The 57,671-nt window shown below is 74.5% G+C and carries 49 protein-coding genes; 20 read left to right on the forward strand and 29 right to left on the reverse strand.

The genetic code is table 11. From position 1 onward, the window contains the following. Nucleotides 1-187 precede the first annotated feature (187 nt). A complete protein-coding gene (locus ACRYR9_RS01560; RefSeq protein ID WP_432491966.1) occupies nucleotides 188-577 on the forward strand; it encodes an ATP-binding protein in 390 nt (129 codons plus the stop codon). 141 nt (nucleotides 578-718) lie between these two features. Here the strand turns inward: ACRYR9_RS01560 and ACRYR9_RS01565 are convergent, their stop codons facing one another. The 4 genes from ACRYR9_RS01565 to typA form a co-directional block, all read right to left on the reverse strand. Further along, complete coding sequence (locus ACRYR9_RS01565) at nucleotides 719-2,656, reverse strand: putative bifunctional diguanylate cyclase/phosphodiesterase (RefSeq protein WP_432491964.1); 1,938 nt, start codon at nucleotides 2,654-2,656, stop codon at nucleotides 719-721. 283 nt (nucleotides 2,657-2,939) lie between these two features. After that, on the reverse strand, nucleotides 2,940-4,928 hold the full coding sequence (locus tag ACRYR9_RS01570) for an AAA family ATPase (protein WP_432491962.1): 1,989 nt from the start codon (nucleotides 4,926-4,928) through the stop codon (nucleotides 2,940-2,942). A gap of 170 nt (nucleotides 4,929-5,098) precedes the next feature. Then, nucleotides 5,099-6,184 carry an N-acetyl-1-D-myo-inositol-2-amino-2-deoxy-alpha-D-glucopyranoside deacetylase gene (mshB, locus tag ACRYR9_RS01575; RefSeq protein WP_432491960.1) on the reverse strand — a complete coding sequence of 362 codons (1,086 nt, stop codon included), beginning with the start codon at nucleotides 6,182-6,184 and terminating at the stop codon, nucleotides 5,099-5,101. 133 nt (nucleotides 6,185-6,317) lie between these two features. Beyond that, complete coding sequence (typA, locus tag ACRYR9_RS01580; protein ID WP_432491958.1) at nucleotides 6,318-8,210, reverse strand: translational GTPase TypA; 1,893 nt, start codon at nucleotides 8,208-8,210, stop codon at nucleotides 6,318-6,320. Nucleotides 8,211-8,400: 190 nt separating this feature from the next. Here typA and ACRYR9_RS01585 point away from each other — a divergent pair, with 190 nt between their 5' ends. Continuing rightward, complete coding sequence (locus tag ACRYR9_RS01585) at nucleotides 8,401-10,026, forward strand: BCCT family transporter (protein ID WP_432491956.1); 1,626 nt, start codon at nucleotides 8,401-8,403, stop codon at nucleotides 10,024-10,026. 8 nt (nucleotides 10,027-10,034) lie between these two features. On the opposite strand, the gene ACRYR9_RS01590 is transcribed toward ACRYR9_RS01585, so the two are convergent. The 4 genes from ACRYR9_RS01590 to ACRYR9_RS01605 form a co-directional block, all read right to left on the reverse strand. Further along, entirely contained in the window at nucleotides 10,035-10,442 is a 408-nt protein-coding gene (locus ACRYR9_RS01590; RefSeq protein WP_432491954.1) for a (deoxy)nucleoside triphosphate pyrophosphohydrolase, read from the reverse strand. Next, nucleotides 10,439-11,113, reverse strand: a complete 675-nt coding sequence (locus ACRYR9_RS01595; protein ID WP_432491952.1) for a DUF305 domain-containing protein — start codon at nucleotides 11,111-11,113, stop codon at nucleotides 10,439-10,441. Before ACRYR9_RS01595 ends, ACRYR9_RS01590 begins: the two co-directional genes overlap by 4 nt. Before the next feature lie 4 nt (nucleotides 11,114-11,117). Then, complete coding sequence (locus ACRYR9_RS01600; RefSeq protein WP_432491950.1) at nucleotides 11,118-11,786, reverse strand: DUF3105 domain-containing protein; 669 nt, start codon at nucleotides 11,784-11,786, stop codon at nucleotides 11,118-11,120. 96 nt (nucleotides 11,787-11,882) lie between these two features. Beyond that, nucleotides 11,883-12,038: a hypothetical protein gene (locus tag ACRYR9_RS01605; RefSeq protein WP_432491948.1), complete on the reverse strand. Its 156-nt coding sequence runs from the start codon at nucleotides 12,036-12,038 to the stop codon at nucleotides 11,883-11,885. Between the two features lie 93 nt (nucleotides 12,039-12,131). Here ACRYR9_RS01605 and ACRYR9_RS01610 point away from each other — a divergent pair, with 93 nt between their 5' ends. After that, nucleotides 12,132-12,845: a VIT1/CCC1 transporter family protein gene (locus tag ACRYR9_RS01610; RefSeq protein WP_432491946.1), complete on the forward strand. Its 714-nt coding sequence runs from the start codon at nucleotides 12,132-12,134 to the stop codon at nucleotides 12,843-12,845. A gap of 52 nt (nucleotides 12,846-12,897) precedes the next feature. On the opposite strand, the gene ACRYR9_RS01615 is transcribed toward ACRYR9_RS01610, so the two are convergent. The 7 genes from ACRYR9_RS01615 to ACRYR9_RS01645 form a co-directional block, all read right to left on the reverse strand. Beyond that, complete coding sequence (locus ACRYR9_RS01615; RefSeq protein ID WP_432540176.1) at nucleotides 12,898-14,655, reverse strand: dipeptide ABC transporter ATP-binding protein; 1,758 nt, start codon at nucleotides 14,653-14,655, stop codon at nucleotides 12,898-12,900. Next, nucleotides 14,652-15,599 carry an ABC transporter permease gene (locus ACRYR9_RS01620; RefSeq protein ID WP_432491942.1) on the reverse strand — a complete coding sequence of 316 codons (948 nt, stop codon included), beginning with the start codon at nucleotides 15,597-15,599 and terminating at the stop codon, nucleotides 14,652-14,654. Before ACRYR9_RS01620 ends, ACRYR9_RS01615 begins: the two co-directional genes overlap by 4 nt. Continuing rightward, entirely contained in the window at nucleotides 15,592-16,518 is a 927-nt protein-coding gene (locus ACRYR9_RS01625; protein ID WP_432491940.1) for an ABC transporter permease, read from the reverse strand. The genes ACRYR9_RS01620 and ACRYR9_RS01625 overlap by 8 nt, the downstream gene beginning before the upstream one ends. 133 nt (nucleotides 16,519-16,651) lie before the next feature. After that, entirely contained in the window at nucleotides 16,652-18,283 is a 1,632-nt protein-coding gene (locus ACRYR9_RS01630; RefSeq protein WP_432491994.1) for a peptide ABC transporter substrate-binding protein, read from the reverse strand. A gap of 318 nt (nucleotides 18,284-18,601) precedes the next feature. Continuing rightward, complete coding sequence (ychF, locus tag ACRYR9_RS01635; protein WP_432491938.1) at nucleotides 18,602-19,687, reverse strand: redox-regulated ATPase YchF; 1,086 nt, start codon at nucleotides 19,685-19,687, stop codon at nucleotides 18,602-18,604. A 74-nt stretch (nucleotides 19,688-19,761) separates the two neighbouring features. Beyond that, entirely contained in the window at nucleotides 19,762-20,028 is a 267-nt protein-coding gene (locus tag ACRYR9_RS01640) for an acyl carrier protein (RefSeq protein WP_432491936.1), read from the reverse strand. Continuing rightward, nucleotides 20,025-22,073, reverse strand: a complete 2,049-nt coding sequence (locus ACRYR9_RS01645) for an HAD-IIIC family phosphatase (RefSeq protein ID WP_432491934.1) — start codon at nucleotides 22,071-22,073, stop codon at nucleotides 20,025-20,027. Before ACRYR9_RS01645 ends, ACRYR9_RS01640 begins: the two co-directional genes overlap by 4 nt. A gap of 389 nt (nucleotides 22,074-22,462) precedes the next feature. Between ACRYR9_RS01645 and ACRYR9_RS01650 the strand changes: the two genes are divergently transcribed. Continuing rightward, nucleotides 22,463-23,650 (forward strand): DNA recombination protein RmuC, encoded by a 1,188-nt coding sequence (locus ACRYR9_RS01650; protein WP_432491932.1) that lies wholly within the window; start codon nucleotides 22,463-22,465, stop codon nucleotides 23,648-23,650. Here the strand turns inward: ACRYR9_RS01650 and ACRYR9_RS01655 are convergent. Continuing rightward, a complete protein-coding gene (locus ACRYR9_RS01655) occupies nucleotides 23,637-24,638 on the reverse strand; it encodes a 4-hydroxy-3-methylbut-2-enyl diphosphate reductase (RefSeq protein WP_432491992.1) in 1,002 nt (333 codons plus the stop codon). The two genes, ACRYR9_RS01650 and ACRYR9_RS01655, sit on opposite strands and share 14 nt — an antisense overlap. Before the next feature lie 130 nt (nucleotides 24,639-24,768). On the opposite strand from ACRYR9_RS01655, the gene xseA reads away from it, so the two are divergent. Together xseA and ACRYR9_RS01665 are read left to right on the forward strand one after the other, a co-directional pair. After that, complete coding sequence (gene xseA / locus ACRYR9_RS01660) at nucleotides 24,769-26,055, forward strand: exodeoxyribonuclease VII large subunit (protein ID WP_432491930.1); 1,287 nt, start codon at nucleotides 24,769-24,771, stop codon at nucleotides 26,053-26,055. A 97-nt stretch (nucleotides 26,056-26,152) separates the two neighbouring features. Further along, the gene (locus ACRYR9_RS01665; RefSeq protein WP_432491990.1) at nucleotides 26,153-26,392 is read left to right on the forward strand and encodes an exodeoxyribonuclease VII small subunit; all 240 of its coding nucleotides are present in this window, start codon (nucleotides 26,153-26,155) and stop codon (nucleotides 26,390-26,392) included. 39 nt (nucleotides 26,393-26,431) lie between these two features. Here ACRYR9_RS01665 and ACRYR9_RS01670 read toward each other — a convergent pair whose 3' ends face one another. Next, complete coding sequence (locus tag ACRYR9_RS01670; RefSeq protein WP_432491928.1) at nucleotides 26,432-27,058, reverse strand: DUF4245 domain-containing protein; 627 nt, start codon at nucleotides 27,056-27,058, stop codon at nucleotides 26,432-26,434. Between the two features lie 56 nt (nucleotides 27,059-27,114). Here ACRYR9_RS01670 and glpX point away from each other — a divergent pair, with 56 nt between their 5' ends. The 3 genes from glpX to ACRYR9_RS01685 all read left to right on the forward strand — a co-directional run bounded on the left by glpX (nucleotide 27,115) and on the right by ACRYR9_RS01685 (nucleotide 30,448). Next, complete coding sequence (gene glpX / locus ACRYR9_RS01675; protein ID WP_432491926.1) at nucleotides 27,115-28,155, forward strand: class II fructose-bisphosphatase; 1,041 nt, start codon at nucleotides 27,115-27,117, stop codon at nucleotides 28,153-28,155. Beyond that, on the forward strand, nucleotides 28,155-29,093 hold the full coding sequence (locus tag ACRYR9_RS01680) for a carbohydrate kinase family protein (protein WP_432491924.1): 939 nt from the start codon (nucleotides 28,155-28,157) through the stop codon (nucleotides 29,091-29,093). The genes glpX and ACRYR9_RS01680 overlap by 1 nt, the downstream gene beginning before the upstream one ends. A gap of 164 nt (nucleotides 29,094-29,257) precedes the next feature. Further along, nucleotides 29,258-30,448 carry an L-talarate/galactarate dehydratase gene (locus ACRYR9_RS01685; RefSeq protein WP_432491922.1) on the forward strand — a complete coding sequence of 397 codons (1,191 nt, stop codon included), beginning with the start codon at nucleotides 29,258-29,260 and terminating at the stop codon, nucleotides 30,446-30,448. A gap of 35 nt (nucleotides 30,449-30,483) precedes the next feature. Here ACRYR9_RS01685 and ACRYR9_RS01690 read toward each other — a convergent pair whose 3' ends face one another. The 5 genes from ACRYR9_RS01690 to ACRYR9_RS01710 form a co-directional block, all read right to left on the reverse strand. Next, nucleotides 30,484-31,896, reverse strand: a complete 1,413-nt coding sequence (locus tag ACRYR9_RS01690; RefSeq protein WP_432491920.1) for a GNAT family N-acetyltransferase — start codon at nucleotides 31,894-31,896, stop codon at nucleotides 30,484-30,486. Nucleotides 31,897-32,075: 179 nt separating this feature from the next. Continuing rightward, nucleotides 32,076-33,329 (reverse strand): ABC transporter ATP-binding protein, encoded by a 1,254-nt coding sequence (locus ACRYR9_RS01695; protein WP_432491918.1) that lies wholly within the window; start codon nucleotides 33,327-33,329, stop codon nucleotides 32,076-32,078. A 22-nt stretch (nucleotides 33,330-33,351) separates the two neighbouring features. Continuing rightward, nucleotides 33,352-34,194, reverse strand: coding sequence for a carbohydrate ABC transporter permease (locus ACRYR9_RS01700; protein ID WP_432491916.1), 843 nt, complete (start codon nucleotides 34,192-34,194; stop codon nucleotides 33,352-33,354). After that, a complete protein-coding gene (locus tag ACRYR9_RS01705; protein ID WP_432491914.1) occupies nucleotides 34,194-35,147 on the reverse strand; it encodes a carbohydrate ABC transporter permease in 954 nt (317 codons plus the stop codon). The genes ACRYR9_RS01700 and ACRYR9_RS01705 overlap by 1 nt, the downstream gene beginning before the upstream one ends. Then, nucleotides 35,144-36,451 carry an extracellular solute-binding protein gene (locus tag ACRYR9_RS01710; protein ID WP_432491912.1) on the reverse strand — a complete coding sequence of 436 codons (1,308 nt, stop codon included), beginning with the start codon at nucleotides 36,449-36,451 and terminating at the stop codon, nucleotides 35,144-35,146. The genes ACRYR9_RS01705 and ACRYR9_RS01710 overlap by 4 nt, the downstream gene beginning before the upstream one ends. Nucleotides 36,452-36,665: 214 nt before the next feature. Between ACRYR9_RS01710 and ACRYR9_RS01715 the strand changes: the two genes are divergently transcribed. From ACRYR9_RS01715 to ACRYR9_RS01750, 8 genes are all read left to right on the forward strand, one after another. After that, entirely contained in the window at nucleotides 36,666-38,099 is a 1,434-nt protein-coding gene (locus tag ACRYR9_RS01715; protein WP_432491910.1) for a class II fumarate hydratase, read from the forward strand. A gap of 166 nt (nucleotides 38,100-38,265) precedes the next feature. Then, a complete protein-coding gene (locus tag ACRYR9_RS01720; RefSeq protein WP_432491908.1) occupies nucleotides 38,266-38,919 on the forward strand; it encodes a DUF624 domain-containing protein in 654 nt (217 codons plus the stop codon). A gap of 73 nt (nucleotides 38,920-38,992) precedes the next feature. After that, a complete protein-coding gene (locus ACRYR9_RS01725) occupies nucleotides 38,993-40,531 on the forward strand; it encodes an extracellular solute-binding protein (RefSeq protein ID WP_432491906.1) in 1,539 nt (512 codons plus the stop codon). Nucleotides 40,532-40,605: 74 nt separating this feature from the next. Next, on the forward strand, nucleotides 40,606-41,502 hold the full coding sequence (locus tag ACRYR9_RS01730) for an ABC transporter permease (RefSeq protein ID WP_432491988.1): 897 nt from the start codon (nucleotides 40,606-40,608) through the stop codon (nucleotides 41,500-41,502). Next, nucleotides 41,502-42,383 carry a carbohydrate ABC transporter permease gene (locus tag ACRYR9_RS01735; RefSeq protein ID WP_432491904.1) on the forward strand — a complete coding sequence of 294 codons (882 nt, stop codon included), beginning with the start codon at nucleotides 41,502-41,504 and terminating at the stop codon, nucleotides 42,381-42,383. The genes ACRYR9_RS01730 and ACRYR9_RS01735 overlap by 1 nt, the downstream gene beginning before the upstream one ends. Beyond that, entirely contained in the window at nucleotides 42,380-43,048 is a 669-nt protein-coding gene (locus ACRYR9_RS01740) for a rhamnogalacturonan acetylesterase (RefSeq protein WP_432491902.1), read from the forward strand. The genes ACRYR9_RS01735 and ACRYR9_RS01740 overlap by 4 nt, the downstream gene beginning before the upstream one ends. A gap of 71 nt (nucleotides 43,049-43,119) precedes the next feature. Beyond that, nucleotides 43,120-43,749: a DUF1961 family protein gene (locus tag ACRYR9_RS01745; protein WP_432491986.1), complete on the forward strand. Its 630-nt coding sequence runs from the start codon at nucleotides 43,120-43,122 to the stop codon at nucleotides 43,747-43,749. Then, nucleotides 43,746-46,457 carry an exo-rhamnogalacturonan lyase family protein gene (locus ACRYR9_RS01750; protein WP_432491900.1) on the forward strand — a complete coding sequence of 904 codons (2,712 nt, stop codon included), beginning with the start codon at nucleotides 43,746-43,748 and terminating at the stop codon, nucleotides 46,455-46,457. The genes ACRYR9_RS01745 and ACRYR9_RS01750 overlap by 4 nt, the downstream gene beginning before the upstream one ends. 81 nt (nucleotides 46,458-46,538) lie before the next feature. Here ACRYR9_RS01750 and rpsD read toward each other — a convergent pair whose 3' ends face one another. Further along, entirely contained in the window at nucleotides 46,539-47,147 is a 609-nt protein-coding gene (gene rpsD / locus ACRYR9_RS01755) for a 30S ribosomal protein S4 (protein ID WP_432491898.1), read from the reverse strand. Between the two features lie 99 nt (nucleotides 47,148-47,246). On the opposite strand from rpsD, the gene ACRYR9_RS01760 reads away from it, so the two are divergent. Then, the gene (locus ACRYR9_RS01760; RefSeq protein ID WP_432491896.1) at nucleotides 47,247-48,188 is read left to right on the forward strand and encodes a DUF2470 domain-containing protein; all 942 of its coding nucleotides are present in this window, start codon (nucleotides 47,247-47,249) and stop codon (nucleotides 48,186-48,188) included. Nucleotides 48,189-48,230: 42 nt separating this feature from the next. On the opposite strand, the gene ACRYR9_RS01765 is transcribed toward ACRYR9_RS01760, so the two are convergent. The 3 genes from ACRYR9_RS01765 to ACRYR9_RS01775 form a co-directional block, all read right to left on the reverse strand. Then, nucleotides 48,231-48,956 carry an aggregation-promoting factor C-terminal-like domain-containing protein gene (locus ACRYR9_RS01765; RefSeq protein WP_432491894.1) on the reverse strand — a complete coding sequence of 242 codons (726 nt, stop codon included), beginning with the start codon at nucleotides 48,954-48,956 and terminating at the stop codon, nucleotides 48,231-48,233. Between the two features lie 385 nt (nucleotides 48,957-49,341). After that, on the reverse strand, nucleotides 49,342-50,664 hold the full coding sequence (locus ACRYR9_RS01770) for a PhoH family protein (RefSeq protein ID WP_432491892.1): 1,323 nt from the start codon (nucleotides 50,662-50,664) through the stop codon (nucleotides 49,342-49,344). Nucleotides 50,665-50,968: 304 nt separating this feature from the next. Next, on the reverse strand, nucleotides 50,969-51,730 hold the full coding sequence (locus ACRYR9_RS01775; RefSeq protein ID WP_432491890.1) for an isoprenyl transferase: 762 nt from the start codon (nucleotides 51,728-51,730) through the stop codon (nucleotides 50,969-50,971). Nucleotides 51,731-51,815: 85 nt separating this feature from the next. Between ACRYR9_RS01775 and trhA the strand changes: the two genes are divergently transcribed. Continuing rightward, the gene (trhA, locus tag ACRYR9_RS01780; RefSeq protein ID WP_432491888.1) at nucleotides 51,816-52,481 is read left to right on the forward strand and encodes a PAQR family membrane homeostasis protein TrhA; all 666 of its coding nucleotides are present in this window, start codon (nucleotides 51,816-51,818) and stop codon (nucleotides 52,479-52,481) included. Nucleotides 52,482-52,935: 454 nt separating this feature from the next. Here trhA and ACRYR9_RS01785 read toward each other — a convergent pair whose 3' ends face one another. The 3 genes from ACRYR9_RS01785 to ACRYR9_RS01795 form a co-directional block, all read right to left on the reverse strand. After that, nucleotides 52,936-55,002, reverse strand: a complete 2,067-nt coding sequence (locus ACRYR9_RS01785; protein WP_432491886.1) for a thioredoxin domain-containing protein — start codon at nucleotides 55,000-55,002, stop codon at nucleotides 52,936-52,938. A 68-nt stretch (nucleotides 55,003-55,070) separates the two neighbouring features. Further along, entirely contained in the window at nucleotides 55,071-55,844 is a 774-nt protein-coding gene (locus ACRYR9_RS01790; RefSeq protein ID WP_432491884.1) for a hypothetical protein, read from the reverse strand. Further along, nucleotides 55,841-56,320, reverse strand: coding sequence for a hypothetical protein (locus ACRYR9_RS01795; RefSeq protein ID WP_432491882.1), 480 nt, complete (start codon nucleotides 56,318-56,320; stop codon nucleotides 55,841-55,843). The genes ACRYR9_RS01790 and ACRYR9_RS01795 overlap by 4 nt, the downstream gene beginning before the upstream one ends. 383 nt (nucleotides 56,321-56,703) lie before the next feature. Between ACRYR9_RS01795 and ACRYR9_RS01800 the strand changes: the two genes are divergently transcribed. After that, nucleotides 56,704-57,426, forward strand: coding sequence for a maleylpyruvate isomerase family mycothiol-dependent enzyme (locus ACRYR9_RS01800; RefSeq protein ID WP_432491880.1), 723 nt, complete (start codon nucleotides 56,704-56,706; stop codon nucleotides 57,424-57,426). The last annotated feature ends 245 nt before the right edge of the window (nucleotides 57,427-57,671 follow it).

The raw sequence follows: 57,671 nt of genomic DNA on the forward strand, positions 1-57,671 counted from the left end.
CGACAGGTGTGGCGGTGCGCCGGCATGAGCGCCACCACCCGCGCCGACCTTACGGCAGCGCCTGCGCGGCCCGCGCTTGCCGCCACCCCGCCGAGGCCGCACAGTGGACGTGCCGAGCCACCGGCTCCACGCAGGATCCGCAGTACCAGTGAGCGACCACCCCGGTGGTCGAGCGGGAAGAGGATCGATGGACCAGCTCGTCCTGGCCCCCCAGCTCTCAGCGGTGTGCACCGCCCGGCACTGGGTCAGCGACGTGGTCGCCCGCTGCTGCGCGACCTCGGGACCGCACGTCGACGGGGACGTCGTGGAACTGCTGACCTCCGAGGTGGTCGCCAACGCGGTGCGCCACGGCCAGGGCCCGGTCACCGTCGAGGTGGCGTGCGCCGAGGAGCAGGTGCGCGTCGCCGTCAGCGATGCCGGTCCCGACGTCCCCGTGGTCCACCGCGTGGGGCCGGAGTCCACCGGCGGGCGCGGCATGGCCCTGACCGACCTCCTCGCCACGCGGTGGGGCGTGGAGCCCGCGCAGCCCCCGGCGAGGGGCAAGACGGTCTGGTTCCAGCTGGCCGGAGGCGCGTGAGCGCACGGCGTCGAACCGGGCCCGGACGGTCCTCGCCCGGACCTGCCGCTGCTGCGCCCGGCCCCGGGGCCGTCCGCCGGGCGCGGGTGCGTCCCGAGCACCGCGATCGGACAGGCACCCGCGGGGCTCAGCCGGCCGGTGTCAGCGGGCCCACTGAGCGGTCAGCTCCTCAGCGGGTTGGGGGCGCCCGCAGTGGAAGCCCTGCAGGTAGTGGCAGCCGGCTCGGGCGGCCTGGTGGGCCTGGGTGTCGCTCTCCACGCCCTCGGCGATCACCCGCAGGTCCAGGCTGTCGGCGACGGTGACCACGGCCTCGACGAGGGCTCTGCGGCGCGGGTCGTGACCGATGCCGGTGATCAGGGAGCGGTCGATCTTGGCCATGCGCACCGGCAGCTCGACCAGGCGTGAGAGCGAGGAGTAGCCGGTGCCGAAGTCGTCCACGGACAGCGGGTGCCCGCGGCGCTGCTGCTCGTGCAGGCTGGGCAGCACCTGCGGGTCGATGAAGGCGCTCTCCAGCAGCTCCAGGCCCAGGTGCTGCGGTCGCAGGCCGTGCCGGTCCAGCGCCGTGGCCAAGGTCGTGGTCAACCCCGGGTCGGCCAGCTCGCGGGCGCTGAGGTTGACGTAGGCGCTCTGCGGGGCGCGCGGGCCCAGCTGACGCAGCCACTGACCCATCTGCGCGCACGTCTGGTCGACGACCCACTGCCCGATCCCCACGATCAAGCCGTTGCCGATGGCCAGGTCGACGAAGTCCACAGCGGAGAGCAGGCCGTGCTGCGGGTGCTGCCAGCGCAGCAGGGCCTCCACCGCGTGCACGGCACCGGCCGGGTCGGCGATGGGCTGGTAGTGCACCCGCAGCTGCCCGTAGGGCAGGGCCCTGGCCAGCTGGCGCTCCAGCTGACGGGTGGAGCGGTGCGAGTGCACCGCCGCCTCGAACAGCGCCTGCTCCGGCAGGGCGCCACCCGCAGCGCTCACCGCGGTGCCGGCGGCGACGCTGAGGTCGATGACCTGCTCGCTGTTCTGGTCGTGGTGGTGCTGCGCCTTGACGCGGTACATCGCGGCGTCGGCGTCGGCCAGCAGGTCGTCGACGCTGGGGTGATCACCGCTGAAGGCCACCCCGATGCTGGCCGAGACGACCAGGTCCACCTCGGCGATGCGGATCGGCTGGGCCAGGATGCGGCGCAGGCGGGCGAAGACGGCCTGCACGTGCTCACCCACCTCGGCGGCGTCCGCCTGGGGCAGGTCCTCGCACACCAGGACGAACTCGTCGCCGGCCAGGCGCGCCAGCGTGTCCTCATCGCGCAGCATGGCGCTCATGCGCGCGGCCACCACGGCCAGCACGGTGTCACCGGCGGCGTGCCCGAGGGTGTCGTTGACGGCCTTGAAGCGGTCGAGGTCGATGAAGAAGACCGCGACCGTGCGCTGGTGGCGCCGGGCGGCGTGCAGGGCGTGCTCGAGGCGGTCGAAGAGCAGCACCCGGTTCGGCAGCCCGGTCAGCGCGTCGTGGGTGCTGCGGTGGGCCAGCTCCGCCTGGGCGCGGCGGGCCTGGTCGCGATCGGCCGCCATCGTCAGGTACGAGGCCGCCACGCGCGCCAGCAGCCGCGCCCCCACCAGCTCCGCCACCTGCCAGGTACCGGCCCGGCACCGGTACAGGTCCAGCGCCCCCCACACCCGACCGCGGCTGATCAGCGGAACCGCCACCACCGAGGCGAAGCCGGCCTGCAGCGCCTGCTGCACGAACTGCGGCCACGCCGTCTGCACCGGATCGCGCAGGTCGTCGACGACCACGTCGACCTCGAAGGCCAGCGCGTCCTGGCACGGGCCCTCCTGCATCAGCTGCTGCAGGCGCTCGAGCGCGTCGACCTCGGGGCGGCTGGCGTGCACGAAGCGCAGCGGCCCCTCCGTCTTGATCATCACGCCGATGCCGTCGGCGCGCAGGTGCTCCAGCGCGATGCGGAGCAGGTGCGTGAGCAGCTCCTCGGGGCTGACGTCCTCGCTGGCGGCGCCGGCGAGGTCGGCCATGGCGCTGAGCAGCGCGTCGGAGGCCGCTGCCGTCTCGCGGGCCGCTGCCGCCTCGGGGGTCACCGTGCTCCGCGCGCGGCCGGCGGCGAGCTGGGGTCCCTCTGTTCCATCGCCCCTCTTCGTCCTCGAAGAACCGAGCCGCCGTGCGAGCGAGCCCGGCACTGCTCCCGGTGACACACCGTGTCGCCGGGAAACTACTGCACCGCACGCTCCCCGGCACGCTCGCACGACACGCCCGTGAGCGTGCCCGGCCCGCCCGCGCTCCCTCCCCCCGGAGGGCGCGTGGGCGGGCCCGGCCGCGGTCCCCCGCGCGTCCGCGCCTCCCCTCCGGGCGCGGTGGCGCGGGTCAGCCCCGGGTCGCGCCCGGGGACGTGGGCAGCGCGGCGCCGTCGCGCAGGTCGAGCACGCGCGGCGCGCTCGCGGCCAGCGGGCCGCTGCCGTGCGCGGCGTGCGCCGCTTCGAGGACGTCGGTGATCTCGCGGCCGATCAGCTCCTGCCGCTCCAGCAGGGCGTCGCGCAGCGCGGCCACGAGGTGGCGGTGACGGCCGAGCAGCTCGCGCACGGCGTCGCGCTGCTCGGTGAGCAGCGCCTCCACCATCCGCCGGCCCTCGGCGTCGCCCAGGACGCGGGAGACGAGGTTGCCGTCGGCCAGGGCACCGTTCTGCACGGCCGTGAAGGACACCAGGGTCCCGGCCATGCCGGCCGCGCCGACCATCTGCGCGGCCGTGGCGGTGGCCGCCTGCAGATCGCCGGCGGGGCCGGTGGACACGTCGCCGAAGAACAGCTCCTCGGCGACCTGACCGCCGAACGCGATCCGCACCATGGCGGCCAGCTCGGCGCGCGAGCGGGTGTAGACGTCCTCGGCGTCGCCGTGGGCGAGCAGCCCCAGGGCGTCGGCGCGCTTGACGATGGTGAGGATCTCCAGGCGCCGCTGCGGCGCCACGAGCCAGGCCACGGTCGCGTGCCCGGCCTCGTGGGTGGCGATGAGCCGCTCCTCGTGCTCGGTGTAGCCGACGGGCTGGCCCAGGCCCACCTCGGTGACCAGGCGGGCGTGCTCGACGTCGGCCCACGACATGCCGTGCGCGTCGCGGCGCACCGCGTTGACCAGGGCCTCGTCGAGGAGGTTCTCGATCATCACGGGGCTGTACCCGTTGGTGATGCCGGCCAGGGCGTCGCGGCGCTCGTCCTCGTCCAGCTGCGGCTCGTGGGCCTTGGTCGCCAGGAAGTGGTCCACCAGCTCGCGCCGGCCGGCCTTGTCGGGCAGCCCGAAGGTCAGCCGCCGGTCGAAGCGGCCGGGGCGCAGCAGGGCCGGGTCGAGGGCGTCGGCGCGGTTGGTGGCGGCGATGACGAGGACCTCGGCGGGCTCGCTGCGCGGGCGGGACAGGCGCCGGGAGGCGGGCAGGAAGCGGTTGACGGCGTCCACGGCCCAGCCCTGCAGGCGCTCACCGGCGGTGGGCTCGTCGAAGGACTGCATCTGCACGAGCAGCTCGTTGACGACGCCGCTGGCGCCCTCGCTGCTGGCGAGGCGTTCGACGCGCACGGGCGCCCCGGCGCCGGGCGCACCCATCGCCAGCCCGGTCAGGCCGCCGCAGCCGAGCACGCCGGTGGCGGCGGCCGGGGTGAGGGGGGTGGCGGCGGCCATGCCGCCGCGGGCGGCGGCGATGGCGTCGATCTCCTCGATGAAGGCGATGGCGCCGCCCTCGGCGCGGGCGGCCTTGCGCAGCGCCCGGAAGTACGAGCGCACCTTCCGCGCGGTGGCGCCGTACCACATGGACTGGAAGGAGGTGGCCGAGACGAAGAGGAACGGCACCCCCGCCTCGTGGGCCATGGCCTTGGCCATGTGGGTCTTGCCGGTGCCGGGCGCGCCCTCGAAGAGCAGGCCGCGGCGCGGCCGGCCGCCCATGTCGCGGCGGAAGCTGCGCGCGGACAGGAACAGGTCGAGGCTGCGCTCGACGTCCTCCTTGACGGGGGCCAGGCCCTTGACGTCGTCGAGGGTGACGTCGATCTGCTCGGGCCGGTACACGACGTGCGGCGAGCGCCCGGCGACGAGGGTCTGCCCCAGCAGCACCGCGATGAGCACCGCGAAGAAGAGCCCGGACATCAGGTAGAGCGGGTCGATCGAGGGCAGGGTCGGCAGCAGGGACCTGCCGGTGGCCAGCCTCGCGGCCCCGGCGGCCACCACGACGGCCACGGCCGCGGCCAGCGCGGCGGCGCGCCGGCGCCGGCGGCGCTCGCGCAGCCGGCCCACGTCCCCGGCGTCGCGGCCGGCCCGCCGGGCGGTGGCGCCCCGGTTCGTCCCGGACTGCCCGCGCGGTGTCCCCACCAGGTCGGCCACGGCCGCTCCTCTCCTCGGGCGGCCCGGACGGCGTACCGGGCCAGGGCTCCACCCAACCCCCGCACCGGCCGGCGCGCGCACCGCGGTGACCGGTTCGGAGGATCGGGTTCACCCGACCGGCGCAACGGAGCGTGAGGGTGCGACCACCCGGGATCGGCCCGGTGCGGCGCTCAGGAGGTGGCGACGCCGGCGAAGAGGTCGGTCTCGCGACCGTGCTCGTCGAAGGGGCCGGCGGCCACGCCGTGCACGAGGCGGAAGTGCTCGCGGGGCCCCAGGGCCTGCGGCACCCCGTTGGACAGGCGCATCGCGGGCACCTCGGCGTCCAGGTCGAGGGTGACCTGGGTGGCGTGGGCGCGCAGCGCGGCGATCTTCGCGGGCAGCTGCTCCACGCCGTCGACGACGGTGCTCACCTGCGCGTCCGGCACGGCGACGGAGGGCAGCGGGCCCTCGGGGTCGGCGGCACCGGGTGCGCCCGTCCGGGCCAGGCGGCGCAGCGCGTCGCGCGCCTCGCTCTCCGGCTGGACGATCTCGTACACCTTCGCCACCTGCCACGGCACGACGGGGGCGGGGTCGCCGTCGCGGCCCTCACCGGCGGCCAGGACCAGCGCCCGCGCGGTGGCCTCGGCGACGCGCACGTGGTCGGGGTGCCCGTAGCCGCCGCCGGGCTCGTAGGTGACGACGACCTGGGGGCGCACCTCGCGCAGCACCTCGGCGATGCGCTCGGCGACCTCCTCGGGGTCGGCGGCGGTCAGAGCGCGCGGGTCGACGTCCTCGCCGGAGGCCGCGCGCCCCGGCGCGGCCCAGACCATCCCGGAGTCGCGGTAGCCGCTGCCGTCGGGGCGGGTGAGGAACCGGTGGTCCTCCACCCCGAGGGCCTCCATGGCCGTGGCGAGCTCCCCGGTGCGGTGCTCGGCGAGCTCGTCGGGCGTCAGGTGGGCCAGCTCCGGCGGGATGACCTCGCCGAGCTCGCCGCGGGTGGCGGTCAGCAGCACGACCTGCGCGCCGGAGTCGGCGTAGCGGGCCATGGTCAGGCCGGTGCCGATGGACTCGTCGTCCGGGTGGGCGTGCACGAGCAGCAGCCGGTGCGGCTGGTCCAGGGCCTCCATCGACGTCAGCTCGGCGGGGTCCAGCTCGCGCGCGGCGTCGTCGACGAGGTCGGCGGCGATCTCCAGCGGGTCGCGCCCCGCGGTGGTGGCCTCGGCGGCGCCCTCGGGGGTGTCGTCGGGTTCCGCGGGGGGTTCGGGGATCGTCGTCATGACCCAACCCTGTGCCGCGACGGCGCCCGGTGCAAGGCGCATGATCGCGGCACGGGCGGTGGGGTGCCCACCGGGAACGCCGCGGGGCGGTGATCCGTCGTCCGGACCACCGCCCCGCGGCGCGCGCGGTGCATCAGCTCTTCTTGGCCTTCGAGGCCGTCTTGGCGCGCGCGGAGGCCTCCAGGACGACCTTGCGGATGCGCACGGCCTCCGGCGTCACCTCGACGCACTCGTCCTCGCGGCAGAACTCCAGCGACTGCTCCAGGGACAGGTGCCGCGGCGGGATGAGGCGCTCGAACTCGTCGGAGGTCGAGGAGCGCATGTTGGTGAGCTTCTTCTCCTTGGTGATGTTGACGTCCATGTCGTCGGCGCGGGAGTTCTCCCCGACGATCATGCCCTCGTACACCTCGGAGGTGGGCTCGATGAACATCTGCCCGCGCTCCTGCAGGTTCGTCATCGCGAACGCGGTGGCGGCACCGGCGCGGTCGGCGACCAGGGAGCCCGACTGGCGGGTGCGGATGTCCCCGGCCCAGTGGTCGTACTTCGCGAAGAGCGCGTGCGCGATGCCGGTGCCGCGGGTGTCGGTGAGGAACTCGGTGCGGAAGCCGATGAGCCCGCGGGAGGGGACGTAGAACTCCATGCGCACCCAGCCGGTGCCGTGGTTGGTCATCGTCTCCATGCGGCCCTTGCGGGCGGCGAGCAGCTGGGTGACCGCACCCAGGTACTCCTCGGGGCAGTCGATCGTCAGGTTCTCGAAGGGCTCGAGGGTCTTGCCGTTCTCGTCCTTGCGCAGGACGACCTGCGGCTTGCCGACGGTCAGCTCGTAGCCCTCGCGGCGCATCTGCTCGACGAGGATGGCCAGGGCCAGCTCACCGCGGCCCTGCACCTCCCACGCGTCGGGGCGCTCGGTCGGCAGGACGCGGATCGAGACGTTGCCGACCAGCTCCTTCTCGAGGCGGTCCTTGACCAGGCGCGCGGTGACCTTGGCGCCCTTGACGCGACCGGCCATGGGCGAGGTGTTGATGCCGATGACCATGGAGATGGCGGGCTCGTCCACCGTGATGAGCGGCAGCGGGCGCGGGTCCTCGGGGTCGGCGAGGGTCTCGCCGATGGTGATCCCCTCGATGCCGGCGACGGCGACGATGTCCCCGGGACCGGCCTTCTCGCCGGGCACGCGGGTGACGGCCTCGGTGACGAGCAGCTCGGTGACCTTGACGCGCTCGATGGTGCCGTCGTGCCTGCACCAGGCGACCTGCTGGCCCTTGACCAGCTCGCCGGAGAAGATCCGCAGCAGCGCCAGGCGCCCCAGGAACGGTGAGGCGTCGAGGTTGGTGACGTGCGCCTGCAGCGGGGTCTCGGGGTCGTAGACCGGCGCCGGGATGGTGTCGATGATCGTCTGGAAGAGCGGGACGAGGTCCTCGGAGTCGGGCAGGCCGCCGTTCTCCGGCTGGTTCAGCGAGGCGCGGCCGTTCTTCGCCGAGGCGTAGACGACGGGGACCTCGAGCAGCTTGTCGGCGTCGATGCCCTCGACGTCGGCGGCGAGGTCGAGCAGCAGGTCGTACGTCTCCTCCACGACGGCGGCGATGCGCGCGTCGGGGCGGTCGACCTTGTTGACGAGGATGACGACGGGCATCCCCGCGGCGAGCGCCTTGCGCAGCACGAAGCGGGTCTGCGGGAGCGGGCCCTCGGAGGCGTCGACGAGCAGCACGACGCCGTCGACCATGGACAGGCCGCGCTCGACCTCCCCGCCGAAGTCGGCGTGGCCGGGGGTGTCGATGATGTTGATGGTCATGCCGCCCTCGGGGGCACCCGGGCCGGCGTACCGGACCGAGGTGTTCTTCGCGAGGATGGTGATGCCCTTCTCGCGCTCGAGGTCGCCGGAGTCCATGACGCGGTCGGCGACGTCGGCGTTGGCCCGGAACGCGCCGGACTGCCAGAGCATCGCGTCCACGAGCGTCGTCTTGCCGTGGTCGACGTGGGCGACGATCGCGACGTTGCGCAGGTCGTCGCGGGTGCTCAGGGGCATGGTTGCTGCTCGATCCGGTGCAGAGGGGTGCGGACGCCCCAGTGTAGCCGCCGAGGTCGGCCCACCGGTCCGCCACGATTTCCTTTGCACCTTGCAACAACGCCCTGACCTGCGGCGACGATGATCGGGTAGGGCGTTTGAACCACTGCTCAATGGGTAGGAAGAGCTGTCTCGTGCCACCCTGTGGGCCATGTCCGCACCACCTGACCACCGATCGTCCACCTCCGGAGCGACCGCCGAGCAGCCCTCCGAGGGCCACAGCCGGTACCCGGTCGACAAGGTCGTGTTCGGCGTCAGCGCCGTCGCGGTCCTGGTCTTCCTCGGCCTCGCCCTGGCCTTCCCCGACGGCTTCGCCACCGTCTCCGGCGAGGTGCTGGCCTGGCTGACCACGAACTTCGGCTGGGCCTTCGTGCTCGGCGCCACCGGCTTCGTGGCCTTCGCCGCCTGGCTCATGCTCTCCAAGCACGGCAGGACCCGCCTCGGCCGCGACGACGACCGCCCGGAGTTCTCCACCGCCTCGTGGTTCGCCATGATGTTCAGCGCCGGCATGGGCATCGGCCTGCTGTTCTACGGCGTCAGCGAGCCGATCTCGCACACCCTCGCCCCGCCCGAGGCCGGCATCGAGCCCGGCACCCTGGACGCCGAGCGCTACGCGATGATCTACGCGATGTTCCACTGGGCGCTGCACCCGTGGTCCATCTACGCCGTCGTGGGGCTCGCGCTGGCCTACGCCTGGTACCGCAAGGGCCGCACCGGCGGTTTCTCCGCCCCCTTCGCGCCGCTGCTGCGCGGGCGCACCGGCCCGGCGAAGGTCATCGACGTCCTGGCCATCTTCGCCACCCTCTTCGGCACGGCCACCTCGCTCGGTCTCGGCGCGGCGCAGATCAACGGCGGCCTGGACCAGGTGTTCGGCGTGGAGATCAGCACCTCGGCCCAGGTGTGGATCGTCGTGATCCTCACCGCCTGCTTCGTGCTGTCCGCCTTCAGCGGCATCGAGCGCGGCATCAAGTGGCTCTCGAACACCAACATGGTCCTCTCGGTCCTGCTGCTGCTGTTCCTCTTCGTCGTCGGGCCGACGGTCTTCATCCTGAACCTGGCCCCCTCCACGGCGGGCAACTACCTCTCCCAGCTGCCGCGGATCTCCTTCCGCACCGGCGCCTACGGCGGCGACGAGTGGCTGTCCGGCTGGACGATCTTCTACTGGGCCTGGTGGATGTCCTGGGCGCCCTTCGTCGGCACCTTCCTGGCCCGCATCTCCCGGGGCCGCACCATCCGCGAGTTCGTGCTCGGCGTGGTCGCCGCCCCCAGCGTGATCGCGCTGGTCTGGTTCTCCGTCCTGGGCGGGACCGCGCTGCACGCGCAGTTCCAGGGGGGCACCGACATCAGCGGACTGGCGCAGGAGAGCCAGTTCTTCACCGTGCTGGACTCCCTGCCGCTGGGCGCCGTCAGCTCGATCGTCGTCGTGCTGATGATCGTCATCTACTTCGTCACGAGCGCGGACTCGGCGAGCATCGTCATGGGCTCGCTCAGCTCGAACGGCGCCGGCGAGCCGAACCGCTGGGTGACGGTCGCGTGGGCACTGCTCACCGGCGCCACGGCCGCCATCCTGCTGGGTGTCGGCGGCTCGACCGGTGGCGGCATCCAGGCGCTGAAGAACGTCGCGATCATCGTGGCGGCGCCCTTCCTGATCGTGATGATCGGCCTGTGCGTGGCCCTGGCGAAGGACCTGCGCGCCGACCAGCGCGAGCGGGTCGCCGACGCCGCCCGCGCGGACACCGCGGGCGCGACCGTGGTGGAGGACGCCGGGCGCCGCTGACCCGCGCCCTACCCCGCCGTCGCGGCCAGCCGCTGCACGAGGGGCACGTCGCCCGGCAACCAGTCGACCGACGACCACTGCCCCGGCGGCAGCCAGCGCAGCTCGTCGTGGTCCTGCAACGGGGCAGGAGCACCGAGCGCCACGCGGGCCCACCACACCCGCATGACGAGGTCCCCGCCGAGCGGCCACGCGCCGCCGGCGGGGCCCGGGACCTCCGCGCCCAGCACGGCGCCCACCCCCAGCTCCTCGTGCAGCTCGCGGTGCAGCGCGGCCTCGGGCTCCTCGCCCGGTTCCACCTTGCCGCCGGGCAGCTCCCAGCGGCCGGCCAGCGCCGGCGGAGCGCTGCGCCGGGCGGCCAGCAGCACCCGCGGGGCGGCGAGGTCGTCCACCAGCGCCGCGGCGACGACGAGCCTCACGCGGCGTCCTGCTCGGGGAACGGCAGCGGCTCGGCACCCCGCTCGGCCAGCAGGTCCTCCAGGACCTGCGTCTCGCTGCTCTGGCTGGCCAGGATCGCCTCGGCCAGCTCGCGCAGCTGATCGTCCCCGACGAGCTCGGCGCCGGCCTCGGCCATCTGCAGGCCACCGGCGTGGTGGCGCAGCATCAGCTGCAGGAAGAGGACCTCGAACTCCTCGCCGCTCAGCTGCGACAGCCGGGCCACCTCCTCCGCGCTGGCCATGCCGGGCATGGCCGCGTCCCCCTCCGCGTCGACCTCCTCGTCCCCCTGCCGCCCGTGCGCGGCGTGCTCCTCGGTGCCCGCCATCCAGGCCATCGCCGGAGCGGAGCCGCTCAGCGGGTGACCCCACTCGATCAGCAGCGCCTGCATGCGGCCCAGCTGGTTGCCCTGGGTGGAGGCGATGTCGACGGCCAGCTGGCGCACCTCGGCGGAGGGCGCCTCCTGGATCGCCTCGTAGGCCATCGCGATCGCCTGCTGGTGGTGGGTGCCCATGTCGCGCGCGAAGCCCACGTCGGCGGACTGCTCGCCGGGGGCGTCCGGCAGGGCCCGGCCGGCGAGGACGCCGACGACCAGGGCCACCAGCACGACGGCGACCAGGGCGAGGACCCGGCCGGCGCCGGAGCGGGGGCTCACGCGCTCAACCCGTGGGGGTGCCCACGCCGTTGCTGCACAGCGCACCGGGCTCGGGCGTCTGCGCGCCCTGGACGTACTCGGACAGGAACGCCCCGATGCGCGGGTCGTCGGCGCGCTCGACCGTCAGCTGGTGGTTCCAGGCGGACAGCACGATCGGCGAGGGCAGGCCCTCGTAGGGCGAGAGCAGGGTGTAGTCCCGCCCCTGCACGGTCTCGGTCAGCTCCTGCACCTGCTCGGCGGGCAGGTCCGGGGCGTAGGTGATCCACACGGCGCCGTGCTCCAGGCTGTGCACGGCGTTCTCGTTCGCCACCGGTGCGTCGTAGATCCCGCAGTTCAGCCAGACGGGGGCGTGCTCACCCCCCACGGGCGGGGCCTCGGCGTACTGCACGGCCTCCTGGGTGTGCTGGCCACCGGTGTACTCGAAGGCCTGCACGGCCTCCAGGGACGGCGGGTCCGGCTGGGCCACGATCACAGCGGCGATCCCGGCCCCGGCCCCGAGCACCAGCACGGTGGGCACCGCGATCAGCGCGACCTTGCGCCGCCGGGCGCGGGCCCGCTCGGCCCGCTGCATGGCGGCCACCCGCGCCGCCCGGTCCCCGCCGGCCGGCCCGGTGCGCTCGTCCTGCGTGTCGCCCATCGACTCCCTCTCCCCGTGGGCGCCCGTGCGGCGCACCCTCCCAGGGTGCAACGCGGCAGCGGGCGCGCGGGTTCGGCCCCCCGGCGGCGCGCCGACGTGATCCGCGACACGCGGCACCGGCCGGGAGGGCGCTCAGCCGTGGCGGGTGGTGCGCGCCCCGGCCCGGACGCGCCTGCCGTGCTCCGGGCGGGCGGAGGCGGGCACGCGGTGACGGGGGTCGGTGCGCCAGTACACGACGGCGGCGGCGACGGCGACGGCCAGCACGGTCAGTGCGACGACGAACTGCATCCGGACACCGTAGTCCCGGGGCCGCACGGCGTCACCAGCACGCGCGGAGCGCTGCGGGCCGGACCGGGTCGCCGGGGGCCCTAGCCTCCTGCCGTGACCAGCACGCACCCCGGTGAACCCGCCCTGCACGTCTCCGACGTCGACGCCCGCCTGAACCGCCTGCGGGCGGGCGTGCTGGGCGCCAACGACGGCGTGGTCTCCGTGGCCGGCGTGGTGCTCGGCGTGGTGGCGGCCACCGAGCACGCCGGTGCCCTGGCCGCCGCGGGCGTGGCCGCCCTGGTGGCCGGGGCGCTGTCCATGGGCACCGGCGAGTACGTCTCGGTGAGCACCCAGTCCGACACCCAGCGGGCGCTGCTGGCGAAGGAGCGCCGGGAGCTGGCCGAGATGCCGGAGGAGGAACTGGCGGAGCTGGCGGCGATCTACGAGGCCAAGGGCCTCTCGCCTCAGCTGGCGCGGCGGGTGGCCGTCGAGCTGACCGAGCACGACGCGCTCGCCGCGCACGCCGAGGCCGAGCTCGGGCTGGACCCCGAGGAGTTCACCAGCCCCTGGCAGGCCGCGGCCACCTCGACGGCCGCGTTCACCCTCGGCGGCCTGCTGCCGCTGCTGGCGGTGCTGCTGCCGCCGCAACCGGCCCGGGTGGCCGTGTGCGCGGCCGCGGTGGTCCTGGCGCTGCTGGTCACCGGAGCGGTCAGCGCCCGCCTCGGCGGGGCACCGGTGCCGCGCGCGGTGGCGCGCAACGTGGGCGGCGGCCTGCTGGCGATGGCGGTCACCTACGGCATCGGGCACCTGGTGGGCGTGGCCCTGTGACGGGCGGCAGCCCCCCGCGGCGGCCGCTGCCGGCCACCGCGGGGCGCGCCGCTCAGGCCCCCAGCTGGATGTTCCCGCCGGGGATGGCCTCCAGCAGCGCCCTCGTGTACGCCTGCTCCGGGGCGTCGAACACCTCGTCGGTGGTGGTCGCCTCCACGAGGCGGCCCTTCTCCATGACCACCACGTCGTCGGCGATCTGGCGCACCACGGCGAGGTCGTGGGTGATGAACAGGTAGGTCAGGCCCAGCTCGGCCTGCAGGTCGTTGAGCAGGGCGAGGATCTGCCCCTGCACGAGCACGTCGAGGGCGCTGACCGCCTCGTCGCAGACCACGACCTCCGGGTTCAGGGCCAGGGCGCGGGCGATGGCGACGCGCTGGCGCTGCCCGCCGGAGAGCTCGTTGGGGTAGCGGCGCAGCGCGGCGGCCGGCAGCGAGACCTTGTCCAGCAGGTCGCGCACCCGCGCCTCGCGCGACTTCGCGTCGCCCACGCCGTGCACCCGCAGCGGCTCCTCCACCGTGCGGAAGATGCTCCAGCTGGGGTCCAGCGACCCGTAGGGGTTCTGGAAGATCGGCTGCACCCGCCGGCGGAACCGGAAGAGCTCCTTGCGGTCCAGCTCGGTGAGGTCCACGCCGTCGAACAGGACGGAGCCGCTGGTGGGCGGCAGCAGGCTCAGCACCATCTGCGCCACGGTGGACTTGCCCGAGCCGGACTCGCCGACCACCGCCGTCGTCGTGCCGCGGCGCACCGCGAAGCTGACGTCGTCGACCGCGCGCAGCGTCTCCCCGCGCAACCCCGAGCCGCGCAGGCTGAACTCCTTGACGAGGTTGCGGACCTCGATGACGTTCGGCGTGACGGCGTCGGCGCCCACCGCGCGGGTTCCCGCCGACGCGTGCGCGCCCCCGGCGGCGCGCTCGTGCGCCTCCAGCGCGTGCTCGCGGGCGTGCTCGACGACCTCGGCGCGGTGCGCGGACTCCAGGCGCCGGGAGGCCAGCGAGGGCGCGGCCTCCACCAGGCGCCGGGTGTACGGGTGCTGCGGGCGCTGCAGGATCTCCAGCGCCGGGCCGGACTCCACCACGCGCCCCTTGTACATGACCACCAGGTGCTCGGCGCGCTCGGCGGCCAGGCCGAGGTCGTGCGTGATGAGGAGCACGGCGGTGCCCAGCTCGGCGGTCAGGGTGTCCAGGTGGTCCAGGATCTGCCGCTGGACGGTCACGTCCAGGGCGGAGGTCGGCTCGTCGGCGATGAGCAGGCGCGGGCGCGAGGCCAGGCCGATGGCGATGAGGGCGCGCTGGCGCATGCCGCCGGAGAACTCGTGCGGGTACTGCTTGGTGCGCCGGGCGGCGTCGCTCAGGCCGGCCTCCTCCAGCAGCTCCACCGCGCGCTGCTTCGCCGCCGCGCCCTTGGCCAGGCCGTTGGCGGCCAGCGCCTCGCGGATCTGGAAGCCGATCGACCACACCGGGTTCAGGTTGGACATGGGGTCCTGCGGCACCAGGCCGATGTGCCGGCCTCGCAGCTGCACGAACTCCTTCTTCGAGGCGTGGGCGATGTCCTTGCCGTCGAAGAGGACCTGCCCCCCCACCACCCGGCCGTTGCCGGGCAGCAGGCCGATGACGGCCTGCGCGGAGGTGGACTTGCCGGAACCGGACTCCCCGACGACCGCCACGGTCTGCCCGGGGTAGACGCTGAAGCTGGCGTCGCGCACGGCGTGGACGGTGCCGCCGCCGGAGGTGAAGTCCACCTGCAGGTCGCGCACCTGCAGCAGCGGCGTGCCGCGGTCCACGGGTCCGGAGGTGGTGCTGAGCTCGGTCACCGGGTGCGGCCCTTCGGGTCGAGGGCGTCGCGCAGGGCGTCGCCGAGCATGAGGAACGACAGGACGGTCACCGACAGGGCGATCGACGGCCACAGCAGGATCCACGGGTCGGTGCGCACCGAGGGCACGGCGTTGCTGATGTCGCCGCCCCAGGAGACGACGCTGCTGGGCAGGCCGATGCCGAGGAACGACAGCGTGGCCTCGGCGGCGATGAAGGTGCCCAGCGAGATCGTCGCCACGACGATGACCGGGCCCAGCGCGTTGGGCAGCACGTGTCGCAGCAGCGTCGCGAAGCGCCCCAGCCCCAGGGACTTCGCCGCGGTGACGAACTCGTTGCCGCGCACCTGCAGCACGGAGCTGCGCATGATGCGCGCCACCTGCGGCCATCCGAACAGCGACAGCGTCAGCGCGACCGTCCACACGTTGCGGCCCTGCAGCGCCTGCAGCATGACGATGGCGCCGAGGATCAGCGGCAGCGCGAAGAACATGTCCACCACCCGCGAGAGCAGGGCGTCCAGCCAACCGCCGAAGAACCCGGCCAGCGCCCCGACCGTCCCGCCGACCACGACGACGATCGCGGTCGTGAGCAGGCCGACGCTGATCGAGGCGCGGGCACCGTGCACCAGGCGGGCGTAGACGTCGGTGCCCAGGCGGGTGAACCCGAGCGGGTGCCCCTGCGAGCCGCCCTCCAGCGCGCGGGCCAGCTCCTGGTAGCGCGGGTTCACCGAGGTGAACAGCGAGGGGAACAGCGCCACCACGACCAGCAGCAGGATGATCAGCGAGGGGATGATGAAGAGCGGCCGGCGGCGCAGCTGCTTCCAGGCGTCGCCCCACAGGCTCGCCGAGGGCGCGGACTCGTCGACGGCGTCGACGGCGGCCAGCGGCGTCTCCTCCAGGGGGGCGACGTAGTGCTCCTGCCCGGCGCGCGCGGTGGTCTCAGACATAGCGGATCCTCGGGTCCAGGACGGCGTAGAGCAGGTCCACGACGAGGTTGGCGAGAAGGTAGACGAGCACCAGGACCGTGACGACGGAGACCACGGTGGGTCCCTCGCTGCGGATGACGGCCTGGTACAGCAGCCGGCCGACGCCCGGCACGTTGAAGATGCCCTCGGTGACCAGGGCCCCGCCCATCAGCGCGCCGAGGTCGGCGCCCAGGAAGGTCACGACCGGGATGAGCGAGTTGCGCAGCACGTGCACGGTGACCACGCGCGGCCGCCCCAGGCCCTTGGCGGTCGCGGTGCGCACGTGGTCGGCGCTGAGCGCCTCGGCCACGGAGTTGCGCGTCAGCCGCAGCACGTAGGCGAACGACAGCGCCCCCAGCACCGCCCCGGGCAGCAGCAGCTCCGAGAAGGACGGGTCGCCCCCGACGGTCGGGTCGACGATCCCCCACTTCACCCCGAACAGGTACTGCGCGGTGAAGCCGAGGACGAACACCGGGATGCCGATGACCACGAGGCTGAGGAAGAGCACGGTGGAGTCGAAGACGCCGCCGCGGCGCAGACCGGCCAGGAAGCCGAACGTGATGCCGAGCACGGCCTCGATGGCCAGGGCGATCAGGGCCAGCTTGATGGTGACCGGGAACGCCTCGGCCAGCTGCTCGATCACCGGCCGCCCGGAGAAGGAGGTCCCGAAGTCGAGGGTGAAGATGCCCTTGATGAAGAGCAGGTACTGGACGATGAACGGCTCGTCCAGGTTGTACTGCTCGCGCAGCGCCGCGATCGCCGTGGGGCTGGCCGGGCGCTCGCCGAACAGGGCCAGGATCGGGTCCCCCGGCAGCAGGAAGACGAGCGCGTAGATCAGCAGCGTCGCGCCGAAGAAGACGGGCACCATCTGCAGCAGACGGCGTCCGATGTACCAACCCATCACGAGCCTCCTCGGGGAGCCGGCCGTCCCTGGCCGCCCCCGGCCGTTGTCCTTGCCGGCGTCCTCGTGCGCAGCACGCGCACGCGCGTCAGGGGTGGACCGGCCGGAAGCGGTCCACCCCTGAGCGCCGTGATCAGCTCTTGGTGATCTGGTAGTACAGCGGCACGCTGTTCCAGCCGAACTGGACGTCGCTGGCCGCCTCGGACGAGCCGCCGGTGACGTTGGAGTACCACAGCGGGATCGCGGGCAGGTCCTCGAAGAGGATCGACTGCGCCTGCTGCAGCAGCTCGTTCGCCTGCCCGGTGTCGGTCTGCGCGGCGGCCTGCTCCAGCAGCGCGTCGAACTCCGGGTTGCTGTAGTCGCCGTCGTTGGAGCCGGCGCCGGTGGCGTAGATCGGCGCCAGGAAGTTGTACAGGCCCGGGTAGTCCGCCTGCCAGCCGGTGCGGAAGGCGCCGGTGATGGTGCGGTTGGTGACGTCGGTGCGCAGCGCCGCGAACGTCGGGTACGGCGCGCCCTCGGCCTGGATGCCCAGCGTCTGGCGGATGTAGGCGGCGGTGGCGTCGACCCACTCCTGGTGCCCGCCGTCGGAGTTGTAGGCGATGGTGAACGTGCCGGTGTACGGCGCGATCGCGTTCGCCTGCTCCCAGAGCCGCTTGGCCTCCTCCGGGTCGTAGGCGAGCACCTCGTTGCCCGGGACCGTCTCGGAGTAGCCGTCGATGACCGGGGAGGTGAAGTCCTTCGCCGGGGTGCGGGTGTCCTGGAAGACCGTCTCGCAGATCTGGGCGCGGTCGATGGCGTGGGAGATGGCCTGCCGGCGCAGCTCGCCCTCCTCACCGCTGAAGTGCGGCAGGTTCTGCGGGATGGTGAAGGACTGGAACACCGCCGAGGGCTGGTTGACGGCGCGCTCGCCGAGGTCGTCCTGGAAGGTGGACAGCGCCGACGGCGGGATGTTGTCGATGACGTCGAGGTTGCCGGACTGCAGGTCGGCGTAGGCGGCGTCGTAGGTCTCGTAGAAGACGAACGCCAGCGAGTCGTTCTGCGCCTGCCGCGGGCCGGTGTAGCTCTCGCTCGGCACGAAGTCGATGCGGGCGTTGTGCTGCCAGGCGTCGGGGGCGGCCAGCTTGTAGGGGCCGTTGCCGACCGGGCTCTCGCCGAAGGCGTCCATGTCGTCGAAGGCCGAGGCGGGCAGCGGGTAGAACGCCGAGTAGCCCAGGCGCAGCGGGAAGTCGCTCTCCGGCTGCACCAGCGCCACGGTGAAGGTGGTGTCGTCCACGACCTGCAGGCCGGACATGGTCTGGGCGGTCGGCGGGTCGGCCTGGACCTCCGCGAAGCCCTGGATCGGCTCGAAGAAGTAGCTCGACAGCTGCGCGTTGGTGCCCAGGGCGCCGTAGTTCCAGGCGTCCACGAAGGAGCTGGCCGTGACCGGGGTGCCGTCGGAGAACGTCTGGTCCGGCTTGAGGGTGATCGTGTAGTTCTGCCCGTCGGTGGACTCGATGGACTCGGCCACGTCGTTCTCGGGGGAGCCGTCGGCCTGGTAGTAGACGAGCCCGGCCCACAGCGAGTCGAGCAGGCGCCCGCCGCCGACCTCGTTGGTGTTGGTCGGCACCAGCGGGTTCTGCGGCTCGGTGCCGTTGGCGATGACGTCGCCGCCGGAGCCGGCGCCCTCGGTGCTGCCCTCGCCCTCGTCCTCGCTGCCGCCGCACGCCGCGAGGGTGCCGACGGCCGCGGCGCCCAGCAGGCCCGCCAGGCCGGCGCGGCGGGTGATCACGGGACCGCGGGAGACGAGGCCGGTGCGGCGCGCGAGGCCCTGCTCGTCGTCCTTGTCGAAGCTGCTCACGGTGGGACTCCTCCTAGCAAGCACGTCTGCTTGGGCACGTTGCCCAGGTACGGCGGCTCCTGCTGGGCAGGATGTCCACCACTAGCGGTCGGGCAGCACGTTAACACCCGTGGTCGCGGGTGTGACGCGAACTCGCCCGATCACCGGCGGCGCCCGGGCGGGCTCCCCTCCAGTGTCGCTCGCCGTGAGGGGTGCTGCACACCACGCGCCGCACCCCCGGCCGCGTGCCGGCGGGCACGGACGGGCTCAGACGTTGAAGCGGAACTCCACCACGTCGCCGTCGGCCATGACGTAGTCCTTGCCCTCGATGCGGACCCGGCCCTGCGCCTTGGCCTCGGCCATCGACCCGGCCGCGACCAGGTCGGCGAAGGAGACGACCTCGGCCTTGATGAAGCCGCGCTGGAAGTCGGTGTGGATCACCCCGGCCGCCTGGGGCGCCGTGGCGCCCTTGCGGATCGTCCAGGCGCGCGACTCCTTCGGCCCGGCCGTCAGGTACGTCTGCAGGCCCAGCGTGGCGAAGCCCACGCGCGCCAGCTGGTTCAGGCCCGGCTCGTCCTGCCCGACCGAGGCCAGCAGCTCGGCGGCCTCCTCGGCGTCCAGCTCGGCCAGCTCCGACTCCAGCTTGGCGTCCAGGAAGACCGCCTCGGCCGGCGCCACCAGAGCGCGCAGCCGGTCCATCCGGGCCTCGTCGCCCAGCACGGTCTCGTCGACGTTGAAGACGTACAGGAACGGCTTGGTCGTCAGCAGGCCCAGCTCGCGCAGCAGCTCCACGTCCACGTCGTCGGCGGCCGTCGCGGCCGACAGGGGGCGCCCGGAGTCCAGGACCGCCTGGGCCGCCTGCGCGGCCCGCAGGACCGCCGGGTCGGTCTTCTTGCCCTTGACCTCCTTGTCGAGGCGGGGCAGCGCGCGCTCGAGCGTCTGCAGGTCCGCCAGCACCAGCTCGGTGTGCACGGTGGCGATGTCGTCGGCCGGGTCGACGGTGCCGGCCACGTGCACGACGTCGGGGTCGGCGAAGGCGCGGGTCACCTGGCAGATGGCGTCCGCCTCGCGGATGTTGGCCAGGAACTTGTTGCCCAGCCCCTCGCCCTCGCTGGCGCCCTTGACGATGCCGGCGATGTCGACGAAGGACACCGTCGCGGGCACCGTCTTCTCGCTGGAGAAGATCCGGGCGAGCTCGTCCAGGCGGGGGTCCGGCAGCGGCACCACCCCGACGTTGGGCTCGATCGTCGCGAACGGGTAGTTCGCCGCGAGGGCGTCGTTCTCGGTGAGAGCGTTGAACAGGGTGGACTTGCCCACGTTGGGGAGTCCGACGATGCCGATGGTGAGGGCCACGGGGACAGCAGCCTACCGCCGCCCGGCCCCGCGCCCCGCCGGTGGGCGGGTCGCGGGACCGGCGGCCGGGCTCATCAGCCCGCGGCGGCGGCCAGGAAGCGGCGCAGCTCCCCCACGTCCGCGAAGGAGGTCAGCTGGGCGTCGGTGAACTGCACGCCGAACTCCGACTCCAGCGAGAACATGATGTTGATGTGCGCCAGGGAGTCCCACCCGGGCACGTCCCCGGCCGTCGTGGTCTCGCTCAGCTGCAGCTGCTCGTCGCCCAGCACGTCGCGGAAGACCCGCAGCACCCGCCCGTCGACGCCGTCCTCGCCCAGCAGCTCACCCGTCCGCTCGCTCACCGCGCCACCTCCTGCTCCTGCCGGCGCTGCGCCGGCACCTCGTCCTCGTCGCCGCCCGGACCCGCGCTCGGGGCCGTGACGTCCACCTGCACCTCGATCAGCCCAGGGGTCTGCACCCGCTCGGGCACCGTCAGCACCCAGCTGGTCGAGCCCTCCCCCGCCAGGCCGTCGGCACCCTCTTCGCGGCTGAAGCCCAGCCGCTCGTACAGCCCCGCCACCTGGGAGTTCTTCGCCGTGGGCACGTAGGTGCCCCGCAGGCGCCCGCAGCCCGCGGCCCGCGCCTGCTGCACCAGCACGCCGAACATCTCGTCCTCCAGGGTGCGGCCGATGACCCGGCAGCTCATCAGCCAGCTGTCCACCTCCAGCACCGGGCCGTCCGCGTCCTGCACCCGCTGCGCGAGCAGCACGCCCACCACGCCGTGGTCGGCGAAGCGGTCGCGCAGGCGGACCACCTGGGCGCACCGGTCCGGGTCCGCGGCGAAGGACTCCACGTCGGCCAGGGAGTGCCGGCGGGTCGTGAGGTTGAACTGGTTCGTCTTGCCCAGCAGCTGCGCCACGCGCGCCACGTTCGCCGGCCCCAGCGGCGCCACCTCGGCGCGCATGCCCAGCCCGCCCAGGTAGTCCTCCAGCGACCCGGCGGAGGCGCGCTCCTCGGCCGCCAGCGCGCGGGCGCGGTACTGCTCGGTGCGGGCGGCGTCCTCGGCCGTCAGGGCGTCGGTCTCGAAGAACGGGTAGCGCGCCAGGGCGGCGACGTACCCGGCCGGTTCGGCCGGCAGCGGAACCACGTCCACCGCGGGGGCGAGCTCGCGCACCGCCTCGCGCTCGGCGGGGTTGTCGTCGACGAAGACCAGCGCGTCCTCGCCGATGCCCAGGGTCGCCGCGATGCCGCGCACCGCGGTGGGCTTGTCCTCCCAGCTGGCCTTGAGGACGGCGACGTCGTCCAGGCTCACGAGGACGTCCGGGTTCTGAGCGAAGACCTCGCGCACGAGCTGCTCGTCGTTCTTGGAGCAGATGGCCAGGACCACGCCCTTGTCCTTCAGCGCCAGGACGTACCGCTGGAAGGCGCTGTACGCCTCGCCGGCGGCACCGGTCCCCAGGGTGATGCCGTGCACGCCGACCTCGCCCAGCACCCCGCCCCACAGCGTGTTGTCCAGGTCCAGCACGAGGCACTTGCGCGAGGCGCCCAGCTGGGCGGCGAGGACAGCGGCGGTGTGCCGGGCCAGCAGCGGCACGCACGCCAGCGACACGGCCTGCTTGGCGGCGTGCACGTAGCGCGGGTCGGTCCAGGTGCGCTTGCCGACGTCCGCGGCGAGGCGCTCGCAGTCGACCAGCGCGACGCCCTGCCCGGCCGGTGAGGCGGCGACCTCGCCGAGGCGCTCGGAGAAGCGGCGCAGCAGCGAGGTCCGCGAACCGGGCACGCGCGCCGCGAGGTGGCCCAGCGGCTCGTCGGGCGGCACGACGACGCCGTGCTGCACGACGCGGGCGCCGAAGCGCTCGCGGGCCAGGTCCCACAGGGACGTCCAGCGCGCCACCTCGGCCTCGACGGCGGCCGCCGGGTCGGCCACCGGCGGGTGCAGGTCGACCTCGGCGGCGTCCACGGCCAGGACGACGACGTCGGGGGCGAACTCGTGCAGGCCGCTGGTGGGGTCCAGCAGTTCCTGCCGGTAGAGGCCGTAGCCGCACTCGTAGACCTCCACGTCCACCCCGGCCCGCGCGCACGCCAGCGGCAGCAGGCCGGTCAGCTGGGTGGTGGTGTAGCTGCCGAGCACGGCCACGCGCGCGCGCCGCGCCGGAGCGGGCAGGTCGGCGCGGTGGCGCTGCCACAGGCGCGAGGCCGCCAGCCAGCCGGCGAAGTCCTCACCCGCGTCGATCGAGGCGAAGGCCCACTGCACGGCGCGGCGCGCGTCCCCCGCGCCCGACAGCGCCCGGGCCAGGTCGAGGCAGGCGCGCTGGGTGGGCACCTGCTGCGCGGACACGGCCGCCAGCGCCCGGCCCACCGGGTCCTCGTCCCGCTCCCGCGGCTCAGCGGCGTCGACGTGGTCCATCGTGTTCCCCCCTGGTCGATCGGTGCCGATCGTCTGCATCGGTGTCGAGCGGTGCCGCGGGGTGAGCCGGTGCCGGGCGCCCCCACCCGTCGCGCACCGCACCCCCGCAACTCTCTCGTCGCGTCACTGTAGTGGAGGGGGTTCGGGGCGCACCGCGAGTTCCCCGCCACCGACAGGTCAAACAGGTCGACGTGGCGTGAACACTGCGCGACGCACCGCCACCACCACGGCGGGCTCTTCGCCGGCGGACGGCACGTACCGCCGCACCGCTCACCACCCCGTCACGGTGCGCACCGTATCGACCACTCGGTGTCCGGAGAAGGGGCCGGCGCGCATCACCCGGACGGAGCAGCACCGGCCGGCCGGCCGGCGACTGGCACAGTGCGGGCGTGGACGTCAGCCCCGCCGCCCTGCTGCTCACCGGCCTGCTGGTGGGCCTGGTCACCGGCCTCGCCCTCGGGCTGCTGCTCGCCCGGGCGCTGCGGCGCGCCGACGCCGCGGCCGCCGCCGCCGAGCGCGACCTGCTGCGCGAGCGGGTCGCCGAGCTGGCCGAGCGCGACGCGCAGGGGCGCGAGCTGACCGCGGCCGTGGCACCGGTCGCCGACACCCTCGGGCGCGTCGAGGCGCAGGTGCGCACCCTGGAGCGCGACCGCGTGGAGCAGTACGCCCGGCTCACCGAGCAGCTCGCCGCCGTGGCCGCCGGCACCGACGCGCTGCGCACCCAGACGGCCTCGCTGGCCGGGGCGCTGCGCGCCTCCAGCTCCCGCGGGTCCTGGGGGGAGGTCCAGCTGCGCCGCGTCGTCGAGCACGCCGGGATGCTGGAACGGGTGGACTTCACCCAGCAGGCCACCCTGACGACCCGCGACGGGCGCACCGTGCGCCCCGACCTCGTCGTCGACCTGCCCGGCGGCAAGCACGTCGTGGTGGACGCCAAGGCACCGCTCGCCGCGTTCCTGCGCGCCAGCGAGCTGGACGAGGGCCCGGCGCACGAGGCGGCGCGGCGCGCGGAGCTGGCCGCGCACGCCAGGGCGCTGCGCGGGCACGTCGACGCCCTGGCGGCCAAGGACTACCCCGCGGCCGTGCAGGACTCCCCGGACGTCGTCGTCTGCTTCGTGCCCGGGGAGGCGTTCCTGGCAGCAGCCTGCGAGGCCGACCCCGCCCTGCTGGAGCACGCGATGAGCCGGCGCGTGGTGCTGGCCACGCCCACCACGCTGCTGGCGCTGCTGCGCACCGTGGCGCTGACCTGGCAGCAGGACGCCGTGGCGGGCAGCGCGCGCGAGCTGTTCGCCCTCGGCCGCGAGCTCCACGAGCGCCTCGGCACGCTCGGCGGGCACACCGCCTCGCTGGGCCGGACGCTGCACCGCGCGGTGGAGGACTACAACCGCTTCGTGGGCACCCTGGAGCGCCGGGTGCTGGTCACGGCGCGACGGCTGCGCGACCTGGACGTCGCCGACGGCGACCTGCCGGCGGTGGGGCCGCTGGAGGACGCCGTGCGGCCGCTGACGGCCCCGGAACTGCTGGAGGACGGGCGGCAGGAGCCCGGGGTGCGCGAGGAGCGCGGCCTCAGAGGGGGGTGAGCGGCAGGCTGCGGCGCTTGAGGTCGCGGCGCAGGTCCGTGGGCAGCGAGAAGACGAGGTCCTCCTGCGCGGTGGTGACCTCCTCCACGGAGCCGTAGCCGCGCGCCGCCAGGTGCTCCACGACCTCGCGCACCAGCACCTCGGGCACCGAGGCGCCGGAGGTGACGCCCACCGTGGTCACCCCCTCGAACCACGCGTCGTCGATCTCCACGGCGGCGTCCACCCGGTGCGAGGCCCGCGCCCCCGCGTCGAGGGCGACCTCCACCAGCCGCACGGAGTTGGAGGAGTTCGCCGATCCCACGACGATCACCAGGTCGGACTCGGCGGCGATCTTCTTCACGGCCACCTGGCGGTTCTGGGTGGCGTAGCAGATGTCGTCGCTGGGCGGGTCGGCCAGGTTCGGGAAGCGCTCGCGCAGCCGGCGCACCGTCTCCATCGTCTCGTCGACGCTCAGCGTCGTCTGGGACAGCCACACGAGGTTGTCCGGGTCGCGCACCTCGATCGTGTCGGCCGCCTCGGGGCTGTCCACGACCGTGATGTGCTCGGGGGCCTCGCCCGCGGTGCCCTCGACCTCCTCGTGGCCGGTGTGGCCGATGAGCAGGATCTGCGCGTCCCGCTCGGCGAAGCGCACGGCCTCGCGGTGCACCTTCGTGACCAGCGGGCAGGTGGCGTCGATCGCCTTCAGCGAGCGCTCCTCCGCCTCGGCGCGCACCGCCGGGCTGACGCCGTGCGCGGAGAACACCACGTGCGCGCCCTCGGGCACCTCGGAGGTCTCCTGCACGAAGACCGCCCCCCGCTCGGCGAGCGTGCGCACCACGTGCTTGTTGTGGACGATCTCCTTGCGCACGTAGACGGGGGCGCCGTACAGCTCCAGCGCCTTCTCCACCGCCTCCACGGCCCGGTCCACGCCGGCGCAGTACCCGCGCGGCGCGGCCAGCAGCACCCGCTTGCCGCCGTCCCACGCGGCGCGCTCGCCGGCCCCGGCCAGCGCCGCGGTGTCGTTGCAGTCGTCGGCGGCGGTCGCGGCGGGGGTGTCGAGGAGGGGCTGCGTCACGCCCCCATGGTAGGTCGCCCCCCGGACGCCCCGCCCCCGCTCGGCGGGCGGGCAGGATGGGCCCGTGAGCGCGCACCCGTCCCCGCAGCGGTCCCCGGCCGAACCGCCGCGCCGCCCCGGCACCGCCGGGGAGACCAGCGCGGAGCACCCGTGGCCGGTGCGGCTGCTGGCCTCCAAGATCGACGCCTACGTGGCACGGATGCCCTGGACCTGGGTGGAGGGGCAGGTCGTGCAGGTCAGCGACCGCCCCGGCGCGCACGTGGTCTTCGTGACCCTGCGCGACACCGACACCGACATCTCCCTGCCCGTCACGCTGACCCGCCGGGTGCTGTCGCGGTTGCGCGACGTGCTGCCCGACGGCCTGCGCCACGGCACGCGCGTCGTCGTGCACGCCAAGCCGGAGTTCTACGCCAAGCGGGGCAGCCTGAGCCTGGCCGCCGACGACGTGCGGCCCGTGGGCGTCGGGGAGCTGCTGGCCCGCCTGGAGCACCTCAAGCGCGTGCTGGCCGCCGAGGGCCTGTTCGACGCGGAGCGCAAGCGCCCCCTGCCCTTCCTGCCGCGCGTGGTGGGCCTGGTGTGCGGGCGCGCCAGCGCCGCCGAGCGCGACGTGGTGGACAACGCCCGGCTGCGCTGGCCGGCGGTGCGCTTCGAGGTGCGCGAGGTCGCCGTGCAGGGTCCGGCGGCGGTGACGGAGGTGAGCGCCGCGCTGCGGGAGCTGGACGCGCTGGAGGAGGTCGACGTCGTGGTCGTCGCCCGCGGCGGTGGCAGCGTGGAGGACCTGCTGCCCTTCAGCAACGAGGCGCTGGTGCGCGCGGTCGCGGCGGTGCGCACGCCCGTCGTCTCGGCCATCGGCCACGAGGTCGACAACCCCCTGCTGGACCTGGTCGCCGACGTGCGCGCCTCGACCCCCACGGACGCCGCCCGCCGCGTGGTGCCCGACGTCGCCGAGGAGCTCGCCGGAGTGGCGCAGCTGCGCTCACGGGCCCGGCGGGCGGTGGCGGCGCGCGTGGAGCGGGAGCGCTCGGGCCTGCTGGCGCTGCGCAGCCGCCCGGTGCTGGCGGCCCCGCACGTCCTCGTGGACGGCCCCGCGGCGGAGGTCGGCAGGCTGCGCGAGCGCACCCGCCGCGCGCTGGCCGGCCGGCTGGACCGGGCGGCGGTGGAGGTGGAGCACCTGCGCGCGAGCGTGCGGGCGCTGTCGCCGCGCTCGACGCTGCTGCGCGGGTACGCGGTGGTGCGGGCGGTGGGTGCGGACGGCACCGCCCGCGTGGTGCGCGAGCCGGCCGACGCGCCGGCCGGCACCGTGCTGCGGGTGCGCCTGGCCGACGGGGAGCTGACCGCGCGCGCCGGCTGAGCGACGGCCGGGCGACGGCGGGGCCCGCGTCGCCGGCCCGGGGGTGGACCTAGGGTCTGTGCCCGTGCCGACCAAGCGCGAGAAGCCCGAGACACCCGTGGACGCAGCCGCCGAGGCGCCGGCGCTGCCCGACGACATCGCCGCCCTGGGCTACGAGCGGGCCCGCGACGAGCTCGTGGACGTGGTGCGCCGGCTGGAGGCCGGCGGCACAGGCCTGGAGGAGTCCCTGGCCCTGTGGGAGCGCGGGGAGGCGCTGGCCGTGGCGTGCGAGCGCTGGCTGGAGGGCGCCCGCGCCCGCCTGGACGCGGCGCGCCCGCCGGGCGGCGACGAGGGCTGAGCGGCCGGGGCGGGTGCGCCCGCGGGCGTCCCCCGGTCGTCAGGGTGCGGGTGCGCCCCACTCGGCGCCCGCCGCCGCCCAGCCGGCCTCGGTGGCGCGCGCCAGCTCGGCCAGCACGGGGTAGCCGGCCTGGCCGACGGCGATCACCGTGAGGCCGTCCTGGGTGCGCAGCAGGCTGCGCCGCCCGCGGTCCTCCTGCAGCAGGCGCTCCCACTGCCGCCCGTCCACCTCGAGGGTGCCGTCGGCCGCCCCGCCGCCGGTCTGCGCCCGCTGCCAGGCGGCCGTGGCGTCGCGCGCCACCTCGAGGGCGACGTACTCCCCCTCGTCGGTGCGGTAGCCGACGTGCCAGGTCGTGACGCCGTCGGTGGAGCGGTTGACCTCCGCGGAGGTGGGGGTCCACCCCTCCAGCCCGGTGGGCACCGGGGGCGTGAAGGGCAGCCCGGCGCCGGCGCCGGCCGCGGTGCCGGCCACGTCCGCGGGCGGCTGCTGGATCGAGCCGGGTCGCGGCAGCGCCCACACCACCACCGCGACCAGGCCGAGGATCACGGCCATCGACAGCAGCATCGACTGCACGTTGCCGCCGCGCCGGGTCCGCGGCACGCCGCGGGGGTCCTCGCCGGGAGGTGCGGGTGCCTGGTGCGCGGGGGTGCTGCCGGTCGTGCTCACGGGCTCCATGGTGCCGGATACCCTGGCGGCCCGACGACGTCGACCGTGGAGGTCACATGTCCCAGAACGCCTCGCCCCAGCTGCCCGCGGCGCTCGCCGTCGGGACGGAGGCCCCCGACCGCAACCTGGCGATGGAGCTGGTGCGCGTGACCGAGGCCGCGGCGATGGCGGGCGGGCGGTGGGTGGGCCGCGGGGACAAGAACAAGGCCGACGGCGCCGCGGTGAACGCGATGCGCACCCTCATCGGCACCGTGAGCATGAACGGCACGGTCGTCATCGGCGAGGGCGAGAAGGACGACGCCCCCATGCTCTTCAACGGCGAGCGCGTCGGCGACGGCAGCGGCCCGGAGTGCGACGTGGCGGTGGACCCCATCGACGGCACGACCCTGACCGCGCGCGGGATGCCCAACGCGGTGGCGGTGCTGGCGGTGGCCGAGCGCGGCACCATGTACGACCCCAGCGCCGTCTTCTACATGGACAAGCTGGTGGCCGGCCCGGAGGCCGCCGAGGTGGTGGACATCCGCCTGCCGGTGAAGGAGAACGTGCGCCGGCTGGCGCGGGCGAAGAACCGCTGGGTGGAGGACGTCACCGTCTGCATCCTGGACCGCCCGCGGCACGCTCAGCTGGCGCAGGAGGTCCGCGACGCGGGGGCCCGCATCAAGTTCATCTCCGACGGCGACGTCGCCGGCGCGGTGATGGCGGCGCGCGAGGGCACCGGCGTGGACCTGCTCATGGGTGTCGGGGGCACTCCCGAGGGCATCATCGCCGCCTGCGCGATGCACTGCCTGGGCGGCACGATCCAGGGGCGCCTCGCCCCGCGCGACGACGACGAGCGCCAGAAGGCGCTGGACGCCGGCCACGACCTGGACGCGGTGCTGAGCACCTCCGAGCTGGTCGCCAGCGACAACGTGTACTTCGTCGTGACCGGCATCACCGACGGCGAGCTCGTCGGCGGGGTGCGCTACCGCGGCGACACGATCAGCACCTCCAGCATCGTGATGCGCTCGAAGTCGGGGACGATCCGCCGGGTGGAGTCCGAGCACAAGCTGTCGAAGCTGCGCGCCTACTCGGCCGTCGACTTCACCGGCCCGCGCTGATGGCGCGCGCCCTGGTCGTCGGCGAGTCCCTCGTGGACGTGGTGCGCTCGGCGGACGGCACCGTCGCCGAGCACCCCGGCGGCAGCCCGCTGAACGTGGCGTACGGGCTGGGGCGGCTGGGGCACGGGGTGTCGCTGCTGACGCGCCTGGGCGACGACGAGCACGGCCGGCTGCTGACCGGGCACCTGGCGGCCGGGGCCGTGGCGCTGGCGCCCGGGGCGGTGGACGAGCTGCCGACCTCGGTGGCGCGCGCGCAGCTGGACGAGCAGGGCCGCGCCTCCTACGACTTCGAGCTGCAGTGGCGCCTGCCGGCGGCGGGTGCGGACGAGCTGCTGGGCGGCGGGGTGGACGGCGGGGTGGACGTGGTGCACACCGGGTCCATCGGCGCGGCGGTCGCCCCGGGCGCGCAGCAGGTGCTGGAGCTGCTGCGCTCGGCGCGGTCGCGGGCCACCACCAGCTACGACCCGAACGTGCGCCCGGCCTTCCTGGGCTCGCCGGAGCAGGCCCTGCCCCTGGTGGAGGCGTTCGTCGAGAGCGCCGACGTCGTCAAGGCCTCCGACGAGGACGTGGCGTGGCTGTGCCCGGGCGAGGACGTGGTGGACGTGGCGCGCCGCTGGCAGCGCCGCGGTCCGGCGCTGGTCGTGGTGACCCTCGGCGGGGACGGCGCGGTGGGCGTCGCGGGGGCGGGCACGCTGCGGGTGCCGGCGCCGCCGACGCGGGTGGTGGACACCGTCGGCGCGGGCGACGCCTTCACCGCGGGGCTGCTGCACGCGCTGGCCGGGCACGACCTGCTGGGACCGGCGGCGGCACGGCGGCTGCGGGCGCTGCGGCTGGACGCGCTGGAGGACGTGCTGCGCACGGCGGCGCGGGTGGCGTCGCTCACGTGCTCGCGGGCGGGGGCGAACCCGCCCACGCGCGAGGAGCTGGCCGCCGGCTGACACCGCGCCGGCGGTGACCACCGGTGGCCCCGACCGGTGATGCCCCGGCGGCATCGTGCGATGCCGGAAAGCTCCTGGACAGGCATCGCACCGGCTTCCTACGGTGGCGGCACCGTCGCCGACGACGCCCGCCGTCCTCGGCTCCCCGCCGACCCGAGGAAGACATGACCACCAGCGACCTCGCAGAGCCCGCCCTCGTGCCGCCGGCCTCCGCCGCCCCCTCCCCCGTCCTGGACCGCATCGCGTCCGTGACCCTGTCCTCGGTGGTGCTGCCGCTGACGGCGGCGATCAGCGACGCCAAGGTGCTCACGGGACGCCAGCGGGCCATGACGGAGGTCGTCTTCCTGTTCGCGGAGATCACCACCGAGGCCGGGCTGGAGGGCGTCGGCTTCGGGTACTCCAAGCGCGCCGGGGGCCCCGCCCAGTTCGCGCACGCGCGCGAGGTGGCCGCCGACCTGATCGGCGAGGACCCCAACGACATCGCCCGGCTGTGGACGAAGCTGGTGTGGGCCGGCGCCTCGGTGGGCCGCAGCGGCGCCTCCACCCAGGCGCTGGCGGCGCTGGACATCGCGCTGTGGGACCTGAAGGCCAAGCGGGCCGGTCTGCCGCTGGCCAAGCTGCTGGGCGCCCACCGCGACTCGGTGCGCTGCTACAACACCTCCGGCGGCTTCCTGCACGAGCCGCTGGAGCGGGTGCTGGCCAACGCCGACCGCACCCTCGCCGAGGGCATCGGCGGCATCAAGATCAAGGTGGGCCAGCCGGACGCCAAGGAGGACCTGCGCCGGGTGCGCGCGGTGCGCGAGCACATCGGCGACGACCTGCCGCTCATGGTGGACGCCAACCAGCAGTGGGACCGCCCCACCGCGCAGCGGGTGGGCCGGGCGCTGGAGGAGTTCGGCCTGGTGTGGATCGAGGAGCCGCTGGACGCCTACGACACCGAGGGGCACGCGCAGCTGGCGCGCTCGCTGGACACCGCGATCGCCACCGGGGAGATGCTCACCAGCGTCCGCGAGCACGTCGCCCTCATCGACGCCGGCGCGGCCGACGTCATCCAGCCCGACGCGCCGCGCATCGGCGGCATCACGCAGTTCCTGAAGCTGGCGACGCTGGCCGAGCACGCGCACCTGCAGCTGGCCCCGCACTTCGCGATGGAGATCCACCTGCACCTGGCGGCGGCGTACCCGCTGGAGCCGTGGGTGGAGCACTTCGACTGGCTGCACCCGCTGTTCGAGGAGCGCCTGGAGATCCGCGACGGCCGGATGCACGTGTCCGCCCGCCCGGGCCTGGGCGTGACGATCAGCGAGCAGGCCCGGGCGTGGACGGTGGACCGGGTGCGGGTGGACGCACCGCGCTGACGCGCAGGACCCGCCCGGGGGGCCGGGTGCCGCGTTCAGCGGCGCCCGGCCCGCGCGCGCCGCACCCACGCCACCGGCCGCCAGGTGCCGACCGCCTCGTGGGCACCGGCGGCCCGCCGTCCGGCCGCGCGCACGGCACCGGCGCGGCGGGCGACGTCGGCGCGCACGACCTCGGCGGCACCGCTGAGCGCGTCCACGGAGCGGCCCAGGCGCGCGGAGCGGTGCAGCTCGTCGCGGTAGGTGCGGCGCAGCAGCACCGCGCGGTCCAGCGCCGCCGGCAGCGGGCCGAGGCCGGCGGGGGCCAGGACGAGGCGCGAGGTGTGCCGGGTGGTGCGCTCCAGACGCCGCTTGTAGGCCTCCTCGCCGCGCATCAGGTCCAGCTCGGCGTACCCGGACAGCAGGGCGCGGCGGCGCACGCGCAGCAGCAGCAGCGTCCCGGGTCCGGTGGCGGCGACGTCGGCGCGGTAGGACTGCACGTAGCCGTGCAGGGCGCGCGGGCCGGCCAGGCAGAAGGTGTAGGCCACCAGCCGGCCGTCCACCCGCAGCCCGGACAGCTGCGCCACCCCGCGCGGGGCGGTGCGCAGGAACTGCGTCAGGGTGCGCCCGGACGCTCCGCGCCAGGGCTGGCGGCGGCGGGCGGCGCGCGGGTGGGCGGCGTCGACCGCCGCCAGCTCGGCCACGAGGGACGCCAGCCGCTCCTCGGCGGCGCCGGGGTGGCTCTCGCGCAGCCGCGCCACGCCCTCGAGGAGGTCGTCGACGACGACGAGCTCGCCGCGCTCGGCCAGCCGGCGCCACTGGCGGCGCTCCTCGTGGCGGGCGTGCCGGCCCAGGTCGGCGTCGTGCTCGGCGACGGTGGGCGGCAGCCGCACGGCGTGGACGGTGGCCTGGCGCAGCAGGCGCGCGCCGTAGCCGCGGGCGGCGGCCCAGCTCGTGGCGGCCTCGAGCAGCGGGTCGTCCTGCAGCACCCGCTCCAGGTCGAGCAGGGCGCCGGGGACCTCGGTCAGGACGGCGTCGAGCACGGCGGCGACCAGCCGCGGGGACGGCACGGGGCTCTCGGGCTCGGTGAGCACGGAGGCGTAGTCGCTGCCGCCGGCGCCGAGGAAGGTGACCACGGGGCGGCTGCCACCGGGGCCGGCGGCGAGCACCGCGAAGGCGCCGAAGGCGAGCAGGCGGCCCTGGCGGCGCACGCTGACGATCAGCGGCTCACCGGCGCCGAGGTGCTCGTGCACGGCGCGCGACCAGTCGGGGCCGCAGAACGGCGGGTGGCCGCCGCGCACGGCCAGGGCACGCCACTCGGGGACGGGAGCGCCGTCCAGGGACCTGCGGACGGTGACCTGCAGGCCCTGCGCGGGGTCGCGGACGAGGGCGGGGCTGTTGCCGTCGGGGTGCTCCCCGGCGGCGGGGTCGCGGGGCGCGGGGGTGAGGGCACCGGCGAGCGCGTCGACCACTGCGCCACCCGCCTCCCGCCGCTCCCGGGCCGCCGGGAGGACGGCCTCGTGGCGGGCACCTTAACCGGGCGGGGGCCACCAGCGGGACGCGCGGCGCGGGGAACTCCACTTCCCTCACCGTACGTCGCCGCTGGTGACCCGAGGTTGCGGATCAGGCGGTTCTCACCGGTCCCCGGCCTTCACGCCGGGACCCGCTCCGCCTTCTGCGCCTGGGCCCGCTCCAGCGAGCGCCGGCGCAGCGCCTCGGACTGCTCGCTGATCCTGCGGGCCTTCTCCTCGTCGCGCGTGAGGTTGGCCCCGCTGCCGGGGTCGAAGACGTGCATCCGGCGCGGGTCGAACCACAGCCGGGCGGCATCGCCGTCGCGCACGCCGCTCATGGCGTCCAGGGTGACGACCAGCTGGCTGCGCATGCTCTCCCCGTCCAGCTCGCGGTCCAGCTCGGCGAGCTGCTGCCTCGTCTCGTCGGCCGCCTCGAAGGGCACGTACGCGTACAGCTCGTTGCCCAGCCACTCGGTGACGTCGACCTGCGCCTCGAAGGTCACCGCCTCACCGGGCACGTCGGTGACGTCGGCGTCGTCGAAGTGCTCCGGGCGCACGCCGACGATGAGCAGCTTGCCGTCGTGCTCGGCGCTCACGGCAGCGGGCTTGGGGACCTCGCAGAACGGCAGCTGCAGGCGGTCCCCGCGCACCCGGGCGGGCAGGAAGTTCATCGGCGGGGAGCCGATGAACCCGGCCACGAAGAGGTTCACGGGCTGCTCGTACAGCTCGCGGGGGCTGGCGACCTGCTGCAGCACGCCCTTGCGCAGCACCGCGACCCGGTCGCCCAGCGTCATGGCCTCGGTCTGGTCGTGGGTGACGTAGACCGTCGTGGTCGCCAGGGATCGCTGCATGCGGGCGATCTCGGTGCGCATCTGCCCGCGCAGCTTGGCGTCCAGGTTGCTCAGCGGCTCGTCGAACAGGAACGCCTTGGCGTCGCGGACGATGGCGCGCCCCATCGCCACCCGCTGGCGCTGGCCGCCGGAGAGGTTGGCGGGCTTGCGGTCCAGGTGCTCGCCCAGCTCGAGCATGTCCGCCGCCCGCTGCACGCGCTGGCGGACCTCGTCGTCGGGCACCTTGCTGTGGTTGAGCTTGAGGGGGAACTCGATGTTCTCGCGCACCGTCAGGTGCGGGTAGAGCGCGTAGTTCTGGAAGACCATGGCCAGGTCGCGGTCGCGGGGCGCCAGGTCGTTCACCCGCTTGCCGTCGATGAGGAGGTCACCGTCGGTGATGTCCTCCAGGCCGACGATCATGCGCAGCAAGGTGGACTTCCCGCAGCCCGACGGGCCCACGAGGATGACGAACTCGCCGTCGGCGATGTCCAGGCTGACGTCGTTCACGGCGGGGAAGCCGTCGCCGTACTTCTTGACGATGTTCTTCAGCTCGATGCGTGCCACGGTGCAGCTCCTGTTCTCCGGGTCAGCCCTTGACGGCGCCGTTGGTGAGCCCGGCGACGATGCGCCGCTGGAACACCAGCGCGAGGGCGACGACGGGGATGGTGACGATGACGGCCGCCGCGGAGATCGCGCCGGTCGGCTGGACGAAGTAGCTGGATCCGGTGAACGAGCTCAGCGCGGCGGGCACCGGCTGGGCGTCGGAGGTCGACGTCAGCGAGATGCCGAACACGAAGTCGTTCCACGCGATGAAGAACGCGATGATCGCGGTGGTGAAGACCCCCGGGGCGGCCAGCGGGACGATGACCTTGCGGAAGGCCTGCCAGCTGGTGGCTCCGTCGACCTGCGCCGCCTGCTCCATGTCCCACGGGATCTCCCGGAAGAACGCCGACATGGTCCAGATGGAGATGGGCAGTGTCAGGGCCAGGTAGGGGATGATCAGGCCGGGGATGGTGTCGTAGAGGCCGACCCGCCGCCACAGGTTGAACAGCGGCGTGACCATCGTGATGACCGGGAAGACCGCCACCGCCAGGGCGCTGGTGAGGATCAGCCGCTTGCCGGGGAAGTTCAGCCGGGCGATGGCGTAGGCGGCGAACATCGACAGCACCACGGCGATGAGGGTCGCCAGCAGGCACGTGATGACGGAGTTGCGCAGCGCCGGCAGGAAGAGGTCGGAGGCGGTGCCGCTGAAGATGCCCTCGTAGTTCTCCCACGTGACGTTGGTGGGCAGGAAGCTGCGGTTGGACAGGTCCGCCTCGTTCTTCAGGCTCAGCGAGACGATCCAGGCGACCGGCACGAGCGCGTACAGCACGATGAGCACCGCCCCGATGTACCAGAGCGTCTTCTCCTTGGTCGACAGCGCACCCATCAGTTCTCCCCCCTCGCTCGGGCCAGGTCCACCCTGAACACCTTGATGGCCAGGAAGCAGATCAGCAGGACGCACAGGAAGAGCAGCACGGAGACGGCCGAGCCGAGACCGATCTCCAGCCTGCTGATCGTCTGGTTGTAGGCCAGTGACGACACCGTCTGCGTGCCGGCGGCGCCGTTGGTCATGATGTAGACGTTGTCGAAGATGCGGAAGGCGTCCAGGGCGCGGAACAGCAGCGCGACCATGATGGACGCCTTCATGTTCGGCAGCGTCACCCGGAACAGCCGCTCGCGCGCCGTGGCCCCGTCGACCTTCGCGGCCTCGTGCATGTCCTCGGGCACCTGCGCCAGCCCGGCCAGCAGCAGCAGCGAGATGAACGGGGTGGTCTTCCAGATCTCCGACAGGCAGATGACGGCCAGCGCTGTCCACTTGTTGGCGAACCAGTCGAAGTTCTCCGGCACCCCCGGCACCACCGCGTTCATGAAGCCGGTGGTGATGGAGAAGGCGTACTGCCAGGCGTAGGCGGAGACGACCGTGATGATCGCGTAGGGCACGAGGATGGCGGTGCGCAGGATGGGCCGCAGGAAACCGAGCACCTTGTGCATGACCATCGCCAGCGCGAAGCCCAGCACGAGCTCGACGGCGACCGTCACCAGGGTGATGAGCGCCGTGTTCGCCAGCGCCTCCCACCACAGCGAGTCGGTGAGGATGACCCCGTAGTTCGACAGCCCGATGAACTCGCGGTCCGCGGGGGCGGTGAGCCGGTAGCTGAACAGGGAGTCGTAGACCGCCTGGACGATGGGGTAGCCCGTGACGAGCACGAGGATGACGAACGCCGGCCCGGCCAGGTACCAGCCCAGTCGCGCCTCCTGGCGCGAGCGGTCGGTGCCGCGGCGGCGCTTGCCGCGCGGCGAGTTCGCCAGCTCGACCTGCGGCGTGGTGACAGCGGTCACAGCAGCCTCTCCCCCCTCAGGACTTCGAGGACGAACCGCTCGGAGATCTCCGGCGTCTCGTCGCTCACCGCGGACACCGGCTGCCAGGTGTACTGGATGCCGGTGCTGACCTCGTTGTAGTAGGCCGTCTGCGGGCGCGGGGCGGCCGTCTGCAGGGACTCGCGGATGACGTCTGCCATCGGGTACGCCTCGCGCACCTCGGGCAGGTCGTAGACCTCCAGCGCGGCGGCCGGGTTGCCGTCGCTGATCATGTACGCGGCCTGGTTCTCCGGCGAGACGATGCACTCCATGGCCGCCAGCGCCTCCTGCTGGTGCTCGCTGAAGGCGCCGACGCCGACGTTGATGCCGCCCAGCGGCGGCGCGGACGGCTCGTCGGGGCTCATCCGCGGGTAGGTGGTCCAGGCGTAGTCCTCGAAGACCGCCGGGTCCACCGTGCCCTGCTCGGCGCCCTGCTGGGCCTGGGCGTACACGAACGGCCAGTTGACCTGGAACATCACCCCGCCCTGCTCGAACAGGTCGGCGGTGGCGGCCTCGTCGCGGTTGTCGATGCCGGGCCCGGCGACGTCGGCGGCGGTGATCGCCTGCATGACGCCGGCGGCGGCCTCGCCGGCCGGGGAGTCGATGCCCAGGGCGATCTCGTCGACGGGGGCGTCGGGGTTCTCGATGATCCGCCCCCCGGCCGACTCGATCAGGGCGTTGACCCAGACGGTCATGGACTCCGCGCGGGTGCCCTGCACGCCGATGGCGCTGTCCTGGGCGGCGGCGGCGTCGATGATCTGCTGCCACGTCCACGTGGAGGCCTGCGCGGGGTCCAGACCGGCCGCGCGGGCCATCGACTCGCGGTACCAGAGCAGCTGCGTGTTGGCCCAGAACGGTGCGGTGACCAGCTCCTCGTCCCAGGTGGCGCCCTGCACGGCGCCCTCGGCGACGCCGGCGGTCAGCGACCGCTGCAGGTCGTCCGGGATGGGGGCCAGGAAGCCCGCCTCGGCCGCCTCGGGCACGAAGACGGGGTCCAGGCTCATCAGGTCGATGGAGGAGTCACCCCCCGCCAGGCGCCGCATGAGCTGCTCGCGCTGTGCCGCCGCGTCGCGCGGCAGGATGGACGTCTCGATGGTGTAGGCGCCCTCGGCCGCGGCGGTGCACCGCTCGGCGATGGTGGCCTGCCCCCCGGCGTCCGGGTTGACGTACCAGGTGAGCACCGGCGGGCCCGAGGCCCCGGTGCCGTCTCCGCACGCGGCCAGGCAGCTCGCCAGCACGACGCCGGCACTCACCGCCCCGACCCGGGTGCGCCACGCGCTGCTCACTCGCTCCTCCTCCGACGTCGTCGTCCGGCGGACCACCCGGCGAGCGGGAACCCCGCCCGCCGTGCGTGCGGCCAGCGTGCACCCGCACCCCGGAGCACGCACGCGGAGATCACCCCTGGACCGCCTCCACGGCGGATCGTGAGCGGACCGTGATCTGCGCGACAACCGGCACCGCCGCGGCGGCGCGGGGCCGGGCCCTTGGCAGGATGGCCCCATGGCCACTGACGACCGCACGCGCGAGGACAGCGCGCAGGGCACCGAGTACCGCGTCGAGCACGACACGATGGGAGAGGTCCGGGTCCCGGCCGCCGCCAAGTACCGCGCGCAGACGCAGCGCGCCGTGGAGAACTTCCCGATCTCCGGCACGCCGCTGGAGAGCGCGCACATCGGGGCGCTGGCGCGCATCAAGAAGGCCGCCGCGCTGGCCAACGCCGAGCTCGGCGTGCTGGAGCAGGACCTGGCGCGCGCGGTGGCGGACGCCGCCGAGGAGGTCGCGTCGGGCCGCTGGGACGCCGAGTTCCCCGTGGACGTCTTCCAGACCGGCTCGGGCACCAGCTCCAACATGAACGCCAACGAGGTCATCGCCACCCTGGCCACCGAGCGGCTGGGCCGCCCCGTGCACCCCAACGACCACGTCAACGCCTCGCAGTCCTCCAACGACGTCTTCCCCACCTCGGTGCACGTGGCCGCCACGTCGGCGGTCGTGAACGACCTGGTGCCGGCGCTGGAGCACCTGCAGGCGTCGCTGCGCCGCAAGGCGGAGGAGTTCGCCGGCGTGGTCAAGTCCGGGCGCACCCACCTCATGGACGCCACGCCCGTCACGCTGGGGCAGGAGTTCGCCGGCTACGCCGCGCAGGTGCGCCGCGGCGTCGAGCGCGTGCGGGCCACGGTCGGGCGCGTCGCGGAGGTCCCGCTGGGCGGCACGGCGGTGGGCACGGGGATCAACACCCCGCCCGGCTTCCCGCAGCGGGTCATCGAGCTGCTGGCCGCCGACACCGGCCTGCCGCTGACGGAGGCCGAGGACCACTTCGAGGCGCAGGGCGCCCGGGACGCGCTGGTGGAGCTGTCCGGCGCGCTGCGGGTCGTGGCGGTGAGCCTGACGAAGGTGTGCAACGACCTGCGCTGGATGGGCTCGGGCCCGCGCACCGGGCTGGGCGAGCTGCGGCTGCCGGACCTGCAGCCGGGCAGCTCGATCATGCCCGGCAAGGTCAACCCGGTGGTGCCCGAGGCCGTGCTCATGGTGTGCGCCCAGGTCGTGGGCAACGACGCCACCGTCGCCTGGGCGGGCGCCAGCGGATCGTTCGAGCTGAACGTGCAGATCCCGGTGATGGCCCGCAACGTGCTGGAGTCGGTGCGCCTGCTGGGCAACGCCTCCCGCCTGCTGGCCGACCGCACGGTCGACGGCCTGGAGGCGGACGTGGAGCAGTGCCGCCGCTTCGCGGAGTCCTCCCCCTCCATCGTGACCCCGCTGAACCGGGTCATCGGCTACGAGGCCGCCGCGAAGGTCGCCAAGCACGCCGTGGCGCACGGGACGACGGTGCGCGAGGCCGTGGTGGCCCTGGGGCACGTCGAGCGCGGCGAGCTCACCGAGGCCCAGCTCGACGAGGCGCTGGACGTCATGTCGATGACGGCGCCGAAGCGGTCCTGACCCGCTCGGCGCGGTGAGGCGAGGGGGCCCGGGCGAGGACGCCCGGGCCCCCTCGGCACGCCACGACCCGATTTCCTCCGGTAAGCGCTTGCCTCTCTGATTCGTTTCATCCTACGGTGGGCGGGTCAGCAGGACCCCGGTCGACGTGGATCGCGAGGTGGTGTCGGTGAGCAGCACGGGGACGTCCGCCCCCGGCGGCTGGGCCGTCAGGGCGCACGACGCCTGCGACGCCCTCGTCTGGCTCGGCGTCGTCAACCTGCTGTGGCTGGCGGGCACCCTCGCCGGCGGCGTGGTCCTCGGCCTCGCCCCGGCCAGCGTGGCCGCCGCCACCGTCAGCCGGCGCAGGCTGCGCGGGGAGACCACCGGCACGGTGCGGGCCTTCGCCCGCACCTGGCGCGCGGAACTGGTGCGCTCCAACGCGGTCCTGCTCCCGGTGCTGCTGACCGGCCTGCTCCTGCTGGCCAACTGGCGGGTCTTCGCCGGCCGCGACGGCGCCGCCGCCGACGCGGTGGCCGCCGCCACCGCCCTGGCCGGGCTCGCGCTCGCCGCCGTCGCCGTGGTCCTGCTGCCGCTGTACGTCCACTACGACCTGCCGCTGCGGCGCTACCTGCCCACGGCCGCCTCGTTCCTGCTGGCCAACCCGGTGGCGGCGCTGCTGCCGCTGCTGGGCGTCGTGGTCGTGCTGGCCGTGACGCGGGCCCTGCCGGGGCTGGCGCTCTTCCTCAGCGCCGCGGCCCTGCTGCACCTCGTCACCGCGCTCGCGCTCGGCACCTTCGAGCGCAACGACGAGCGCGTGGACGCCCGGGCCGCCGCGGGCTGAGCCGCCCACCGCCCCCGCTCCCCACCACCCCCGCCGGCACCCGCCGGCCGCACACCCCGACGAAGGAGTCACCGTGCCCAGGACCCCCCGCACCCTCGCCGCCGCAGCGGCGCTCGCCGCCGCCGCGCTCGTCGCCTCCGGCTGCTCCTCCTCCGACGCCTCCGGCGGTGAGGACGCCGCGCTGGACACCATCAGCATCCAGGCGCCGTTCCTGGGCGCGCAGCCGCCGCAGCAGGGCGACGAGATCGAGACGCGGCTGGAGGAGATGACCGGCAAGCAGATCGAGGTCACCTGGGTGCCGAACTCCTCCTACGAGGACAAGACGAACGTCACCCTGGCCGGTGACCAGATCCCCACGGTCATGGTCATCCAGGGCAAGAGCCCCGGCTTCGTCAAGAACGCCGAGGCCGGCGCCTTCTGGGACCTCACCGACGTCCTGGCCGACTACCCGAACCTCACCACGGAGAACCCCGAGGTGCAGGAGGCGGCCAGCGTGAACGGCACCGTGTACGGCATCTACCGCGCCCGCGACGTCATGCGCGCCAGCGTCATCGTCCGCAAGGACTGGCTGACCAACCTGGGCCTGCAGATGCCGAAGACCACCGAGGACCTGGCGAACGTCGCCCGCGCCTTCACCGAGGACGACCCCGACGGCAACGGCGTCGACGACACCTCCGGCCTGATCGTCCCCAAGTGGCCCGGCAGCATCAACAGCAACAGCCCGTGGGACGTCATGGCGACCTGGTTCGGCGCGGGCAACGGCTGGACCGAGCGCGACGGCGAGCTCGTCCCGAACTTCACCACCTCCGAGTGGATGGAGGCGGTGGACTACGAGAAGAGCCTCATCGACAACGGCTGGGTCAACCCCGACTACGCCACCCTGGACTCCGCCTCCTGGAACGAGCCCTTCTTCCAGGGCAAGGGCGGCATCATCGTCGACGTCCACTCCCGCGCAGAGCAGATCCGCAAGCTCTTCAAGCAGCAGGACCCGGAGAACTTCCAGGACTTCGTGGACTCCACCGGCAACCTCGTCGGCCCCGACGGCGAGATGCACGCGCACCCCACCACCGGCTACAGCGGCTTCCTGGTCATCCCCAAGTCCCAGGTGCGCACCGAGGAGCAGCTGCGCGACGTGCTGCAGTTCCTCGACACGATGGCGTCCGAGGAGGCGCAGATCCTGGAGAACAACGGCATCGAGGGCGTGAACTTCACCGTCGTCGACGGCAAGGCCCAGGCGATCGACACCCCCGAGGCGCAGGCGCTCACCGAGTCCGTGCAGAGCTGGGCGCAGCTCGGCACCAACGTCGCCGGTTACGTCGCCTACGACCCCAAGATGGCCACCGACTACGAGCAGGCCGAGTACGACGAGCGCCGCGCCATCGAGAAGTCGGACCTGGAGAACGCCGTCTACGACGAGGCCGCCCCCTACGTCTCGGAGACCTACGTCCTCAAGGGCGCCCAGCTGGACAACATCGTCTCCGACGCCCGCCTGCAGTACCTGGCCGGGCAGATCGACAAGGCCGCCCTGCAGGACGCCGTCGAGCGCTGGCGCAGCAGCGGTGGTGACCAGATCATCGCCGAGATCAACCAGCTGGACCAGGAGAACTCGTGACGGCGATCCAGCCGCCCCCCACCAGGGGCGTCCGCGAGGCGGTCGGAGTCCGCGGCCCCGACCCCTCGCGGCGGGTGGCCGCCCGCGTCCGCCGCAACTCCTGGCTGTACCTGCTCCTGCTCCCGGGCGTGGCGTACTTCCTGGTGTTCCGCTACGCCCCGATGGGCGGGGCGGTCATCGCCTTCAAGGACTACGTGCCGTTCCTCGGCATCGGGGACAGCCCGTGGGTGGGCCTGGCGCACTTCACGGACTTCTTCACCAACCCGGACTTCCCCCGGCTGCTGGCCAACACGCTCGTCCTGGCGCTGCTGAACCTGTGCGTGGCGTTCCCGCTGACGATCGTCCTGGCGATCCTGCTCAACGAGCTGCGGCTGAACCTGCTCAAGCGCACGGTGCAGACGCTGGTCTACATCCCGCACTTCCTGTCCTGGACGGTGGTCGCGTCCCTGACCTACCTGCTGCTGTCGGTCGAGGCGGGGCCGCTGCTGCAGCTGATCCAGTCGGTGACGGGTTCGGAGGTCACCCCGCTCACCGATCCGGGGTGGTTCCGGGCGCTCATCGTGGCGCAGGAGGTCTGGAAGAACACCGGCTGGGGGACGATCATCTTCCTGGCCGCGCTGGCCACCGTCGACCAGGAGCAGTACGAGGCGGCCATCGTCGACGGGGCCGGCCGCTTCCAGCGGGTCTGGCACGTGACGCTGCCGTCCATCCGCGGCACGATCGTCATCATGCTCGTGCTGGCCATCGGGCAGATCCTCAACACCGGGTTCGAGCAGATCTACCTGATGACCAACGCGCTGAACCGCAGCGTGGCCGACGTCTTCGACACCTACGTCTACTTCGTCGGCATCACCCAGGGCGCCTACAGCTACTCCACCGCCGTCGGGCTGTTCAAGGCCATCGTCGGCGTGGTGCTGGTGCTCGGCGCCGACCGCCTCGCCAAGAAGCTCGACGGATCGGGGATCTTCTGATGGCCCGTGAGCGCTACCGCTTCAACACCCCGGCCGGGCGCGCGTTCGACGTCGCGAACGTCGTCGTGCTCAGCGTCATCGGGCTCGTCGCGGTGCTGCCGTTCCTGTACGTGATGGCCGGCTCGTTCGCGACGGAGGCGGAACTTTCCCGCCGCGCGTTCTTCGTGTGGCCGGAGGAGTGGACGCTGGAGTCCTACCGCTCCATCCTCTCCTCCCCCGCGTTCGTCCGCGCCATGGTCACCACGGTCCTCGTGACCGTGGTGGGCACCGCGATCCAGCTCCTGCTGACGGTGACGATGGCGTACCCGCTGGCGAAGAAGTCCCTGCCGGGGCGCAACCTCGTGCTGGGCATGGTGGTCGTCACCCTCGTCTTCTCCGCCGGCATGATCCCCACGTTCCTCATCGTGCGTGAGCTGGGGCTGCTGAACACCTACTGGGCGCTGGTCCTGCCCATGGCGATCAACCCGTTCAGCCTCATCATCATCAAGAACTTCTTCCAGGCGATGCCTCCGGAGCTGGAGGAGTCCGCCCGCATCGACGGCGCCACCGACGTCGGCGTGCTGCTGCGCATCGTGCTGCCGCTGTCCAAGCCGGTCCTGGCGACGTTCACGCTGTTCTACGCGGTGGGCATCTGGAACGACTTCATGTCGCCGCTGCTGTACCTGAACGACCCGGACATGTGGACGCTGCAGGTGTTCCTGCGGCAGGTGACGGCCGGCGCCGAGATGGCCTCCGGCGAGCTCGACCCGAACTACGTCCCGCCGGAGCAGGGCATGAAGCTCGCCGTCATCGCGGTGGCGACGCTTCCGGTGCTGCTGTTCTACCCGCTGCTGCAGAAGCACTTCGCCAAGGGCATGCTCATCGGCTCGGTGAAGGGGTGAGCGGGGCGCCGGGGAAGCCGCTGCGGATCCACCTGGCGGGCGACTCCACGGTCGCCGCCTGCCCGGCGACGGAGGAGCCGATGTCCGGGTGGGGTGCCCACCTCGGGCAGGTCTCCGGCTGGGCGGTGCGCAACCTCGCCGTCGGCGGGGCGAGCACGGCGTCCTTCCGCGAGGAGGGGCGCTGGGCGGACCTGCTGACACGGGTGAGCCAGGGCGACGTGGTGGTGCTGCAGTTCGGGCACAACGACCAGAAGCGGCCCGGGGAGCTGGACGCCCGCGGCGGGTACTCGTCGAACCTCGCGGCGTTCGTCTCCGAGGCGCGCGACGCCGGGGCCCGGCCGGTGCTGTGCACGTCCGTGGCGCGGCGCCGGTTCACCGGCGCCGTGCTCGAGCCCACGCTGGGCGAGTACCCCGCAGCCGTGCGCGAGCTGGCCGCCCGCGAGGCGGTTCCGCTGGTGGACCTGGAGGTCTTCACCTCCTGGTGGTACGACCAGCTGGGCCCGCAGCGCTCGCGGAAGCTGTTCGTGCACCTGGCGCCCGGGGAGCACCCGTGCTGGCCCGACGGGCTGGCCGACGACACGCACTTCAGCCACCGCGGCGCGCGCGGCGTCGCGGCCTACGTCGCGCGGGCCCTGCCCGCCGTCCTGGACGGGAAGGGGTCGTGAGCACCACGAGCACCAGCACCAGCAGCAGCACGACGAGTTCGAGCACGACCGGCGGGGCGTACCGCAACCCGCTGCGCAGCGCCGGGGACCTCGCGGGCTGGGTGGCCGAGGGCCCGGTGCTGGCCGAACCCGGGCCGGAGGGGACCGTGCTCACCAGCTCGGCCGGCGACCCGGACTCCGACTCCTCGCACTTCACGTTCTGGTGCCCGGAGGTCTTCGCGGACTCGGTGCGCATCTCGGTGGGCTTCACCCCGCTGTCGGGCGAGGGCCTGGCGATGCTGTTCGCCGGAGCCGCCGGCACCGGCGGGGAGGACCTCTTCTCCCCCGCCCTGGCACCGCGCGCCGGGCTGTACCCGCAGTACCACTCCTCGGACGTGCGGGCGCTGCACGTCTCGTTCTACCGGCGCAAGTGGGCGAGCGAGCGGCGCTTCCTGACGTGCAACCTGCGCAAGGCGCCGGGGTTCCACCTCGTCGCGCAGGGCGCGGACCCGCTGCCCCCGCACGAGGACGCGGACGGCCCCTACCGGCTGGAGCTGGTCAAGGACGGCCCGCGGGTGAGGTTCTCGATCGACGGGCTGGAACTGCTGCGCTGGGCCGACGACGGGGCCACCGGCCCGGCCGCCGGTGCCGGGCGCGTCGGCTTCCGGCAGATGGCGCCGCTGGTGGCGCGCTGGAGCGACCTGGAGGTGGAGCGGGCGTGAGCCTGGACGAGCTGACCACGACGACCCCGTCCGCAGCGGCGGGCGACGAGGCGAGCGGCGGGGCGGTGCACGAGGTGCCGCTGCGCTGGATCGACGAGGACCCGCCGGGCGAGCTGCCCGGCGGGGCGACCCTGGGCGTCCCGCTGCCGCGGGGCCTGGTGAGCGGTACGCGGGGCCTGCGCGTCGTGGACGCCGCGGGGGCGGGTGTCCCGGCGCAGTTCTGGCCGCTGGCCACCTGGCCGGACGGCACGACGAAGTGGAGCGGGGTGGCGCTGCCGGCGACGGCGACCCCCTCCCCCGCGTACCGGGTGCTCGTGGCGCCCGGCGCACCGGATGCGCTGCACGACGCCGGGGCACCGGCGGTGCGGGTGGACGAGGACGGCGACCGGGTCGTCGTCGACGCCGGGGAGCTGCTGCTGCGGGTGGACCGCCGGAGCCCGGCGCTGTTCGAGTCGCTGGAGCTGGGGGGCACCGTCGTGGCCCGCGGCGCCCGGCTGGTCAGCGAGCTGGCCGCCGACCCGGACGGGCACCGGCGCACCGCCTTCGCCGGCGCGGTGCACGAGGTCGCCGTCGAGCAGCGCGGCCCGGTGCGCGCCGTGCTGCGCCTGCGCGGGCACCACCGCGGCACGGACCCCGCCGGTGCCGAGCGCGCCTGGTTGCCGTTCACGGTGCGCCTGGTCGTGCACGCCGGCGCCCGCAGCGTGGGCGTGGTGCACTCCTTCGTCTTCGACGGCGACGGCGAGCGCGACTTCCTCGCCGCCCTCGGCGTGCGGGTGGACGTGCCGCTGCGCGCCGAACCGCACGACCGGCACGTGCGCTTCGCGAGCGCCGAGGGCGGGGTGTTCCGCGAGGCGGTGCGCGGGGTCACCGGGCTGCGTCGCGACCCGGGTGAGCCGGTGCGCACCGCTCAGCTCGAGGGCCGGGCGACTCCGCCGGTGCGGACCTGGGCGGACCCGGTGCCGGCCCTGCTGCACCACGTGCCGGCCTGGTCGCAGTACCGGCTGCGCCAGCGCACCGCGGACGGGTTCGACATCGCCAAGCGCCTCGGGCCGGACCGCGGGTGGGTGGGGGCGGCGGCCGGCACCCGCGCGGCCGGGTACGTGTGCCTGGGCGATCCCACCGGCGCGCTCGCCGTGGCCGTGGCGGACTTCTGGCAGTCGCACCCGGCCGGCCTGGACGTCACGGGCGCGGCGGGGCGCCCCGGCGAGGACGCGGCGACGCTGACGGCGTGGCTGTGGTCGCCGGACGCCGCACCGGTGGACCTGCGCGCCTACAACGACGGCGCCTCCACCCCCGACCACGCCTCGCAGCTGGAGGCGCTGGAGATCACCTACGAGGACTTCGAGGAGGGTTTCGCCGACGCGCACGGCACCGGGCGGACCTCGGAGCTGACGTTCACGGCACACCCGGGCACCCCCTCGGCGCAGCGGGTGGCGGACGACGCCCGCGCGGCGGGCGCCGCCCCGCAGCTGGCGGCCACGCCCGCCGCGCTGCACGCGGCGGGGGTGTTCGGGGACTGGGCGCCCGTGGACCGCTCGACGCCGGCGCGCGCCGCGCTGGAGGACCGGCTGGAGTTCCTGCTGGACTTCTACCGCGACCAGGTGGAGCAGCGGCGCTGGTACGGGTTCTGGAACCACGGCGACGTCATGCACGCCTACGACGCCGACCGGCACGTGTGGCGCTACGACGTGGGCGGGTACGCCTGGGACAACTCCGAGCTGTCGCCGGACCTGTGGTTGTGGACGAGCTTCCTGCGCACCGGACGCGCGGACGTGTTCCGCCTGGCGCGCGCCATGACCCGGCACACCGGTGACGTGGACGTCTACCACCTGGGCCGGTGGGCGGGGCTGGGCTCGCGGCACAACGTGCAGCACTTCGGCTGCAGCGCCAAGCAGCTGCGCATCTCCAACCCGGCCTACCGCCGGTTCCTGCACTACCTGACCGCCGACGAGCACACCGGTGACCTGATGGCGGAGCTGGTGGACTCCGACACCACGTTCCTGGCGCTGGACCCCACCCGCAAGGTCCGCGAGGACGCCGCCACGTACGCACCGCGGCGCGAGGCGCTGGCGGTGGGCCTGGGCACGGACTGGGGGTCGCTGGCCGCCACCTGGCTGGCCGACTGGGAGCGCACCGGCTCGCAGCGCTCCCGGGACCGCCTGCTGGGCACGATGGCCGACATCGCCGCCCTGCCGCAGGGCTTCCTCACCGGTGAGGCGCTGTACGACCTGGACCGCGGGCGGTTCGACACCTCCCGGGACCGGATCGCGGTCTCGCACCTGTCGGCGGTGTTCGGCCTGGTGGAGGTCGCCAGCGAACTGGTGGACCTGACGGCCGGGACGCAGGTGGGTGCGGCGTTCGAGGCGGCGTGGCTGCGCTACTGCCGGCTGTTCAACGCCCCGCCCGAGGAGCAGGCCGCGCAGGTGGGGGCGCCGCTGTCGGGCACGCACCTGGAGCAGGCGCACAGCCGGCTGACGGCGTACGCGGCGGCGCGCACGGGCGACGAGCGCCTGGCGCGGCGGGCGTGGGAGGAGTTCGAGCGCGGCGGGGAGTTCCTGCGCGCGGAGGCGTTCACCCGGCGCCGGCTGGAACCGCCGGAGGTCCTGGCGCCGGTGGACGAGGCGCGCACGCTGTCCACGAACGACGCGGCGCAGTTCTCCCTGGCGGCGATCCAGAACCTGGCGCTGGCCGGGCACGCCCTGCCCTGAGGGGCCCGGGCACGACGGAGGGCGCCGACCCCAGCGGGGTCGGCGCCCTCCGTGCGCGTCAGCGCGAGCGGTGCTCGGGGATCAGCGCGAGTAGTACTCGACGACGAGCTGCTCGTCGCAGGTGACCGGGATCTGCTCGCGCACCGGCAGGGCGTTCACCTTGGCGGTGAGCTCCTGGCGCTCCACGTCCAGCCAGCCGGGGATCTCGTTCTCGCTCCAGCCGCCCTCGGCGGCCACGATGAACGGGGTCTTGGCCTTGCTGCGAGGGGCGACCTCCACGACCTGGCCGGGCACGACCCGGAAGGACGGGCGGTCCACGCGGCGGCCGTCGACGACGATGTGGCGGTGCACGACCATCTGGCGGGCCTGGTAGATGGTGCGGGCGAAACCGGCGCGCCACACGACCGCGTCCAGGCGGGTCTCCAGGAGCTGGACGAGGTTCTGGCCCGTCTTGCCCGGCTTGCGCTTGGCGAGGTCGTACGCGCGGCGCAGCTGCGTCTCGCTGACGTCGTACTGGAAGCGCAGGCGCTGCTTCTCGCGCAGCTGCGTGGCGTAGTCCGACGCCTTCTTCTGCTTGCGGCCGTGCATGCCCGGCGGGTACGGGCGGCGGTCCATGTAGCGGGCGGCCTTCGGGGTGAGGGCCACCCCCAGGGCGCGGCTGATGCGCACCTTGGGACGCGCGTTGTTCATTCTTCCTCCAGATCGTAAGGTTAGCCTGACCTCAGTCGAGACGAGCTCGGCGCGGCTGCTGCCGCGAGGTCAGGACGATCGCGCTCCGAGGAGGCACACGTGACCAGGTGGACCACGGCACCGGGCGAGCATTCGGAGCGCACCGGGTCCAACTCTACGGCCTGCGGGCCGGTGCCCCCGACACCGCGGGACCTCCCGCGGCGCACCACGCCCGCGCAGTGGGCCCGCACGCTGGCCCAGGGCGCGACCCCGGGCACCCTGCACCTGCCCCGCTCGGCCTCGGCCGGGAGCTGCCCGCACCACGGCCCGGCCGTGCGCGGCACCGGCCCCCGCGGCGCCGGCCGCACCGACGCGCACCGGGTGCAGCACCTCACCGACCCCCACGGCGGGCTGCTGCTGCTCGTGGGCACCGGTGACGCCCTGCACGAGCGGCTGGTGGGGCTGGCCGACGAGGCGGGCGGAGCACCGGCGGGAGCCTCGGGGGTTCCGGCGGTGCTGGACGTCCTGGACGTGCCGCCCGGTCAGGCGGCGCTGCCGCGCGCGCGCCTGTGCGCCACCGGCTGGGTGGAGGCGCTCGACGTCGCCGGGCAGCGCGAGCTGGCGCAGGCGGTGGCGACGGTGCACCCGCTGGGGGCGCTGCTGGACGTCGGCACGTCTCGCGCCCTGTGGCGCCTGGAGGTGGCGGAGGTGCGGGTGACGACCGCCGAGGGCGTGCACCTGCTGGACGAGGAGGCCGTCGCGGCGGCGACCGCGGACCCCTTCTACGCGGACGAGGACGGCGTCGTGACCCACCTGGAGGCCGAGCACCGCGACGCGCTGGTGGCCTGGGTGCTGCGCGAGCTGGAGCCGGGCGAGGCGGTGCGCACCCGGGAGGTCTCGGTGGTGGGCCTGGACCGCTACGGCCTGGACGTGCTGGTCACCGCGGGCTCGAGCACCCGGGTGCTGCGGGCCGCCTTCCCGCGGCCGGCGGGCGGGCCGCACGAGCTGCGCGCCGCCCTGTGCGCGGCGCTGGGCTGCCCGTGCGGTGGCCTGGCGGGCTGATCCGGCCCACCGGTCACCACCGGCCCGCCCAGCACCACCCGCTCAGTACCAGTTGTTGGCCTTCGAGTGCGACCACGCCGAGCACGGGGCGCCGTAGCGGTTCTCGATGTACTGCAGCCCCCAGCTGATCTGGGTGACGGGGTTGGTCTCCCAGTCCGCGCCGGCGGAGGCCATCTTGCTGCCGGGCAGGGCCTGCGGGATGCCGTAGGCGCTGGAGGTGGGGTTGTCCGCGTCCCACTGCCAGCCGCTCTCCTTGGTCCACAGCGAGTCCAGGCAGGAGAACTGCGACTCGCCCCAGCCGCGCTCGGCCACCATGGCGCGGGCGACGGACCTCGGGTCGCGCTGGGCGCTGCGGGCCGCCTCCGCGGCGGCCGCGGCACGGGCCTCCTCGGCCAGCCGCGCGGCCTCGGCGGCGGCGGCCTCCTCGGCGGCCCGGCGGGCCTCCTCGGCGGCGATGCGCTCGGCCTCGAGGCGGGCGTCGGCGACGGCCCGCTCCTGGCGCGCGGAGAACCAGGCGGCGGAGCGGGTGACCTGCAGCTGCTCGTTGGCGGCGGCCACCAGGTGGTCGGGCACCGCGGCCTCGGCCTCGGGGGCCGGGCCGCCGGTCAGGGCGACCACGCCGAGGACGGCGGCGCTGACGGCGACGACGCCGGGAGCGGCCAGCCGCGAGAAGCGACGGGTGCCGCGCGCACGTCGGGCCGCGCGGGTCGGGGTGGCCCCCTGCGGGCGGGGGTCCTGCGGGCTGTCGTGCTGGGGGGTGCTCGGCAAACCGGGCCTTCCCTCGGTCGCCGGCCCACGCCCGGTCGAGTCGCGTCCACCCCGCCGGCGGGCCGCCGCCGCCTCGCGCTGGAGGCGGCGGCCGTGGGGCCCGGTCGGCACCGCGTCGGCCGCCGGACGGCCGACCGCGGTGCTCGCGCGCCGGCGGGCGGGACGCCGGCCGGCAGCGACGAGGTGCTGTCGGTCCGGAACGGTGCCCCGGCCCCGGCGGTGGAGGCAAACTCGCTACCGCAGATTCGTCACGCTGAGGTAACACCACCGCAACGATCCGTGGATTTTCGTGAGCCTTCTCACACCCTGCCCCCTTCTCGAGGGGTTTGGTGCGCCCGACGAACGGGAAAGTCGCCCCCTTCAACGACTCAGCGGATCACCATGATCACGCTCCGAAGTCATTCAGCAGTTCGGTGACCAGCGCGGCCACCGGCGAGCGCTCCGAGCGGGTCAGCGTCACGTGCGCGAACAGCGGGTGCCCCTTGAGCGCCTCCACCACCGCCGCGACGCCGTCGTGCCGGCCCACCCGCAGGTTGTCGCGCTGGGCCACGTCGTGCGTCAGCACGACCTTCGAGCCCTGCCCGATGCGCGAGAGCACCGTCAGCAGCACGTTGCGCTCCAGCGACTGCGCCTCGTCGACCACCACGTAGGCGTCGTGCAGGGACCGGCCCCGGATGTGCGTCAGCGGCAGCACCTCCAGCATCCCGCGGTCCACGACCTCCTCCAGGACCGCGGGGGCGACCAGCGCCTCCAGCGTGTCGAAGACCGCCTGGCCCCACGGCCCCATCTTCTCGGCCTCGGTGCCCGGCAGGTACCCCAGCTCCTGCCCGCCCACGGCGTACAGCGGGCGGAACACCACCACCTTGCGCTGCTCGCGGCGCTCCATCACCGCCTCCAGCCCCGCGCACAGCGCCAGCGCCGACTTGCCCGTCCCGGCGCGCCCGCCCAGCGACACGATGCTCACCGACGGGTCCAGCAGCGCGTCCAGCGCGATGCGCTGCTCCGCCGAGCGCCCCCGCACCCCGAACGCCTCCCGGTCGCCCTTGACCAGCCGCAGCTGCTTGTCCGCCCCCACCCGGCCCAGCGCGTGCCCGCGCGGGGAGGACAGCACCACCCCGGTGTTCACCGGCAGTTCGCGCGCCTCCGGGTGCTCCACCGCCCCCGCCTCGTAGAGGGCGGCGACCTCCTCGGCCGTCGCGGTCAGCTCCGCCACGCCCGTCCAGCCGGAGTCCGGCGCCAGCTCCGCGCGGTACTCGTCCGCGGCCAGGCCCACCGCGGAGGCCTTCACCCGCAGCGGGACGTCCTTGGACACCACCGTCACGTCGTGGCCCTCGTCGGCCAGGTTGCGCGCCACCGCCAGGATGCGGGTGTCGCCGGCGGTGGCCAGCGGGCCGGTGCGCAGCGACGAGGGCAGCGAGGCGGCGTCGGTGTGGTTCAGCTCCACCCGCAGCGTGCCGCCCTCCTCCCCCACCGGCACCGGCCGGTCCAGCCGGCCGTGCTGCACCCGCAGGTCGTCCAGGCGGCGCAGCGACTCGCGGGCGAAGTACCCCAGCTCGGGGTGGTGGCGCTTGCCCTCCAGCTCGCCGACCACCACCAGCGGCAGGACCACGTCGTGCTCGGCGAAGCGGCTCAGCGCCGCGGGGTCGGACAGCAGGACGGAGGTGTCCAGGACGAACGTGCGGCGCGCGGGGCTGGAGCTGGTGACCACGGACGTCTCCCGTTTCCGGGGGCCGGGGCGAGCGCGCCCGGACCCCCTGGGTCAGCGGCGGACCGGGACCTCGGGCCACCCGCGCGGGCGACCCGGGACCGGGCCTCCCCGCTGCGCTGGACAGCACGCACGGCGACCTCCCGGACGGGCGGCGGGCGCCACCCGACAGCGACGACGCTAGTGGCGCACCCGTTGCGCGGCGGGCCGAACACGCCCACGGGCGCACCCGTCCGGGTGAGCATCCGGTGACGTGCGGGCGACCACCCGGCGACACCGGCGGGCGCAGCGCCCGGGGCCCGCGGGCTCAGGCGCCGAAGCGGCGCTCGCGGGCGGCGTAGGAGCGCAGCGCCCGCAGGAAGTCCACCTTGCGGAAGTCCGGCCACAGCACCTCGCAGAAGTACAGCTCGGTGTGCGCGCTCTGCCACAGCAGGAACCCCGACAGCCGCTGCTCGCCGGAGGTGCGGATGACCAGGTCCGGGTCGGGCTGGCCCTTGGTGTACAGGTGCGCGGCGATGTGGTCCACGGTGAGCACGTCCGCCAGCTCCTCGATCGGCGTGCCCGCGGCGGCGTGCTCGCGCAGCAGCGAGCGCACCGCGTCGGCGATCTCCTGACGGCCGCCGTAGCCGATCGCCACGTTCACGACCGCTCCGGCCACGTCCGCGGTGGCCCGCTCCAGCTCCCGCAGGCGCCCCGCCGTCGCCTCCGGCAGCAGCTCCAGCGCACCCACGGGGTGGATCCGCCAGCGCCGCGCCGCGGCCAGGCGCGCCACGCAGTCCTCGACGATCTCGATGAGCGGCGCCAGCTCCGCCTGCGGCCGGAGCAGGTTGTCGGTGGACAGCAGGTAGAGGGTGACGACCTCGATGCCCTCGTCGTCGCACCAGCCCATGAACTCCACGACGCGGTCCGCGCCGGCGCGGTGGCCGTGCGCGCTGGGTGCGCCGAAGGCCTTGGCCCAGCGGCGGTTCCCGTCGAGGATGATCCCGACGTGGCGCGGCAGGACGGACGGGTCCAGCGACCGTTCCAGCCGCCGCCCGTACGCGCCGTAGAGGAGATCCCGGAAGGCCATCGGCGCTCACCGTATACCCGTGTCCCCGAGCACCGGCCGGATCACCGCACACCGAACCTACGGTCCCGTAGCGTACGGTCGGGCCATGACCGTCCTCCCCGCTCCGCCGGCCGCCGCGGCGAAGCCCCGGTGGCGCGGCTGGCTGCACACCTGCGCCTTCCCCGCCGCGCTCGCCGCCGGGGGCGCGCTCGTCGCACTGGCCCCCACGAGGGCCGCGCGGGCGGCCGCCGGCGTCTTCACCGGCACCGCCGGCCTGCTGTTCGGCACCAGCGCGGTCTACCACCGCGGGACGTGGTCACCGCGGGCGAGCGCCGTGCTGCGCCGCCTGGACCACAGCAACATCTTCCTCATCATCGCCGGCACCTACACCCCGCTCGCCGTGACGACGATGCCCCGGAGCGAGGCCCGCTCGCTGCTGACGCTGGTGTGGGCGGGCGCCACGGCGGGCGTGGCCTTCCGCGTGCTCTGGCTCGGCGCCCCCCGCTGGCTCTACACGCCGGTGTACGTGGCCCTCGGCTGGGTCGCGGTGGGGCACCTGCAGGACTTCGCACGCGGCGGCGGTCGGTCCGTGGCGGCTCTCGTCGTGGCGGGTGGGGCGCTGTACTCCGCGGGCGCGGTCGTCTACGCGCTCAAGCGCCCGAACCCGAGCCCGCGCACGTTCGGCTTCCACGAGGTGTTCCACGCCTGCACCGTGGCGGGTTTCGCCTGCCACTGCACCGCCATCGCGATCGCGACGGCCCGGCACCGCTGAACCCCGGGCGCTCGCCCGCGGCGGGGTCCGCGTCCGGGTGGTGCGGTGGTGGGGTCGACGGGCTCTCCGCCCACTGCCGGGTGCACCACCTCGCCCGGGTGCGCGGGGTGGGCTCCGGACGCCCGTCGACCCCACCACCGCACCACCCTGCGACCGCACCACCCTGCGACCTCACCACCCTGCGACCTCACCACCCGCCCCCCTCCCCACGGTGGTCATGCACGGTTGAACCTTCAACACCGCAAGATCACGGCCGAGCGTGATCTGGTCTTGAGAGATCGATCACCGGGACGCGCAGGAGGGTGGTGGCGGGTGCGGAGGTCGGAGCCCGCCCCGCGCACCCGGGCGAGGTGGTGCACCGAGCAGCGGGCGGAGAGCCGGCCGCAGCACCCGCCGCCGCCCCACCACGGCGAGCACCACCACGGCGAGCACGGGGACGTCCCGGGGCGACGGCTCAGGGCAGGCGCGCACCCACCGCGGCGGCGAGCGCGGCCACGTCGGTGGTGGGCGCGTCGCACACCTGGCCGCGGCACACGTAGGCGGCGGCCCGCCCGTCGACCAGCCCCCGCTCGGCCAGCAGCGGCGGGTCCGTCTCGCCCGGCACCCCGCGCGCCACCACCAGGCCCGGCGCGGTGCCCGCCAACGCGGTCCGGTGCAGCTCCGCGGCCGCCGGGTCACCGGGCCCTCCGAGGACGGCGACCTCCCGCGGGCCGTCGCGCAGCGCCTCCGCGACCGCCAGACCCCACCCGGCGAAGCGGGGCGCCTGGGCGGCGAGCGCGGTCACCACGCCGAGCGAGCCGATCGCGGCGCCGGTGCAGCGGGACTCCCCCGTCAGCGCCCCCACCGACAGCAGCGCCCCGGCGGCGGCCGTCCACCCGGAGGGGGTGGCCCCGTCGGAGGGGTCCGAGGGGCGTTCGGCGCCGGCGCGCGCGGCGAGCAGGGCGGGGTCGACCGCGTGCGCGGCGACGTCGTGGAACCCGCCGCCGTCGGCGGCGAACTCGCCCAGGACCTCCTCGCACACCTCCCGCGCCACCGCGGCCCACCCGTGCTCCCCGGTCGCGGCGTGCAGGGCCAGCAACCCCTCGGCGAGATCGCCGAGGTCCTCCAGCACGGCCGCCGGCTCGCCCGCGACGCCGTCGCGGGAGACCCGCCGCCAGCGGCCGTCGACCCGGTGCACGCGCACGAGGAACTCCGCGGCGGTGCGGGCGGCGAGCAGCAGGTCCGGGCGGGCCAGCAGCGCGCCGGCCTCGGCGAGCGCGGCGACCGCGAGCCCGTTCCAGGCGAGGACGACCTTGTCGTCGCGGGTGGGCTGGGGGCGGTCGGCGCGGGCGGCGGCCAGGCGCTCGCGCACCCGCAGCCAGCGGGTCAGGTCCCCGCCGTCCAGGGCGCGGGTCAGGCGGGCGGTGGAGGTGCCGTGCTCGAAGGTGCCGGCCTCGGTGACGCCGAGCAGTTCCGTGGCCCAGGGGCCGTCGTCGATGCCGAGGACCTCCACGAGGTCGCCGGGCGTCCACACGTAGGTGGCGCCCTCGACGGCGTGAACCCGTCCGTCGGCGTCCAGGACGGGGGTGTCGGCGTCCAGCGAGGCGGCGAACGCGCCCTCGGGGGTTCCCAGGCCGGTGACGATCCACTCGCACGCCTGCTCGGCCACCCGCCGGTGCTCGGCGTTCCCGGTGGCGCGCCAGGAGTGCAGGTACGCCCGGGCCAGCAGCGCGTTGTCGTACAGCATCTTCTCGAAGTGCGGCACGACCCAGCCGGCGTCCACGGCGTAGCGGGCGAAACCGCCGGCGACCTGGTCGCACGTCCCGCTGCGGGCCATGGCCGTCAGGGTCCGCTCCGCCAGCCCCGCGGCGAGGTCGGAACCGGTGCGGGCGGCGTGGCGCAGGAGGAACTCCACGACCATCGACGGCGGGAACTTCGGGGCGCCGCCGAACCCGCCGTGCACGGTGTCCTCCTCGCGCGCGAGGGCGGCGACGGCGGCGGTGAGGTCGTCGTCGGTGGGCGGGGCGCCACCGGAGGGCACGTCGGCCGAGCCGAGGGCCCGGGCGATGCGCGCGCTGGAGCCGAGGACCTCCTCGCGGCGGTTCCGCCAGGCGTCGGTGACCGCGTCGAGGACCTGGCCGAAGGAGGGTGCCTGCGGGTGCGGGCGCGGCGGGAAGTAGGTGCCGGCGAAGAAGATCTCCCCGGTGGGGGTGCAGAACGTCGTCATGGGCCAGCCGCCCTGGCCGGTCAGGGCGGTGGTGGCGGCCATGTGCACGGCGTCGACGTCGGGGCGCTCCTCGCGGTCGACCTTCACGCACACGAACCGCTCGTTCATCCGCGCCGCGGTGGCGGGGTCCTCGAAGGACTCGTGGGCCATGACGTGGCACCAGTGGCAGGCGGCGTACCCGGTGGACACCAGCACGGGCACGTCGCGCCGGCGCGCCTCCGCGAACGCCTCCGGGCTCCACTCCCACCAGTCGACGGGGTTGTCGCGGTGCTGCTGCAGGTACGGGCTGCGGGAGTGCTGCAGGCGGTTGGCCATGTGCCCACGCTGCCACAGGGGGGTGGTCACGACCCGCCGGCGCCACACGCCGGAGCCCCTGCGCTCGCTCACCGGAGACGCGGTCGAGGAGCTGCGACGGCCGTGGTCTCGTCGTCCGGTCGTGGAGACCGTGTCGCGCGTCCGTCGTCCCGCCCGCGTCTCGCACCCACGACCGCGACGGCGACGACACCCGCCGCCCCGGCCGCCACGAGCACCAGCCCGCTGAGGACACCCGAGACCCGGTCGGGCCGGGGAAGACGGTCGGGCACCGTGAACACGCCCAGCACGAACGGCTCGAGCAGGGCCCCGGCAGGCACGGTGAGACGGGCCGGCAAACCCCCGAGGCCCCTGCGTCGGGCCACGACCCCGACCACGCCCAGCGGTCCACCCGTGAGGGCGGCGATCGCGAACCACCCGGCGTTCTCCACCCAGACGGTCGGTGCGAAGACGTCGAGCAGCTGGCCGGCCCCGTAGTGCACGGCCAGTGCCGTGAGCGGGGCCACGACTCCTGCGAGGACGCCGTGCACCGGCTGCCGGACGAGCCAGCCGGACAGGACAGGCAGCCCGGCCCAGACCACGCCCGCGTTGAGCACCTTGCTGACGGTCCAACGAGCCGTCAGCAACCCGTCCGCCTCACCCGACGGCTGGCTCGTGGTCGCGACGTTCGAGGCGAGCGACAGCAGCGCCAGGACCACAGCGGCGGCGAGAACCAGCCACCACCTCCTGCCTGCCGCGACCGGAGCGCGGGCGCGGCCGTACCCGTCGCTGGGCAGCGCGGCGCCCCTTCCCGCACGGACCGGGCGCTCCGCCGGCGTCGACGCCCCGTGCGGCCGCTCACTCACGAGAGTTCCTCGACCGCGAGCCGTCGGCGGTGAGCGACCACGGCGGCGAGCAGGGCGGATGCACGCACGAGCACCGCCAAGAGGCCCCACGCGGCGGTGAGCGCGCCCAGGGCTGCCGCGCCGAGGCCGGAGAGCGTCATGACGACGAGGACGGTGTCGAGGCCGGAGCCGCTCTCGAGGCCGGCGGGACCGTAGGTCGCCGCGAAGCCCGACGACCAGCCGGTGGCGTTGACCAGGGGCGCAGCGACGACCAGCGGCAACCCGTAGGCGGTGCCCGCAGCAGCGAGCGGGTGGCGGACGATCCGTTCACCGCCGGCCTCGCGGTGGGGGCGCAGCACGCGCGCCGAGGCGTAGCAGACGGTCGGCCCGACCACCGCGTAGACCACCGCCGCCGCCGAACCGAGGGCCCCGCCGAAGACGGCCCACAACGGGGTCGGCACCGCGAGCCCGAGGGACCAGAGCGCGACGACCGGCACGGCCGCCAGCGCGCACGCACGACGCGGCGTGCTGGCCCGGCGCCATCCACGCACAGGGGCCGGCACCGTGACCACGGGCTTCGCCCAGTGATCCCGCACCCCCTCCACGCCCCTCACCCTGCCGCAGGTCGACGCCCCCCGGCAGTCCCACCACGCGAGCAGGCACCAGCGGTGCACGACCTCTCCACAGACACCCCGCGCGCCGTGGCGTCACCCGCTCCGCTGCGCCCCACCACGGTGGAGCACTCCCCGTCGCCGGCCACGGGCTGGGGGTGGTGCCGGTACCGACGCGTCCCGGTCGACCCGGCCACGCAGGACCGCGCGGTCACGCCGCCGGCCCCGCGTTCTCGCCGGGAGGTGGACGCAGCCGGCAGGACCCACCGATGACTCCCGCACGCCTGCCCGGTCCCACGACCATGAGCTCCGTGCCCCCGCCGCTGACCACCGCCCAGACCACCGCCGCCGTCGCCGACGAGCGAGTGCGCCTGGCCGACTGGGCAGCGGCCCTGACCCGGGAGCAGTGGCAGGCCCCCTCGCTGTGCGAGGCGTGGACGGTGCGCGACGTCCTGGCCCACCTGACCACCACCACCCGCTTGAGCGTGCCGCTGCTGGCACGCGAGGCGATCAGGGCCCGCGGTTCCTTCGACCGCCTGGAGGTCAACCTGGCCGCCGCCCGCGCGCAGCGCCACAGCACCGCCGAACTGCTCCAGCAGCTGCGCGCCAGCGCTGAGTCCTCCCGGCGCTTCCCCGGCAGCAGCCCCGTGGACCCCCTGATGGACCTGGTGATCCACGCGCAGGACATCGCGCGCCCCCTGCACCTGGCCTACCGCACCCCCGAGCACGTCGTCACCGCCTGCCTGGAGCACGTGGTCGGCAACCGCTTCACGGGCGCCCCGGAGCGCGTGGCCGGGCTGCACCTGGTCTCCACCGACTCCGGCTGGACGCACGGCACGAGCAGCGAGCGCGGTGACGGCCGGCGCGGTGGCAGCGAGGTGCGCGGGCCCGGCCTGGACCTGCTGCTGGCGATCTCGGGCCGACGCGCCGGGCTGGACGCGCTGTCCGGTCCGGGCGTGGACGCCCTGAGCGAGCGACTGCGACCGGCGTGAACCACCCCGGCAGGACGCAGGGCCTTGCCGCCGTCCGCGTGCTGCGACGAGCCCGGGCGTGCCGACCCGGTGTCGGTGTCCAGCGCTGGGAGTGCGACCAGCCGGCACAGCCGCACGCCGAGGGGAGAGCCGTCGTGGCTCAGTACGCCGTCCTGGTCCACGCGGGCGGCGGCGTGGAGGTCCGGGCCGTCCACAGCGGTGGGGTCGTGCAGCGCGCCGGCCGCTGAGGCGACGGGGGGCGATCC

It is taken from the genome of Kineococcus auxinigenes (assembly GCF_050871525.1).
Taxonomy (GTDB): Bacteria; Actinomycetota; Actinomycetes; order Actinomycetales; family Kineococcaceae; genus Kineococcus.

Excerpts from the sequence above, each read along its gene's own strand:
- ACRYR9_RS01560 (WP_432491966.1), top strand. The coding sequence starts at position 188 with ATGGACCAGCTCGTCCTGGCCCCCCAGCTCTCAGCGGTGTGCACCGCC.
- mshB (WP_432491960.1), bottom strand. The coding sequence starts at position 6,184 with ATGACGACGATCCCCGAACCCCCCGCGGAACCCGACGACACCCCCGAG.
- typA (WP_432491958.1), bottom strand. The coding sequence starts at position 8,210 with ATGCCCCTGAGCACCCGCGACGACCTGCGCAACGTCGCGATCGTCGCC.
- ACRYR9_RS01585 (WP_432491956.1), top strand. The coding sequence starts at position 8,401 with ATGTCCGCACCACCTGACCACCGATCGTCCACCTCCGGAGCGACCGCC.
- ACRYR9_RS01605 (WP_432491948.1), bottom strand. The coding sequence starts at position 12,038 with ATGCAGTTCGTCGTCGCACTGACCGTGCTGGCCGTCGCCGTCGCCGCC.
- ACRYR9_RS01620 (WP_432491942.1), bottom strand. The coding sequence starts at position 15,599 with ATGTCTGAGACCACCGCGCGCGCCGGGCAGGAGCACTACGTCGCCCCC.
- ACRYR9_RS01625 (WP_432491940.1), bottom strand. The coding sequence starts at position 16,518 with ATGGGTTGGTACATCGGACGCCGTCTGCTGCAGATGGTGCCCGTCTTC.
- ACRYR9_RS01645 (WP_432491934.1), bottom strand. The coding sequence starts at position 22,073 with ATGGACCACGTCGACGCCGCTGAGCCGCGGGAGCGGGACGAGGACCCG.
- glpX (WP_432491926.1), top strand. The coding sequence starts at position 27,115 with ATGTCCCAGAACGCCTCGCCCCAGCTGCCCGCGGCGCTCGCCGTCGGG.
- ACRYR9_RS01680 (WP_432491924.1), top strand. The coding sequence starts at position 28,155 with ATGGCGCGCGCCCTGGTCGTCGGCGAGTCCCTCGTGGACGTGGTGCGC.
- ACRYR9_RS01685 (WP_432491922.1), top strand. The coding sequence starts at position 29,258 with ATGACCACCAGCGACCTCGCAGAGCCCGCCCTCGTGCCGCCGGCCTCC.
- ACRYR9_RS01700 (WP_432491916.1), bottom strand. The coding sequence starts at position 34,194 with ATGGGTGCGCTGTCGACCAAGGAGAAGACGCTCTGGTACATCGGGGCG.
- ACRYR9_RS01715 (WP_432491910.1), top strand. The coding sequence starts at position 36,666 with ATGGCCACTGACGACCGCACGCGCGAGGACAGCGCGCAGGGCACCGAG.
- ACRYR9_RS01735 (WP_432491904.1), top strand. The coding sequence starts at position 41,502 with ATGGCCCGTGAGCGCTACCGCTTCAACACCCCGGCCGGGCGCGCGTTC.
- rpsD (WP_432491898.1), bottom strand. The coding sequence starts at position 47,147 with ATGAACAACGCGCGTCCCAAGGTGCGCATCAGCCGCGCCCTGGGGGTG.
- ACRYR9_RS01775 (WP_432491890.1), bottom strand. The coding sequence starts at position 51,730 with ATGGCCTTCCGGGATCTCCTCTACGGCGCGTACGGGCGGCGGCTGGAA.
- trhA (WP_432491888.1), top strand. The coding sequence starts at position 51,816 with ATGACCGTCCTCCCCGCTCCGCCGGCCGCCGCGGCGAAGCCCCGGTGG.
- ACRYR9_RS01785 (WP_432491886.1), bottom strand. The coding sequence starts at position 55,002 with ATGGCCAACCGCCTGCAGCACTCCCGCAGCCCGTACCTGCAGCAGCAC.
- ACRYR9_RS01800 (WP_432491880.1), top strand. The coding sequence starts at position 56,704 with ATGACTCCCGCACGCCTGCCCGGTCCCACGACCATGAGCTCCGTGCCC.